The 57,671-nt window shown below is 42.4% G+C and carries 50 protein-coding genes, 3 tRNA genes, 1 other RNA gene and 1 riboswitch (2 of these 55 running past the window's edge); of the genes, 33 read left to right on the top strand and 21 right to left on the bottom strand.

Going from position 1 to position 57,671, the window contains the following annotated elements:
* From NAF17_RS05300 to NAF17_RS05290, 3 genes are all read left to right on the top strand, one after another.
* Positions 1 to 519 carry the 3' portion of a DEAD/DEAH box helicase gene (locus NAF17_RS05300; RefSeq protein ID WP_252756935.1) on the top strand. The gene continues 2,853 nt to the left of window position 1, outside the view, so only the last 519 of its 3,372 coding nucleotides appear in the window; its start codon lies beyond the left edge, outside the window; the stop codon is at positions 517 to 519.
* 132 nt (positions 520 to 651) lie between these two features.
* Positions 652 to 1,110, top strand: a complete 459-nt coding sequence (locus NAF17_RS05295) for a glycoside hydrolase family protein (protein WP_252756934.1) — start codon at positions 652 to 654, stop codon at positions 1,108 to 1,110.
* A 14-nt stretch (positions 1,111 to 1,124) separates the two neighbouring features.
* Positions 1,125 to 1,277 (top strand): hypothetical protein, encoded by a 153-nt coding sequence (locus NAF17_RS05290; RefSeq protein ID WP_252756933.1) that lies wholly within the window; start codon positions 1,125 to 1,127, stop codon positions 1,275 to 1,277.
* Here NAF17_RS05290 and NAF17_RS05285 read toward each other — a convergent pair.
* Entirely contained in the window at positions 1,266 to 1,607 is a 342-nt protein-coding gene (locus NAF17_RS05285; protein ID WP_252756932.1) for an RNA recognition motif domain-containing protein, read from the bottom strand. The two genes, NAF17_RS05290 and NAF17_RS05285, sit on opposite strands and share 12 nt — an antisense overlap.
* A gap of 199 nt (positions 1,608 to 1,806) precedes the next feature.
* Between NAF17_RS05285 and NAF17_RS05280 the strand changes: the two genes are divergently transcribed.
* The gene (locus NAF17_RS05280; RefSeq protein WP_252756931.1) at positions 1,807 to 2,088 is read left to right on the top strand and encodes a hypothetical protein; all 282 of its coding nucleotides are present in this window, start codon (positions 1,807 to 1,809) and stop codon (positions 2,086 to 2,088) included.
* A gap of 77 nt (positions 2,089 to 2,165) precedes the next feature.
* Here NAF17_RS05280 and NAF17_RS05275 read toward each other — a convergent pair whose 3' ends face one another.
* Together NAF17_RS05275 and NAF17_RS05270 are read right to left on the bottom strand one after the other, a co-directional pair.
* A complete protein-coding gene (locus tag NAF17_RS05275; RefSeq protein ID WP_252756930.1) occupies positions 2,166 to 2,399 on the bottom strand; it encodes a YdeI/OmpD-associated family protein in 234 nt (77 codons plus the stop codon).
* Positions 2,400 to 2,424: 25 nt separating this feature from the next.
* Positions 2,425 to 2,691, bottom strand: coding sequence for a DUF1801 domain-containing protein (locus NAF17_RS05270; protein ID WP_252756929.1), 267 nt, complete (start codon positions 2,689 to 2,691; stop codon positions 2,425 to 2,427).
* Positions 2,692 to 3,264: 573 nt separating this feature from the next.
* On the opposite strand from NAF17_RS05270, the gene NAF17_RS05265 reads away from it, so the two are divergent.
* The 4 genes from NAF17_RS05265 to NAF17_RS05250 all read left to right on the top strand — a co-directional run bounded on the left by NAF17_RS05265 (position 3,265) and on the right by NAF17_RS05250 (position 8,845).
* Entirely contained in the window at positions 3,265 to 5,985 is a 2,721-nt protein-coding gene (locus tag NAF17_RS05265) for a TonB-dependent receptor (RefSeq protein WP_252756928.1), read from the top strand.
* Positions 5,986 to 5,998: 13 nt separating this feature from the next.
* Positions 5,999 to 7,207, top strand: a complete 1,209-nt coding sequence (locus NAF17_RS05260; protein ID WP_252756927.1) for a right-handed parallel beta-helix repeat-containing protein — start codon at positions 5,999 to 6,001, stop codon at positions 7,205 to 7,207.
* A 31-nt stretch (positions 7,208 to 7,238) separates the two neighbouring features.
* Entirely contained in the window at positions 7,239 to 8,252 is a 1,014-nt protein-coding gene (locus tag NAF17_RS05255; RefSeq protein ID WP_252756926.1) for a YncE family protein, read from the top strand.
* A 407-nt stretch (positions 8,253 to 8,659) separates the two neighbouring features.
* Positions 8,660 to 8,845, top strand: a complete 186-nt coding sequence (locus NAF17_RS05250; protein WP_252756925.1) for a hypothetical protein — start codon at positions 8,660 to 8,662, stop codon at positions 8,843 to 8,845.
* Between the two features lie 352 nt (positions 8,846 to 9,197).
* Here NAF17_RS05250 and NAF17_RS05245 read toward each other — a convergent pair whose 3' ends face one another.
* Together NAF17_RS05245 and NAF17_RS05240 are read right to left on the bottom strand one after the other, a co-directional pair.
* Positions 9,198 to 11,711, bottom strand: coding sequence for a M1 family metallopeptidase (locus tag NAF17_RS05245; protein ID WP_252756924.1), 2,514 nt, complete (start codon positions 11,709 to 11,711; stop codon positions 9,198 to 9,200).
* Positions 11,712 to 12,152: 441 nt separating this feature from the next.
* A tRNA-His gene (locus NAF17_RS05240) sits at positions 12,153 to 12,226 on the bottom strand.
* A gap of 107 nt (positions 12,227 to 12,333) precedes the next feature.
* Here NAF17_RS05240 and NAF17_RS05235 point away from each other — a divergent pair.
* Positions 12,334 to 14,427, top strand: coding sequence for a heavy metal translocating P-type ATPase (locus tag NAF17_RS05235; RefSeq protein WP_252756923.1), 2,094 nt, complete (start codon positions 12,334 to 12,336; stop codon positions 14,425 to 14,427).
* Positions 14,428 to 14,539: 112 nt separating this feature from the next.
* Complete coding sequence (gene rnhA, locus NAF17_RS05230) at positions 14,540 to 15,007, top strand: ribonuclease HI (RefSeq protein ID WP_252756922.1); 468 nt, start codon at positions 14,540 to 14,542, stop codon at positions 15,005 to 15,007.
* A 44-nt stretch (positions 15,008 to 15,051) separates the two neighbouring features.
* Here rnhA and fbp read toward each other — a convergent pair whose 3' ends face one another.
* From fbp to NAF17_RS05210, 4 genes are all read right to left on the bottom strand, one after another.
* Positions 15,052 to 16,101: a class 1 fructose-bisphosphatase gene (gene fbp / locus NAF17_RS05225; RefSeq protein WP_252756921.1), complete on the bottom strand. Its 1,050-nt coding sequence runs from the start codon at positions 16,099 to 16,101 to the stop codon at positions 15,052 to 15,054.
* Positions 16,102 to 16,125: 24 nt separating this feature from the next.
* Positions 16,126 to 16,617 (bottom strand): metallophosphoesterase family protein, encoded by a 492-nt coding sequence (locus NAF17_RS05220; RefSeq protein WP_252756920.1) that lies wholly within the window; start codon positions 16,615 to 16,617, stop codon positions 16,126 to 16,128.
* 289 nt (positions 16,618 to 16,906) lie between these two features.
* Positions 16,907 to 17,617, bottom strand: a complete 711-nt coding sequence (locus tag NAF17_RS05215) for a tRNA1(Val) (adenine(37)-N6)-methyltransferase (RefSeq protein ID WP_252756919.1) — start codon at positions 17,615 to 17,617, stop codon at positions 16,907 to 16,909.
* 5 nt (positions 17,618 to 17,622) lie between these two features.
* Positions 17,623 to 18,348 (bottom strand): glycosyltransferase family 2 protein, encoded by a 726-nt coding sequence (locus NAF17_RS05210; RefSeq protein WP_252756918.1) that lies wholly within the window; start codon positions 18,346 to 18,348, stop codon positions 17,623 to 17,625.
* A 21-nt stretch (positions 18,349 to 18,369) separates the two neighbouring features.
* Between NAF17_RS05210 and pbpC the strand changes: the two genes are divergently transcribed.
* From pbpC to NAF17_RS05195, 3 genes are all read left to right on the top strand, one after another.
* Entirely contained in the window at positions 18,370 to 20,751 is a 2,382-nt protein-coding gene (pbpC, locus tag NAF17_RS05205; RefSeq protein WP_252756917.1) for a penicillin-binding protein 1C, read from the top strand.
* 131 nt (positions 20,752 to 20,882) lie between these two features.
* Positions 20,883 to 21,587: a 3'-5' exonuclease gene (locus NAF17_RS05200; RefSeq protein ID WP_252756916.1), complete on the top strand. Its 705-nt coding sequence runs from the start codon at positions 20,883 to 20,885 to the stop codon at positions 21,585 to 21,587.
* Between the two features lie 7 nt (positions 21,588 to 21,594).
* Positions 21,595 to 21,960: a VOC family protein gene (locus NAF17_RS05195; RefSeq protein ID WP_252756915.1), complete on the top strand. Its 366-nt coding sequence runs from the start codon at positions 21,595 to 21,597 to the stop codon at positions 21,958 to 21,960.
* Between the two features lie 255 nt (positions 21,961 to 22,215).
* Here the strand turns inward: NAF17_RS05195 and NAF17_RS05190 are convergent, their stop codons facing one another.
* The 3 genes from NAF17_RS05190 to NAF17_RS05180 all read right to left on the bottom strand — a co-directional run bounded on the left by NAF17_RS05190 (position 22,216) and on the right by NAF17_RS05180 (position 24,388).
* On the bottom strand, positions 22,216 to 23,241 hold the full coding sequence (locus tag NAF17_RS05190; protein ID WP_252756914.1) for an LLM class flavin-dependent oxidoreductase: 1,026 nt from the start codon (positions 23,239 to 23,241) through the stop codon (positions 22,216 to 22,218).
* 194 nt (positions 23,242 to 23,435) lie between these two features.
* A tRNA-Leu gene (locus NAF17_RS05185) sits at positions 23,436 to 23,517 on the bottom strand.
* An 82-nt stretch (positions 23,518 to 23,599) separates the two neighbouring features.
* Positions 23,600 to 24,388: an ABC transporter substrate-binding protein gene (locus NAF17_RS05180; protein WP_252756913.1), complete on the bottom strand. Its 789-nt coding sequence runs from the start codon at positions 24,386 to 24,388 to the stop codon at positions 23,600 to 23,602.
* Between the two features lie 74 nt (positions 24,389 to 24,462).
* Between NAF17_RS05180 and hscB the strand changes: the two genes are divergently transcribed.
* The 4 genes from hscB (at position 24,463) to NAF17_RS05160 (ending at position 26,671) form a co-directional block, all read left to right on the top strand.
* On the top strand, positions 24,463 to 24,987 hold the full coding sequence (hscB, locus tag NAF17_RS05175; protein ID WP_252756912.1) for a Fe-S protein assembly co-chaperone HscB: 525 nt from the start codon (positions 24,463 to 24,465) through the stop codon (positions 24,985 to 24,987).
* Positions 24,988 to 25,010: 23 nt separating this feature from the next.
* Positions 25,011 to 25,090, top strand: a tRNA-Leu gene (locus NAF17_RS05170).
* A 629-nt stretch (positions 25,091 to 25,719) separates the two neighbouring features.
* Positions 25,720 to 26,271, top strand: a complete 552-nt coding sequence (locus tag NAF17_RS05165; RefSeq protein WP_252756911.1) for a hypothetical protein — start codon at positions 25,720 to 25,722, stop codon at positions 26,269 to 26,271.
* Positions 26,272 to 26,275: 4 nt separating this feature from the next.
* Positions 26,276 to 26,671: a VOC family protein gene (locus NAF17_RS05160; RefSeq protein WP_252756910.1), complete on the top strand. Its 396-nt coding sequence runs from the start codon at positions 26,276 to 26,278 to the stop codon at positions 26,669 to 26,671.
* Between the two features lie 206 nt (positions 26,672 to 26,877).
* Here NAF17_RS05160 and NAF17_RS05155 read toward each other — a convergent pair whose 3' ends face one another.
* Positions 26,878 to 28,296, bottom strand: a complete 1,419-nt coding sequence (locus NAF17_RS05155; RefSeq protein WP_252756909.1) for a glycoside hydrolase family 125 protein — start codon at positions 28,294 to 28,296, stop codon at positions 26,878 to 26,880.
* Between the two features lie 286 nt (positions 28,297 to 28,582).
* Between NAF17_RS05155 and NAF17_RS05150 the strand changes: the two genes are divergently transcribed.
* From NAF17_RS05150 to NAF17_RS05140, 3 genes are all read left to right on the top strand, one after another.
* Positions 28,583 to 28,867: a hypothetical protein gene (locus tag NAF17_RS05150; protein ID WP_252756908.1), complete on the top strand. Its 285-nt coding sequence runs from the start codon at positions 28,583 to 28,585 to the stop codon at positions 28,865 to 28,867.
* 76 nt (positions 28,868 to 28,943) lie between these two features.
* Complete coding sequence (locus tag NAF17_RS05145; protein ID WP_252756907.1) at positions 28,944 to 29,357, top strand: hypothetical protein; 414 nt, start codon at positions 28,944 to 28,946, stop codon at positions 29,355 to 29,357.
* Between the two features lie 148 nt (positions 29,358 to 29,505).
* Positions 29,506 to 30,426 (top strand): hydroxypyruvate isomerase family protein, encoded by a 921-nt coding sequence (locus NAF17_RS05140; RefSeq protein WP_252756906.1) that lies wholly within the window; start codon positions 29,506 to 29,508, stop codon positions 30,424 to 30,426.
* 4 nt (positions 30,427 to 30,430) lie between these two features.
* On the opposite strand, the gene NAF17_RS05135 is transcribed toward NAF17_RS05140, so the two are convergent.
* Positions 30,431 to 31,630, bottom strand: a complete 1,200-nt coding sequence (locus NAF17_RS05135) for a hypothetical protein (RefSeq protein ID WP_252756905.1) — start codon at positions 31,628 to 31,630, stop codon at positions 30,431 to 30,433.
* A gap of 325 nt (positions 31,631 to 31,955) precedes the next feature.
* Between NAF17_RS05135 and rnpB the strand changes: the two genes are divergently transcribed.
* Both rnpB and NAF17_RS05125 read left to right on the top strand, forming a co-directional pair.
* Positions 31,956 to 32,331: RNase P RNA component class A (rnpB, locus tag NAF17_RS05130), an RNA gene on the top strand.
* 225 nt (positions 32,332 to 32,556) lie between these two features.
* Positions 32,557 to 33,945, top strand: a complete 1,389-nt coding sequence (locus NAF17_RS05125; protein ID WP_252756904.1) for a sigma-54-dependent transcriptional regulator — start codon at positions 32,557 to 32,559, stop codon at positions 33,943 to 33,945.
* A gap of 117 nt (positions 33,946 to 34,062) precedes the next feature.
* On the opposite strand, the gene NAF17_RS05120 is transcribed toward NAF17_RS05125, so the two are convergent.
* Positions 34,063 to 35,355, bottom strand: coding sequence for a TlpA family protein disulfide reductase (locus NAF17_RS05120; protein ID WP_252756903.1), 1,293 nt, complete (start codon positions 35,353 to 35,355; stop codon positions 34,063 to 34,065).
* A gap of 444 nt (positions 35,356 to 35,799) precedes the next feature.
* Complete coding sequence (locus NAF17_RS05115; RefSeq protein ID WP_252756902.1) at positions 35,800 to 36,222, bottom strand: BLUF domain-containing protein; 423 nt, start codon at positions 36,220 to 36,222, stop codon at positions 35,800 to 35,802.
* 586 nt (positions 36,223 to 36,808) lie between these two features.
* Positions 36,809 to 37,003, top strand: a riboswitch (cobalamin riboswitch).
* A 176-nt stretch (positions 37,004 to 37,179) separates the two neighbouring features.
* Between NAF17_RS05115 and metE the strand changes: the two genes are divergently transcribed.
* The 3 genes from metE (at position 37,180) to NAF17_RS05100 (ending at position 41,324) form a co-directional block, all read left to right on the top strand.
* Positions 37,180 to 39,504, top strand: coding sequence for a 5-methyltetrahydropteroyltriglutamate--homocysteine S-methyltransferase (metE, locus tag NAF17_RS05110; RefSeq protein WP_252756901.1), 2,325 nt, complete (start codon positions 37,180 to 37,182; stop codon positions 39,502 to 39,504).
* A 106-nt stretch (positions 39,505 to 39,610) separates the two neighbouring features.
* Complete coding sequence (locus tag NAF17_RS05105) at positions 39,611 to 39,997, top strand: acyl-CoA thioesterase (RefSeq protein ID WP_252756900.1); 387 nt, start codon at positions 39,611 to 39,613, stop codon at positions 39,995 to 39,997.
* 25 nt (positions 39,998 to 40,022) lie between these two features.
* Positions 40,023 to 41,324 carry a DEAD/DEAH box helicase gene (locus NAF17_RS05100; protein ID WP_252756899.1) on the top strand — a complete coding sequence of 434 codons (1,302 nt, stop codon included), beginning with the start codon at positions 40,023 to 40,025 and terminating at the stop codon, positions 41,322 to 41,324.
* Between the two features lie 119 nt (positions 41,325 to 41,443).
* On the opposite strand, the gene NAF17_RS05095 is transcribed toward NAF17_RS05100, so the two are convergent.
* Entirely contained in the window at positions 41,444 to 41,800 is a 357-nt protein-coding gene (locus NAF17_RS05095; protein WP_252756898.1) for a hypothetical protein, read from the bottom strand.
* Between the two features lie 142 nt (positions 41,801 to 41,942).
* Here NAF17_RS05095 and NAF17_RS05090 point away from each other — a divergent pair, with 142 nt between their 5' ends.
* On the top strand, positions 41,943 to 42,467 hold the full coding sequence (locus NAF17_RS05090; RefSeq protein WP_252756897.1) for a DinB family protein: 525 nt from the start codon (positions 41,943 to 41,945) through the stop codon (positions 42,465 to 42,467).
* A 74-nt stretch (positions 42,468 to 42,541) separates the two neighbouring features.
* Here the strand turns inward: NAF17_RS05090 and NAF17_RS05085 are convergent, their stop codons facing one another.
* Positions 42,542 to 44,356 carry a serine hydrolase gene (locus tag NAF17_RS05085; RefSeq protein ID WP_252756896.1) on the bottom strand — a complete coding sequence of 605 codons (1,815 nt, stop codon included), beginning with the start codon at positions 44,354 to 44,356 and terminating at the stop codon, positions 42,542 to 42,544.
* Positions 44,357 to 44,462: 106 nt separating this feature from the next.
* On the opposite strand from NAF17_RS05085, the gene NAF17_RS05080 reads away from it, so the two are divergent.
* Positions 44,463 to 45,740, top strand: a complete 1,278-nt coding sequence (locus NAF17_RS05080; protein ID WP_252756895.1) for a DNA polymerase Y family protein — start codon at positions 44,463 to 44,465, stop codon at positions 45,738 to 45,740.
* A 59-nt stretch (positions 45,741 to 45,799) separates the two neighbouring features.
* The gene (locus NAF17_RS05075) at positions 45,800 to 47,431 is read left to right on the top strand and encodes a hypothetical protein (RefSeq protein WP_252756894.1); all 1,632 of its coding nucleotides are present in this window, start codon (positions 45,800 to 45,802) and stop codon (positions 47,429 to 47,431) included.
* A gap of 44 nt (positions 47,432 to 47,475) precedes the next feature.
* On the opposite strand, the gene NAF17_RS05070 is transcribed toward NAF17_RS05075, so the two are convergent.
* Positions 47,476 to 47,823, bottom strand: coding sequence for a DUF2513 domain-containing protein (locus NAF17_RS05070; protein ID WP_252756893.1), 348 nt, complete (start codon positions 47,821 to 47,823; stop codon positions 47,476 to 47,478).
* Positions 47,824 to 47,947: 124 nt separating this feature from the next.
* Here NAF17_RS05070 and lepA point away from each other — a divergent pair, with 124 nt between their 5' ends.
* Together lepA and NAF17_RS05060 are read left to right on the top strand one after the other, a co-directional pair.
* On the top strand, positions 47,948 to 49,735 hold the full coding sequence (lepA, locus tag NAF17_RS05065) for a translation elongation factor 4 (RefSeq protein WP_252756892.1): 1,788 nt from the start codon (positions 47,948 to 47,950) through the stop codon (positions 49,733 to 49,735).
* An 85-nt stretch (positions 49,736 to 49,820) separates the two neighbouring features.
* Positions 49,821 to 50,702 carry a bifunctional 5,10-methylenetetrahydrofolate dehydrogenase/5,10-methenyltetrahydrofolate cyclohydrolase gene (locus tag NAF17_RS05060; protein WP_252756891.1) on the top strand — a complete coding sequence of 294 codons (882 nt, stop codon included), beginning with the start codon at positions 49,821 to 49,823 and terminating at the stop codon, positions 50,700 to 50,702.
* A gap of 280 nt (positions 50,703 to 50,982) precedes the next feature.
* On the opposite strand, the gene NAF17_RS05055 is transcribed toward NAF17_RS05060, so the two are convergent.
* Positions 50,983 to 51,768 (bottom strand): hypothetical protein, encoded by a 786-nt coding sequence (locus NAF17_RS05055; protein WP_252756890.1) that lies wholly within the window; start codon positions 51,766 to 51,768, stop codon positions 50,983 to 50,985.
* Positions 51,769 to 51,959: 191 nt separating this feature from the next.
* Here NAF17_RS05055 and NAF17_RS05050 point away from each other — a divergent pair, with 191 nt between their 5' ends.
* The gene (locus NAF17_RS05050) at positions 51,960 to 52,583 is read left to right on the top strand and encodes a 7-carboxy-7-deazaguanine synthase QueE (protein WP_252756889.1); all 624 of its coding nucleotides are present in this window, start codon (positions 51,960 to 51,962) and stop codon (positions 52,581 to 52,583) included.
* Between the two features lie 39 nt (positions 52,584 to 52,622).
* The gene (locus NAF17_RS05045; protein ID WP_252756888.1) at positions 52,623 to 54,527 is read left to right on the top strand and encodes an OmpA family protein; all 1,905 of its coding nucleotides are present in this window, start codon (positions 52,623 to 52,625) and stop codon (positions 54,525 to 54,527) included.
* Between the two features lie 78 nt (positions 54,528 to 54,605).
* Here NAF17_RS05045 and recQ read toward each other — a convergent pair whose 3' ends face one another.
* Positions 54,606 to 56,798, bottom strand: coding sequence for a DNA helicase RecQ (recQ, locus tag NAF17_RS05040; protein ID WP_252757479.1), 2,193 nt, complete (start codon positions 56,796 to 56,798; stop codon positions 54,606 to 54,608).
* 243 nt (positions 56,799 to 57,041) lie between these two features.
* On the opposite strand from recQ, the gene NAF17_RS05035 reads away from it, so the two are divergent.
* Positions 57,042 to 57,671: the 5' portion of a mannose-1-phosphate guanylyltransferase gene (locus NAF17_RS05035; RefSeq protein ID WP_252756887.1), read on the top strand. The gene runs 456 nt beyond the window's last position; 630 of the gene's 1,086 nt are visible here — the first part of the coding sequence; its start codon is at positions 57,042 to 57,044; its stop codon lies beyond the right edge, outside the window.

The raw sequence follows: 57,671 nt of genomic DNA, 5'->3' as shown, positions 1-57,671 counted from the left end.
CCGGGCGGCGAATCGGCTAAGATCGATATACTTATAGAGCAGATAGAAAGCAAATCGCCACAGCATAAGATCCTGGTGTTCTCGCAGTTTGTGACCATGCTGGAGTTGATCAAAAAGGAATTGATTGCACGTAACATCAAGTATAGTTGGTTAACCGGCAGCAGCCGTAACCGCGAAACAACCGTAAATAATTTCCAAAACAACCCCGGAATCAGAGTATTCCTAATCAGCCTAAAAGCAGGTGGTGTTGGCCTCAACCTAACCGAAGCCGATTACGTTTACCTGGTTGACCCATGGTGGAACCCTGCGGTAGAGAACCAGGCTATAGACCGCTCGCACCGCATTGGCCAAAACAATAATGTGGTAGCGGTAAGGTTGATATGCCCTAATACAGTTGAGGAGAAAATTATGGAGATGCAGGTTGCTAAACAACAGCTTGTTAAAGACCTTATCAAAACGGATACTTCGTTCCTGCAATCGTTTTCCAAAGCCGACCTGCTTGGTTTACTGCGCAAATAATACCGGCGGTATCAATTTTAACATCTTATATATCAAAAAGTGTATCATTAAAAAATCGCTTTTAATTAGGTTTGTTTTGTAATAAGCCAATTATGAACAACCTTCCCGAAAAAAAAAATCGCCGCTCTGCTTTTGGGCTTTGCTTATCTTGCTTTAACTGCAAACACTGCCCTCGCGCAGATAAAAAGCTTTAATAAGAACGGCGGGCAGATAACGCGCTTCAGTACCGTTGGCAACGCTGTTGACGCGCACGACGGTGAGATTGGATATTTCGACGGTACCTACTACCTCTATGGCACCAGCTACGATTGCGGCTTTCAGTGGGGAAACAAAGGCGCGCCATTCTGCGGGTTTAAGGTGTATTCGTCCAAGCATATGAACAACTGGACGGATCGCGGGTACCTGTTTGATGCCACAACAACCGTTAAGCAAACCCGCTGCGACGGCAAAACTTACGGCTGCTATCGCCCGCAGGTGATTTATAACCAAAAAAATAAATTATACGTGCTGTGGATAACCGCGTTGCTTACCGCGTGTTTACCAGCAAAACGCCTGTGGGCCTTTTTAACGAGGTTACAGAGCCACATTTAGTCGTTTATACTGACATGCCTTTTGCCGGCCTCAACAACGGCGACGATAATACTTTTATTGATGACGATGGAACAGCATACCTGGCTTTTACAGATTGGCGCACAAAAGGCAGCATCACGATTGAAAAATTAAGCGCCGATTACCTGACCGGTAAATTACGAGGATAATCTACGGGGGCGCTTAGGGCGATCTGCCGTATCAGCGGGTGCGGATGGTTTAGTATAAGGCCTTGGGCTTGGTGCTTTCTTTACAGGCTGGTCTTCAGTGATATTCAGGGTAAGTTCGCGGCCTTGCAGCATGGTGCCATCTAATGCAATTACAGCATTTTCTGCACCTATACGATCTTCCATTTCTACAAAGGCATAGCCTTTACAAATACGTGTTTTTTTATCGCGCACAATTTTAATGGTGCTAACAGAACCATGCCAGCTAATTAGCTGCACCAGTTCCAGTTCGGTAATATCAAGCGGGAAACCGCCGATGAAGATTTTTGTCATAAGTAAATACAACGCAATATTAGCTATTCTTCTTATTTATAAAACACATACGGCTAATTAATACATACGGATGGCATAAAACAATTATAGCCCGGGTTTTATTTAACAGCTATAATAACAGTAATTGGAATTTTTGAAAGTGCAGAACTTGCTGATGAAGTAAGCTCTTATTTATTAGCTAATGGCTTAACAAGCGAAAATGTGGATGTACACACGCGGTGGACAACCTGATGAGCACGACCATATAGGCAACTTTTTTAGCCAATTAGTGGATGTTGATAATAAAGCAGAACACTTTGTATCATTAGCATGTAACGGCTCTGTTGTAACCGTTCATGCCCAATCAACCCGCGAAGCACAGGAAGCGGGCGACGCATTAAATAACTACGGCGCAATTGATGTAAATGTATCAGACGACAGTTCATCGCACAGCCAATTGATAGAACGAATTATTGCCGTTAATATGAGGTTGAGGGGATAAGGCTTTCAACTGGCTAAGGGGACCTTTTTGAACTGGCCAAAAGGGGGCATTTTGATGTATTTTATCCAAAAAAGCCGTTATTTCTGATGCTTCCAAAATCTACCTTTTCCTTCTCCTATCCATTCCAAAGCTTCACTTATTCTTTTTTGACGCGTTTCGTCAGTCCTAGCATCGCTGATCCAAATAATGTACTCCCTGCGGAACGAATTAGACTTGTTTTCAAAAATATCCTTTGCTTTCGGATTAACAATTAAAGCGGTCAATAGGTAATCAGGTGTCTCAAGTACCTTGGGTTTATCATTTACAGACATCTTACGTTTTATTTTGATGCCTTTCTCATTTTAACTGCATGGCTTCATCAAGCATAGCTGTAAAACCCTCGTCCGGCGGCAGATCTCCTAGCTTATTGACCTTTCCCAGAAACTTTTGGATGGGTTTCAAACCTTTGTTTACTTTTAGACGCGGATCGCTCATTATTTCGTCTTTCAGGAATGTGAAAGAGCAATGACTTTTATAAGACGCCATCACACACAAGTTATCTTTATTATACTCAAAATGTGGAATACCCCATTTTATAACCTCCACCCCATCCGGACAGTACATGTGCAAGGGGATTTACGTTTTAAACTGGAATTGAGGTTCAATTGATAGACGCCTTATTCTATACTTTATATTACTTTTTCCTTTCGAATGAATAGTAAAGCTAACTAAATGTTTTAGTATTATAAACCATTGAGGGGAACCGGTAGATCACTTTACCCTGAAAAAATAAGTATGATAAATTAATGTCTATACTTGTTACGGGTAGCCCCGGAATCGGTAAAAGCTATGTGGCTTCCGTTATTGGCCATCAGGCCTGTGTGTTTGGCTAACGGATATTTTATGCCAGAACGTCTAAGGCAAAATCGTTAAACTGAAGATGGCTAAGGCAGCCGACTTGTATATCAAGGAACTTACTTTACTGGAAAGGATACAGCTGCTCGTAATGGATGAATTTAGTATATAGCCTTCGTGTTACGTTAAACTAAAATTAAATTTTTACCCAATTCGGCACAATAATCTATATAAAGACCTTTGTTTATTAATTTCTGATTATCAATGTATTAATATTTTAATTTTCATTAGTTATTCAATTTTTCTACAGATTTAGCGGGGTGCTTTGTAAAAAAATACTTTATGAAGAAAATAATTTACCTTATTTCGCTACTTCTTTTTGCAGCATCTTTTTCTTATGGTCAACAATTTACGTTAAAGGGCCAGATTGTTGATGAGACAACAAAAGAGCCTCTGACTGGTGCTTATGTACACTTTGACGATATAAAGGGAGGGGCTATAACAGATGCCTTTGGTTATTATGCGATAAACGGTATCAATCCGGGTCAGTATAAATTAAAGGTAAAGTATATCGGATACACCGAATACGAAAAAAAAATACAAATCTCCGGCAATCAAGTGTTAAACATTCCACTTGTCGAAAAAGCACAATCACTTAAACTGGTGCGGGTTTATGGCAAAGCAAACAAAGAATCAGAAGCTTCCTCGCGCCGCTCAGAAAAAAACGCAGATAACATCACTAATGTCATTTCGGCACAGGCTATGCTACGGTCGCCGGATATCAATGCGGCAAACGCTTTATCCCGAGTTTCTGGAGTAACTATACAGCGCAATAGCGGTTCGGACGATGCCTATGCCATTATCAGGGGTATGGAGCCACGTTACAACAATACGCTGATTAACGGGGTGAAGGTGACCAGCCCTGACCCTGTGTCGCGGTTTATATCACTGAGCATAGTACCCTCGGATTTGTTAGAAAATATAGAGGTTAGCAAATCTTTAACCCCAGAAATGGATGGAGATGCAATTGGCGGCACTGTTAATTTGGTATTTAAAGATGCTCCGCAGTACGAATATTTTAAGGCTAATGGTTCTATCGGTTACAGCGGGCTTTTTTTTAACCGAAAATATGACAACTTTAATCAGGGTGCTGTTCAAAGTAAAAGCCCTGTTCAAAGGTTCGGCCCGGCTTACTTAGCCCCGCCGGGTTATTTTTCGAGGGCCAACCTGGATTTTACTCAAAAAAACGCCCCGCCTACTTCTTTGTTGGGCTTTACCTATGGCCGTCGTTTCTTTAACAATAAATTAGGTTTTATTATTGGGGATAGCTATCAAAACCAGTATTATGGCACCAATTCACAATTTAATAACGCCCAGTTGGATACAAGGCCGGGTAAAGGTTTTCAGCCGGTTATTTCTGATGTAGCTAACCGTACTTACTCCACCCAGCAAATGAATAATGGTTTATCCGGCCATCTGGACTATAAGTTTGATGACAATAATAAGTTAAGTCTCGACAATGTATTCCTTTACACCCGCCTTGTTCAAAGCCGTTTAAGTATTGATACATCTATTTTAGGTGGAAATGGCGGGCGGGTTGGGCCCGGTACCGGTACGGTGTTTAATGACAACCGTTCTACGCTACAAAATCAATATGTAGAAAATCTCAAACTATCAGGTAAGCATGTGTTATCTCCACATTTCCTGTTTGACTGGGCGGGGGTTTATTCGAATGCCACACAAGTTTCGCCTGATCGGGCTGATATTTCATATAATCATTTAGTAAATCCTGATTTCACCAGTACGCCTGATTACTTTAATAATGTATCTCGCATTTGGCAAAAAAATGGTAATAAGGACCTGAGTGCAATTGCTAATTTGGGATATAAAACGGGAATTGGCATCAATAATTCCTTGGAGTTAAAGGTCGGAGGCTTATATAGGCACAGCACACGCTATAATCTTCAGAACGAATATTCACTACGGCCTACTGCAACAGCAAATGGTGTGAAAAGCCCATTCACTGATATATACTCAGCAGATTGGATAGTTTACAATGTTACCGGCTCACTGGCTAGCGATAAGGCCAATTATACAGCCTATGAAAACATAACAGCTGGTTACGGTGAATTTAAACTTACATTGAATAAGCTTGATGTATTAGGCGGTGTTCGTGTAGAAAATACTGAGCAAGGTTATGACACTCACCCGGTTGTATTAGATATTAGGAGTAACGCCAAAAAAACATACGCAGATATTTTACCGAGTTTACAATTAAAATATAAGCTTACGGAAACCTCAAATTTACGGGCTTCGTTTTTTAAATCTATTTCTCGCCCTGCATTATATGAGCTTGTACCTACCCCAACACTTGGTCAGAGTACTGATGTAACCGGTAACCCCTTAGTGCAGCACACCAAAGCAGACAACTATGACATGCGATATGAACTTTTCCCGAGAAAGGAAGAGCAACTCTTTATAGGCGTTTTTTACAAAAACATCGTTAACCCTATAGAATTTGCTTTAAATGGTTCAAATAATGGCCAGCTGAGTACTACACCTCAAAACTTTGGTACAGCAAAAGTTGCAGGAGCCGAAGTAGTTTACAGCAAATACTTCGGCAATCTTGGTGTATCAGGTAATTATACCTACACTTATTCTAATATAAATACTACAAAAATTTATACATCTACTGATGCCAGCGGCGTAACCACTTCGGTCCCTAAGCTTCAAAGCAGGCCACTACAAGGGCAAACCGGCAATGTAGTGAACTTATCATTGCTTTATAAAAACGACAAGCAAAAAGCCTTTGTTCAATTAGCTTATACCTATAGTAGCCGTACACTGACCTTGGTGTACAGTAACTACGGTTACGATTATTACCAGCAGCCGCAGTCATTCCTGGCACTTTCGGGCGAGAAACAGGTAAGCAAGCACTTTACGCTGACCACCAAAGTCAACAACCTACTTAACACACCTACAACAGTGAAGATCAACGATCTCATCCAGTCAAAGGATATTTATAATGTGAGTTTCAATATTGGTTTCCGTTATGCACTTTAAACTAAATAAGAGAATGAAATTAAAATACAGCTATATACTTGCAGCAAATTTGCTGCTGGCTGCTACCTTCAGCGCCTGTCAAAAAGCCGAGTTAACCACTTTTAATGAAATAAAAATACCTACCTCCAGCCCAATATCGCCGGGTAATATCAGCGGGTTTGTAAAAGGGACGTTGGTAACAGGCCAAACCTATACTGTTACGGCTGATTTAACTATAAAAAAGGGAGATACGCTGTCTGCACAGCCAGGCACTATTGTGATAGTAAAAAACAATGCCCAAATAAATGTGCAGGGGTCTTTAATGTTAATTGGTTCAAAAGATCAGCCCATCTTATTTAACTCAGACAGTAATAAACCGGGTACCTGGGGCGGCCTGCAATGTGATACAGCTGAAGCAATCACAATTAAATGGACGCATATCGACAACACCGGCGGCCCGGATGCAAAAGGCGATGCCCGGGGATCACTTAAAGTAAAAAAAGCTATCAACGTAGATATCGAAGATTCCTGGTTTACCAATGGGCAGGACGATTTAATGGCTATTAGTAATGGCGCTACGGTTACTATCTTAAGAAATACAATCAGTTCATCGGGCAGTACGGACGGTGAAGGTATAAACTTGAAAACGGGTGTTAAGGGCGTGGTAGCCTATAATGTTATTTTTAGTCAGGCAGGTTCCGGTATTAAACTGGAGACCAGCTCCAAAATACCCTTTCCACAAACAGAGGTTGATGTTTACAATAACACGCTTATATCTAATGGCTGGCGAAGGGGGTCTGCAGAACCTGGCCGGGCAGTTTCTGTAGGCGTTAATGGCATTGGCCATATTTACAACAATATCATCGTGAACTGCTATCATGGCATCGAGCTGTTTACAGACGGCGACATAACAAAAACCACTTATGGTAACAACTTATTTTATGCAACAGTTGATACCTATGCTGACCTAGTAGTCCCTACACAAAAAATCAACATCCGTGATAATTTTTATCCCGAAGGGGCCGCGGGTAAACCACAGATTTCAGACCTTATCTCTAAAAAAATAGGCGATAAGGACCCATTATTTGTCAATTTTGACGGCACCGTAGCAGCACCAAACGGTTTCCCAAACAATTATGATTTTCGCTTAAAGAACAGTTCACCGGCTTTCAGTGCAGGCAATCCCAAGTATAACCTCGACTTGGGCGCCTATACATCTGATGGAAAAGGCAACCAGCATTAATAACTAAACATTAAACATTTAAATTATGCTCATGAAAAATATATATTACCGTCTCTTAAGTGTTGCGTTCTGTATCGGAATCAGTTCCGTAAATGTTTTTGCGCAAAGTCCTCAATACATATTGGAAAAAACAATACCACTGTCTGGGGATGGTAGTAATGATTATGTTTATATAGACCAGATCAACCGACATTTGTATGCTTCCCATGGCACGATTGTAAATGTTGTAGATCTGGAAAGCGGCAAAACAATCGGCGTAATCGATAGTATGCAGGGAGTGCATGGTATCGCTATAGCGAACGATTTAAATAGAGGTTTTATAAGTGATGGTAAGGCTAACGCAATTATTGCCTTCGATATAAATACATTAAAGATCATTAAAACCATCCCTGTGACCGGCAAAAACCCTGATGGCATTATTTATGATCCATTCTCAAAAAAGATTTTTGCGTTTGAAGGTCACAGTAGTTCTGTAGCGGTAATAGATCCGCAGAATTTAACAGAAGTTGGCGCTATTGATGCGGGCGGTGCACCAGAATTTGCGGTATCTGACGGCAAAGGGCTGATATTTACCAATCTGGAAGATAAAAGTCGCCTGGCTGTTATCAATACGAAAACATTGAAGGTAATAAAAAGCTATCCGCTTGATCCATGCGGTGGGCCAACTGGCTTGGCTTTGGACAAAATTAATCACCGGTTGTTTACGGTTTGTCGTGAAAATAAAGGTATGAGCGTAATTAATGCCAATAATGGTAAAATCATACAAACACTTCCAATTGGTGCAGGAGTGGACGCAGTAGTTTATGATCCGGTTAATAAACTGGTAATAGCCTCTAATGGTGATGGCACGGCTAATGTATTTCAACAAAACAGTGCTGATAACTATACAATACTGCAAACGTTAACTACACAACCTCGTGCAAAAACAATGGCAATAGACGCTGCGACCCATCAAATCTATTTTCCGGTTTCCGATTACCAGCAAGGGAGCAAAAGCCCCGTGCCGGGTTCATTTAAATTATTGGTTTTTCAATTTAAAAAATAAACTTAAAAAAGGAATTGATCCCGGAGTTAGCGATCTGGCTCCGGGATCAGTAATCCCATTGTATGTGGATAAATGAAAAAAAGTCGCTTACATTTTTTATCTATATTCACAATATTAGTGGTGCTAATTTCAGGTACTGCTTAAGATAAAGAAGATATTGACGCTACTGCTACAACCGGAGCCTTTAGTAAGAACACGAGGGTATTTGCAGCATCGGTTAAGGAGCTTTATGATGCGACTAAAATGATCAGTAATGAACCGATAATTATTAGATGAACCAAAAGATATTTAGTTAACTGCCGCTTGCTATATAAAAGAATTTTTTTTTTAAATCGTATTTTTTTCCCAGCGAAACAAAATTATACAATACACCGGCAAAACATGAAGTTGAAGAACTATAATTAGAAATGAAAGAACCGATGGGCCTGCAGCAGATAGAAATGCTTTTGTTTAATAATGATGTTTTTGCCCATAAGGCAGAATTGCTGGCACAGTGGATGCATTGTATACTTCCGTTAATGATTTGCCCTCGCTTTTGTATCAGTTTAAAGCAAATGACAAACAGATTTTGGAAAGTTTGCGACTGGAATTGATCAGGATGGCACGTTAAAAAAAGGGGCAAAAGACTTCTGAAAATCTCTTGCCCCGTGAAGGGTGCTTAACGGTACAAATATCGTCAAAATTTATCGCTGATTTAAAGCGTTTGGTCGATTTACCGAAAAAAATCAAAGAATACGATGCTCTTCTTAAAGACCATAATTCGTGTTTTTCGGGTGATTTGTTTAACACTTAAATCATAAAAAGTAACATCCATAGTAGAGTAATTGGCAGCTCTACAATAGATGTTCTATGTTGCTGTTCTACTTGTCCCCGACTTTATCAGTTTATTAGTTAAACTATGATTAAAGACAATCATCTTGAGTACTATTAGTTTTGATATGTCTTCTAATTAGCTTTAGTTTTAGCACTTATTTCCATTATCGCTTCATCAATTGCTTTAGCACTTGCAGCATCGTTTAATTTGATACGCTGAACTCTAATTTGATTAAGGATAGCAATAATACGTGGGACAATTCCAAATTTTCTCTCACCAATTACCAAGGCTTTAATTGCTGATATTCCGTGCTGTGCATAAAGCGGGTTATCAACTCGCGAAATAAAATCGGCAAATTGCCTTGTAAAAGCATACTGCACGGGGGAATCTCCATCTGCGTAGCAGTGATATACAAAGTTCCATTCTTGATTCTTTCCTGATCTTGTAAAAATATCAAGGATTGTTTCCTTTAATTTGCCTTTACAATCCCCTTCATATTTCTTTGCCAATTTAAATTGAAGATCTTTGTTTATCTCACCCAGAGCGCTTAAAGCAGCACCCTGGACAGCATACGAAGAACTTTGCATAGCGTCCCGGAATAGCGATTCGTAGCTATGATCATTTAAGGTTCCTAACTTGTTAATACCTTCGGCACGAGTAAGATTATTCTTTTCATTAGTGGCAATTTCAACTAAGGCAGGTAAAGTCGAATTTTTAATGGCATTATTTTTAAGATCGAGCGCCATAATGGCCTTCATCCGGATGCCGTAATATTTATCTTTTAGTGCCGCATTTAAAATTGACTGGGCATAAGGATCGCTCTGCTGTACAGCAGCAGCGTCGATAGCTTCATAACGATCCATAAATAACGAGGCATTCAAATATTGAAAAGCAAATTCCTTTAAGGTTTTATTATCCGTTTTGGCGACCACGAGTATTTTCTCAGCATCTACATTTACCAAATCTGGTTTATGGTTAAGTTTATAAGAAAGAGTGTCAGCTGTGCCACGTAACCAAACCCGATGCCGTTCGGTTTTGCCGTCTGCATAGATATCAATGGCTACTGGTAGTACAAAAGATTTGCCTTCCTGCATTTGTTGAATGTAAACATGTTCTGTTTTTAACGATTCATCCCAAACATAATTTATAGTTAGCACCGGATGCCCTGCTCCAAAAAACCACTGATCAAAAAACCAATTAAGATCAAGGCCACTCGCTTCCTCCATAGCTAACCTTAATTGTCCTACCTCAGCGTTTTTGAAAGCATACGTTTTTAAATAAATATGCACGCCTTTATAAAAAGCATTATTTCCAATATAATGACGCAGCATATTCAAAATCCGCCCACCTTTCTGATAGCTAATTCCGTCAAAAACTTCTTGCTCATTACCGTAATAATATCTAACAAGCGGTTTTTTCCAACCATCCGCATTGGCTAAATATCCTTTCAAACCTACCTGTAAATGGTCGTCGGCAACATCAGCGCCATACTTGTGTTCAGCCCATAAAATCTCACCCAAGTCGGCAAAAGACTCATTCAATGAAATATTGGCCCAACTTTCCGCGGTTACATAGTCTCCAAACCATTGGTGAAACAATTCATGTATATTCCCGGAGTCGTAATTCCTGTCCGCTAATTCTCTAAGACTGTTTTGTCCGTTTTCGCCGAAAGCTGTCGCTGTGGTATTTTCCATTGCTCCGCTGTAATCGTGCAATTTAATTTGGCTGTATTTATTCCACGGATAAGGTATACCGGTAAGCTTAGAAAAATAATCAATTGCCTCAACTGTATTCAAAAATATAAATCGGGCATTTTTGGCATAAGGCGGATCAAGGTAATAACTCACCTCTTTTCCATGCCAAGTATCCTTTATGATACTAAACGTCCCTACGGCCAGCATAAACAGATAAGGAGAATGCGGTAGGTCCATTACCCATCTGTCTGTTCGAGTACCGTCTTTATTTATCTTTTGAGATCTTAAAGCGCCGTTAGAAAGTGTTGTGTACTTAGCCGGCACAGTGAGTGATATATCTTGGGTTGTCTTTTGATTTGGCTTATCGATGGTCGGGAACCACGAGGAATTATTTTCCGGTTCTCCGTTGTTCCAGATTTGCGTTGGCTTGCCATTTTTTAGATCGTCCGGGTTAATGAAATGTAAAGCATGCTCTCCTTTTGCAAAAACAACGTCGGGCAAGGTTTTATAACTTATAAACAAAGTTATTTTTTGCCCCTTATTGTATGACCGATCTAACTTAATATTAAGATACAAACTGTCATAAGTATATCGCAACGGGAGTGATTTCTTATTTTTAATAATACTGACTGCATTGATTTTCATTGCCTTTGCATCCAACTTTATCGTATCTGCCGGATAAAAATGCGGTGTTAGGGTTATCCATTCTTTTCCTATCAATGATCTTTGATGGAAATCAAAACTAACATCCAACACAGTATGGATTAAGTCATACGTTATAGTAACCGCATTTTTATAGCTATTTGTTGGTTGTGTACCTAATGACTGGGACCTGAGTTTTGTTACTCCGATCAATAAAAGAAAAAAAACTGCAGCAAACTTCGGAGTTCTCATAAGTAATGAAAAATTGGAATCCCAAAAATATACATTATAAGGTACTATGTATTGCATATTACTATTTAAAAAAGTAAGTCTGCAGTAGCAATTGCGTGTGTGTTAAATTGGTGCAAATTATGTGTCGTAAAAGCTATTCTGACTCGAACAATATTGGAGTATTTAATGCTACCAGCCTATCTTGTTATTGACCTCGTTAGGAAAGAAGCAGGTTAAATCAGCCAGAAATATAGTCAGCTAAACGCCAGTGGCTTGGAATTATAGTCAATTGCAATCGTCTTATCAACAATTGGAGCCCCAAATCCATTACTAATTTGACAGTGGAATATTTATGAGCGCTCCGAAAATCTATAAGATATTTGCAGCACAGTAGATTCTTGAGTGTAAAATACGTTGATATAGTTTACAAGTACTTTTAGGATTATAATAGAGAAGCCAAATATCTAATCTGTTAATTATTAGATATTTGGCTTTTTATCTCTAGTAGAGATAAAAAAGGGTAAATGATGGGGCTCGAACCCACGACCCTCGGTACCACAAACCGATGCTCTAACCAACTGAGCTACATCTACCGTATTGGAGGCTGCAAAAATAGAAATCTAAACCCAATTTGCAAAGCATTTTTTAAAATTACACTCTGCTTACCTGTTTAACAGGCCCTTAAGTTATTTTTGTAGCTATGGCAGAGCAATTAGTGGAGTTGAATGTAACCGGTATGCATTGTAATAATTGCGCAATGAGTATCCATAAGTTATTGGAGAAGAAAGGCTTGCATGATGTGTTGGTTAATTTCGCGTCCGAAGAGGTGAAATTTAGTACTGCCGATCAATCTATCCTGCCCCAGATCATTAAAGATATCGAAAGCCTGGGCTTTAAAGTTGTTGATGAAGAAAACATCCAGCCAACCACGTTTTACGAAAAGGTGGAGAATAAATTCATCTTCTGCGCCTTTTTTACCGCCCCACTCCTGCTGCACATGATTTTCCCGTGGCATTTTCTGCATAACTCTATAGTACAGCTTATACTTTGCCTGCCCGTGTTTGCGGTTGGGTGCCTGCACTTTGGTAAAAGCGCCTACAGTTCCTTAAAAAACGGCGTACCCAATATGGATGTGTTAATCTTCGTCGGCTCAACCTCGGCCTTTATTTACAGCCTGGTGGGTACAATAGAAAACCTTGGCGAGCATTACCTGTTCTATGAAACCTTCGCTACCATTATCACGCTGGTTTTATTGGGCAATGTTTTTGAGAAACGCTCAGTTAACCAAACTACATCGGCAGTAAAAGACTTGATGAAATTTCAGCAGGTAAATGCCAACCGCGTTATTAACGGCGGCGTTGAAGTAATAAGCGCTAAAGATGTTTTATCGGGCGATACCCTATTGGTTAATGAAGGCGACCAGGTACCTGTAGATGGCGAAGTTATCTCAGGCGTTGCATTGATAAATGAAGCCATGATAACCGGCGAAAGCATTCCGGTTGCTAAAACCAAGTATGATAAAGTTATCGGCGGTACTATATTGCAACAGGGTAACATCCGCATTATGGCTACCAAAGTAGGTTCTAACAGCACACTGTCGCAGATCATAGACCTGATGAAGAAAGCCCAGGCCGCCAAGCCTCCCGTACAAAAACTGGGCGATAAGGTGGCCTCGATATTTGTGCCGGTAGTGATCCTGATAGCCCTTGCAACCTTTGTAATAACTTACTTCGCTACCGATGCCGGCCTGCAACAATCTATGCTACATGCTATAGCGGTACTGGTTATTTCTTGCCCATGCGCTATGGGTTTGGCTACGCCGACTGCTGTTATGGTTGGTTTAGGCCGCGCCGCAAAAAATGGTATCCTGATAAAAGGTGGCGATACTATCGAAGCTGTAGCCAATACCAAATATGTGCTGTTTGATAAAACTGGCACGCTTACTACTGGCAAATTCAGTATCCATCAAATCAAGCCCGAGGAAGGTTTTACTGTAGAGCAGGTCCGTGGGGTAATTATGGCTATTGAAGAGCGTTCTAATCACCCCATCGCGAAATCAATGGTAGGCGAGTTGCAATCGCTGCCACAACAAAAAGTGATATTGCGTAACGCCAAAGAGGAAAAAGGCTTGGGTATGCGTGCCGAGGATGTTGAAGGCAACAATTACTTCCTGGGTACAGCCAGGCATAAAACACTTGATAATTTCAATTTAACGTTATACCGCAACCAGGTACGCATGGCGCAAATAGCGGTTGATGATACCATTAAGCCAGATGCTGCCAGTTTAATAGCCCAATTAAAAAAGGACGGCATTATCCCGGTATTGGTGAGTGGCGATAAAAAAACACGTTGCGCAGTTGTGGCATCCGCTTTGGGTATTGATGAGGTTCATCCCGAAATGCTGCCTGACGACAAGCTGAAATTGGTTGATATGTACCGCAAAAAAGGTAAAACCATAATGATAGGCGATGGTATAAACGATGCCCCTGCCCTAACTCAGGCAGATGTGGGCGTATCTATGAACGATGCCAGCCAGATAGCTATTCAATCAGCAAAAGTGATCTTGCTGAATACCGATCTGCAATCTGTAGTGAAATTTTTACAGATCAGCAGGCATACTTTGCTTACCATTAAGCAAAATCTTTTTTGGGCTTTTGCCTATAATATTGTGGCGATACCCGTTGCCGCGCTTGGCTTTTTAAACCCAATGGTTGGTGCATTGGCCATGGCATTTTCAGATATTATTGTAATAGGTAATTCGCTGCGTTTGAAAGTAAAAAGGGTTAATATATAATAGTTCATAGCAGCTGCTTTGCCGTTGTGGTATCATAAAGTTTTATACTTTTGAGGCTTGAACTTAATGGTTCAGGCTATGATTTAATGAACCATCAACCATTAACTAACAAATGATAGAAATTTTTACAGACGGTTCATCAAGTGGTAACCCGGGCCCGGGTGGTTATGGGGTTATTATGAGGTCGGGCCAGCATTATAAGGAGCTGAGCGCCGGGTTTCGTAAAACTACCAACAACCGTATGGAGCTGCTTGCTGTTATCACCGGGTTGGAGGCTATCAAATCACCCAACCAGTCTGTTACCATCTTCTCCGACTCCAAATACGTTATAGATGCGATAGAAAAACGCTGGGTACACGGCTGGGTTATTAAGGGTTTTGCCGGCAAAAAAAACAAAGATCTTTGGATGCGTTACCTGAATATTGCCAAAGTGCAAAACGTTAAATTTGTTTGGGTACGCGGCCATAACGGCCACCCCGAAAACGAACGTTGCGACCAACTTGCAGTAGCCGCCGGCAAACAAAAAGACCTGCTGATAGATTCGTTTTTTGAAGTAGAAGCCGCTAAAACGGGTGCGTAACATAAGCTCATAGTTATTATTGACTACAATGAACCATGAACTAACTACTGCAAACAAACCTCTCCCTCAAAAGTTTTTTTGGTAAGTTGCGGTGAAAAGCAGGCCATCATTTCTTCGGCCTTTGCAACCATATTTTTTGAACCAATAAATATTGCCGAGCGCTGGTGCAGTTCGTTAACTTCTAATTCCAAGATCCGGCTATAGCCGTTGCTGGCTTTACCGCCTGCCTGTTCTATAATAAACGCCATGGGGTTGCATTCATAAACCAAACGCAGTTTGCCATTTGGCGCGGCCGCAGTAAGGGGATAAATGAATACACCACCTTTTATTATATTACGGTGTAGGTCGGCCACCATTGAACCAATATAGCGTGAGGTATATGGCCTGTTGGTTTTAGCATCCTCTACCTGGCAATATTTGATATACTTTTTCACCCCATCGGGGAAGTGCGAATAATATCCCTCGTTTATAGAATAAATAATACCATCATCGGGGATGCGCATACTTGGATGCGATAGGCAAAACTCGCCAATTGATGGATCAAGCGTAAAGCCATTAACACCCTTGCCTGTTGTGTAAACTAACATGGTCGACGAACCATAGATCACATATCCCGCAGCAACCTGCTCAGTACCACGTTGCAACACATCGCTTAATTCGGCTTTGCCCTGGGCAGAGATACGTCGATAAATAGAAAAGATAGTGCCTACTCCTACGTTTACGTCAATGTTTGATGAACCATCCAACGGGTCGATAGCTACAACATATTTTGCATCCTTAGAGATCTCGGATTCGATATGGATGCATTCATCGTTTTCTTCGGAGGCAACCATGCAGCACTCGCCGCCATATTTAAGAGCGGAGATGAATTGCTCATTGGCATAAACATCCAGTTTCTTTTGACCTTCACCCTGGATGTTGATGGTACCGGCATCGCCTAAAATATCAGCAAGGCCGGCTTTGTTCACCTCGCGGTTAACAATCTTGGCAGCTATGCCTATGTCGCGCAAAAGCCTTGATAGCTCCCCTTTGGCATATGGGAAATCGGCTTGTTTTTCTATAATAAATTGTCCTAAAGTTTTAACTGCCTTCATATAGCTTAGTGTATAAATTACATATTATTTATGCAATTCAATAACGTCTAAGGTATGAATTTTTTCGTCAGTTATAGAAAATCTTACTAATGTTTGCACCTTATGCCAGCCCTGTTTACCCGCGGCGCCGGGGTTTATATGCAGGCAATTTATCTTTTTATCAAAAATAACTTTTAAAATATGCGAGTGCCCGCTAATGAACAACCCCGGAGGCTTAGTGTATATATCACGCTTTACATCCGGTGCATATCTATCAGGATAACCTCCAATATGCGTCATCCAAACATCCACCTTTTCGCACATAAAACGCAGGTGTTCTGGATATACTTGTCGGATGTCTTTGCCATCGATATTACCATACACCCCCTTTAATGGTTTAAAGGCCGCAAGCTTATCGGCAAGTTCGATATCCCCAAAATCCCCGGCATGCCAGATCTCGTCGCAGTTTTCAAAATGTTTAAAAACTACATCGTCGAGATAACCGTGAGTGTCAGATATAAGGCCTATTTTAACCATTAACACGAATGTAACTTATTATCAAATTGGTTAAGATGTAAAGTATAATTATACTTGCTGATATCCTAAGTTTTGCGAGCGTTTTCCTTTTAATCGCTACATACAAGGAGGCCAAAAAATACACAAAATTTATAATTGAGTATATAATGTAAGCTTCCTGCATACCTTTAACAATGCTTTCCGGGATTAACGGACTACTCCACTCTTTGGGTATTTCGTAGACCTCGTATAAACAGACGATCGTTAAAACAAAAAATAATACAGCCAAGCAAACAGAGAAAGTCTTCATTTAAAATATCGTTAAAAAATCCTTTAAAAGCAATTCGTATGCTTTAGCGTAAACCTTCGGCTCATCATAAATAAACAATTCTTGCTTTTGTAGCTGTTCTTCTGCCCTTCCAAAAGTAATTATCTCCCTGTGTGGTTCGCTATCGGCAAAAGACTTTATGTTGGTGATCTTGTGCAAATGCAATTCAAATTTTGGTAACAAGTCCTTAATTAAGGTCGAGGTTGTCAATGAAATTATCAATTGGCAATTGCCGGTGTCAGTAAGATGTTCAACTGCGTATTTGAGCAACTTTTCAAAAAACGCCTCGTTAGTATGCCTTGCCAAATTCTTTTTGTCATTTGCCGAGGTTAACGAATCTAAAAAGAACGGCGGATTAGAAACAATAAGGTCATATTTATTGCCTTTGTGATTATTAAAAAAGTCTTCAAACGAATTTAAATGGGCGGATAACCTTTTGCTGAATTGTGAGTTCTTAAAATTCCCACCGGCCATTTCAGCAGCATCTTTGTCAATCTCCACCGCGTCTATTTTAGCGGTACTAAAACGCTGTGCCAACATCAGGGCTATTACACCTGTGCCGGTACCAATATCTAAAATGCTTTGCGGGTCATTAGCCTCGGCCAGTGCACCAAGCAGTACGCCATCGGTATTTACCTTCATGGCGCAACCGGTTTGGTCTACATTAAAGTGCTTAAACCTGAATATATCCACGCCTATTATGATTTAAACAGGCCATACTTCAAGATACAATAAATGGCGCGCACGCCATCCTTCCAACCTATTTTTTTACCATCCTCGTAGGTACGGCCGTAGTATGAGATACCTACCTCGTAAATACGGATGCGCGGGATGCGGGAGATCTTGATCGTAACTTCCGGCTCAAAGCCAAAACGTTGTTCTTCTAATTTAATTTCTTGTATCAGCTTAGTATCGAATAACTTATAGCACGTTTCCATATCCGTTAGGTTAAGGTTGCTCATCATATTTGATAGGAAAGTTAACCATCGGTTACCTATGGTATGCCAAAAAAACAATATACGGTGTGGGTTGCTGCCCATAAAACGAGAGCCATAAACTACATCTGCAAAGCCATTACAAATGGGTTTTAATAAGTCGTTATATTCTGATGGGTCATACTCCAAATCGGCATCCTGGATAATGGTATATTCACCTGTAGCCTGCGCTATGCCGGTATGCAATGCAGCACCTTTACCTCTGTTAAACTGGTGCTTAAAGTATTTTATTGGCAGGTCGGGATGTTCTGCCTGGTATGTGGAAACAGCTTGTTCAGTATTATCGGTAGAGCAATCATCCACAATAATAATTTCTTTTTGGATGTCATCAATCAGCTCTACAGCTTTTATCTTGTTCAAAATGAGGTGAATGGTGCCGCCCTCGTTATAAGCCGGGATAATTATTGATAATTTACCTATTTTCATCATGAATTATAAAATGCCAAATTAATGCTAACGCGAATAAAGCAAAGCCTCAAAAAGCCAAAAGTAATGATATTAATGGCTATTTTATTTGCTTTAGTGCTGTGGTTTGCAGTTTGTTTACCCAGGCAACTATTCGGCAGCGCAACCTCTTTTGTTATTGAGGATGATGCAGGCCAGCTTTTAGGCGCATCCATAGCAACCGACGGGCAATGGCGTTTCCCCTACAATGAGGATGTGCCCGAAAAATTCAGCAAGTGCATCATTGCCTTTGAGGATAAGCGCTTTAAGAGCCACCGGGGGTTTGACCCACTGGCATTTGGCCGAGCCATAAAACAAAACATTAAAGCCAAGCGGATAACCAGTGGCGGCAGTACGCTCACAATGCAAGTGATTCGCTTGAGCACCCATCACAACCGCACCGTATGGAATAAACTTGGTGAGATATTTATGGCTCTGCGACTGGAAGTCACCTACAGTAAAAGTGAAATAATGGCCCTGTATGCCAGCAATGCCCCTTTTGGCAGTAATGTTATTGGGCTGGATGCTGCATCGTGGCGATACTTTGGCCGCGGGCCGGATAAGCTTTCATGGGGAGAAATGGCAGCATTAGCGGTATTGCCCAATTCACCATCATTAGTACATCCCGGTAAAAACAGACAGATTCTGTTAAAGAAGCGCAACCAGTTATTAGATAAACTTTATCACAAAGGCACCATCGACAGCACCACGGCAGCACTCGCCAAATTTGAGCCCGTGCCCGAAAAACCTATGCCGCTACCCCAAATGGCACCTCATTTATTGCAGCGTATTAAGGCGGATTTCCACGACCATAAAACGCCTTTTACCCGCCTAAAAACGACCTTAAAAAGCAATTTACAAGGGCAGGTTACGGATATCCTGGAAAAGCACCATCAGGTGTTAAAAGCCAATGATATTAACAATATTTCCGCAGTAGTTTTGGATGTAGAAACCGGTGCCACCCTCGCATACGCCGGTAACATCGCTCACCGCGAAGACCCGGAAATGGAAAGCGATGTGGATGTGGTGAATGCGCCCCGCAGCCCGGGTAGTACGCTGAAGCCTTTGCTTTACGCCAGCATGCTACACGATGGTTTGATACTGCCCAATAGTTTGATCCCCGATGTGCCTACACAAATAGCAGGTTATCACCCCGAGAATTTCGACCTTGGGTATGATGGCGCGGTGCCTGCCTCAAATGCCCTCTCCCGCTCGCTGAATGTACCCGCGGTAAAAATGCTGCAGCAGTACAAGTACGAGCGCTTTTATGATAAGCTAAAAAAGATAGGCATCACAACCCTGAAACAACCTGCCGACCATTACGGCCTGTCGCTGATATTGGGTGGCGGCGAAAATACCCTTTGGGAACTAACAGGCACTTATGCCGATATGGCAAGGGTGCTTAATCATTATAACAAAACAACTAAGTACGACCCTGAAGATTACCATGCCCCTGTGTATGTCTTATCGCCCAAGGAAAAACCTAAAGCAGAAAAGAATGGACTGCTGGATGCCGGTTCTATATTTTACACCCTGCAGGCAATGGAAGAAGTGATGCGCCCCGGCGAAGAAATGCTTTGGCAGCAGTTTAGTTCCACCCAGCGTATCGCGTGGAAAACGGGTACCAGCTTCGGCTTTAGGGACGGTTGGGCTATCGGCATCACCCCCAAATATGTAGTTGGTGTTTGGGTGGGCAATACCGATGGTGAAGGCAGGCCAGGCTTAACGGGGATCCATACCGCCGCGCCTGTGCTGTTTGATATCTTCCGCTTGTTGCCTTCCGCCCGCGAATGGTTTGATGTGCCTACCGGCGAAATGGTAAAAATAAACGTGTGTAAAGAAAGCGGCTATCGCGCCGGGCCAAACTGTGAGCATGCTGTTGAGCAATTGGTGCCAAAAAGCGGGTTAAAAGCGCCTGTTTGTCCGTGGCATAAGTTAGTGCACCTGTCGGCAGATCAAAAATTCCAGGTGACGGGGAATTGCACTTCGCCGGATAACATTGTTAACAGGGCCTGGTTTGTGCTGCCACCATCCATGGAATACTATTATAAAACCAAAAACTACCAGTACCGTACCCTGCCGCCTTTTGCGCCCGGCTGCGAACAGGCCGAAGCCAACCCTATGGAACTCATCTACCCAAAAGATGGCGCTAAGATCTACGTTCCGCTGGAGGCCGACGGTAAGCGTGGCAGGTTGATCTGTAACGCGGCACACCGACAAAGCGGCGTAAAGATCTTTTGGCACCTGGACGATAAGTACATTGGCGAAAGCAGCGCTTACCAACAGATGGCTTTAAATCCATTACCGGGTAAACATAAACTTACCTTGGTTGATGCCAACGGCAATACGCTGCAAATAAATTTTGAGGTGCTGGATAAGAATAAATAACTTAGTTAAATAATTTCAGCGCGGGACTGGAAATACAAAGATACGGGATAAACACGGCAGCTGCAAATGTACTGCCTTAAGGGAACTGAAATTTATCTTGAAAATAGCTTTAAATGAAGATGTTTTAAATTATGCTTGAACAATACGACCTGGGCAACCTGATGGTGCTGGATATAGAGACCGTGCCACAATACAGTAATTACGACGAGGTGCCCGATAACCTGCAGGAACTTTGGGCGCACAAATCGCAGTACCAGCGTAAGGACGAAACGCCTAAAGAGTTTTATGAGAGTGCCGGCATCTGGGCCGAGTTTGGCAAGATCATTTGTATCTCGGTAGGGATATTTTTGAATGGTAAACGCGCCGGGCTGCGGGTAAAATCATTTGCCGGGCACGAGGAAAAAGAACTGCTGGAAGATTTTAGCAAGATGCTGAGCGGCCAGCCCCTGAGCATGATCCTTTGCGCGCACAACGGTAAGGAGTTCGACCTGCCGTACATCTGCCGCCGCATGCTGATCAATGGTGTGCAGTTCCCGCCGCATTTGCAGATACAGGGTAAGAAGCCCTGGGAGATCCCCCACCTGGATACCATGGAACTTTGGAAGTTTGGCGATTATAAAAACTACACCTCGCTTAGTTTGCTCACCGCAATATTTAACATCCCAACCTCTAAAGACGATATCGACGGCAGCCAGGTTGGCCATGTTTATTGGGTGGAAGACGACCTGCCCCGCATTTGCACCTATTGCCAAAAAGATGTGATCGCCACCGCGCAACTCATCCGCCGGTACCGTGGCGAAGCTTTAATAGAAGAAGAATGTATAACGATAGTATAAATAGAATATGGAACACAAAGGCATCTCCCTCCGACCATTCATAGGCGCTAAAGATTTTGAGGTATCCCGCAGTTTTTATAGCGACCTGGGTTTTGAGGAAATAGTAATATCGCATAACATGTCGGTTTTTAGAAGTGGAACGCTAAGCTTTTATTTACAGAACTATTACGTTAAAGAGTGGATTGATAACACCATGCTTTTTATGGAAGTTGATGATGTGGACAGGTTTTGGACAGAACTCTTATCCCTAAACCTTCCTGAGAAATACGAGAACGTTAAATACACTCCTGTTAAAACCCTGCCATGGGGCAAGGAATGTTTTGTTCACGACCCAAGTGGAATATTGTGGCACTTTGGTGAGTTTGTTAAATAGTTGGTCTTCTGATAAATGTCTTAAATAAGCTTCCGGGTTGTCTAAAAAAGATTTGGTAAGCGTAAAATGCTCGGTATCCTGATAGGTGGTTGCATATATACAAAAAACAGGTTTAGCGTTCATGATCGCGAAAAAGCGAACACTTGCGATTGTGTAATAATCACGTACCACATTAGGTTTTGCATAAAGCGCAGAGTCTCTTTCAGAATACCCTGTGAGTACAATTCCTCCCTAACTAAAACTTTATTATTACGTTTAAACTGCTTTCTTTACCAGTGGTATTACCTGGGTTCCTATCAATTCAATTGAACTCATTAATTGTGCATGTGTTAACCCTGCATTATCCATCTGAAAAGTAAACCTGTCTACACCACCTAAAGCCTCACTATGCCTTAATAACTTTTCGGCAACTTGCTGTGGCCCGCCAACAACCAATACACCCTTAGGCGCTATTAACGTATCAAACTGTGCTTTGGTAACCGGTGGCCAACCCCGCTCCCTGCCTAATTTAGTCCAGAGTTCGGCATACCCGGGATAATAGTCTGATATAGCCTGCTCATTGGTGGCGGCCACATAACCCGGCGAATGCAAACCTACCTTAAGTTGATCAGGCGTAAATCCGGCCCTCCTCCCTGCTTCGCGGTAAATATCTATCAATGGGCAGAAACGATGGGTTTCGCCACCAATTACAGCTACCATTAAAGGCAACCCTAATGTACCTGCCCTCGCGAACGACTCGGGCGTACCGCCCACGCCTAACCATATAGGCAGTTTTTCCTGTAATGCCCTTGGGTAAACCGGCTGATTATCTAAAGCAGCCCTAAACTTACCCGTCCATGTTATAAATTCATTGTCACGGATCTTTAGCAACAGGTCGAGTTTCTCTCTAAAAAGCGCATCGTAATCATTCAGGCTAAATCCAAATAGCGGGTATGCTTCAACAGATGAGCCCCGGCCTACAACCATTTCGGCCCGGCCTTTAGAGATAAGATCCAGCGTAGCGAAATTCTGGTAAGCCCTTACCGGGTCACTCGCACTCAAAACAGTAACTGCACTGGTTAAACGGATACGGTTGGTTTTTGCAGCGGCAGCAGCCAGTATTACATGTGGTGCCGAATCTAAAAATTCTTTTTTATGATGCTCCCCTATTCCAAAAACATCAAGCCCGGCCTTATCGGCTAACTCAATCCTTTCTAACAACTGCGCCATAGCATCTACACTGCTTAATGCATTGCATGTACCATACATTGCCGAAGCGAAACTATCAACACCTATTTCCATGCCTTGTATTTTAAATGTTTAAACATTTAAATCAAATATCGGGATTTTTTAATCATTTTAGGTTTATTTATGGGCGTTAAAAATAAACGACAAAAAGCCGTCCCATTGCTTTAGAAACGAAAGTGCGGAAGAAGGGACTCGAACCATCAATAATAAAAAAAGCCTGACACTTTCGTATCAGGCTTTAAACTTAGTGCGGAAGAAGGGACTCGAACCCCCACGCCTCGCGGCGCCAGATCCTAAGTCTGGTGCGGCTACCAATTACGCCACTTCCGCGTTTGGTTTTTAAGAGATTGCGAAGATAGCGTAAAATGCTAAACTTTAAAATTCAATTTTTCTTTTTTATTTATGTGCCTCATTACATTGCTGTTAATTTATCTATAAGCTTATTAAAATACGCGGGCGAGTGTAATAACCTGCTGCCATACCAGGAAAACAGCTCGCCATTTACCAATAATATTTTAGCATGAGGTAACATTTCATTAAACTCATCAATATGTTTTTGGGCGAATGGATAAGGTTCGGATGATAACAGTATCACTTCGGGATCAGCCGCTACTAATTCTTCTTTACTTACGTCCGGGTAACGGCTTGCCGCAAATACATTCTTAAAGCCGCATAAGTTAAGCAGGCTATTTATAAACGTGCCTTGCCCGGCAGCCATGTAAGGTTTGCGCCATATTAAATAGGCAACACGGGTTTGCTTATTTGTTGGTTTAAGGTAGCCGAAACATTTAAATATGACGTTAGATATGGTTGAGGCTTCGGTTTGCTTGCCGGTTATCTCGCCCACTTTGTTGATCATGCTAAGCGCGCTGTGCAGGTCGTGTATGTCGCTTATCCAAACAGGGTAATGCTTCATCAGTTCTTCTACCTGGCTTTTTTCGTTCTCTTCCTTATTGGCTATGATCAGGTCGGGCTGTAGTTTATGTATGGCTTGTAAGTTTAGTTGTTTGGTACCGCCAATTTTGGTTGCGAGTTTAACTTTACCTTCCGGGTGGATGCAGAATTTGGTGATGCCAACGATGTGACCGTCTAAACCCAAATCAAACAAAAGTTCCGTTTGGGAGGGTACGATGGAGATAATTCGACTGGGGGTTTCCGGCAAATTAACGGCATTGTTCATCTGGTCGTAAAATACCGGCATGTATGTATTTCGGCTTTGTTATTGTGCTAAGGTAAATTAAATTTCAGCCATCAAAAATTTGTAGTTTTGCACCGATGAATTATTTTGAATTTTATAACATCCCGGAATCCTTTAAACCCGATTCCGCGCAGATAAAAAAGCAGTTTTATGCTTTTAGCAAACAGTTTCATCCCGATTTTCATGCCAACGCGGAAGACGAGAAACAGCAGGAAATTTTAGAGTTATCTACCCTAAATAATAAGGCTTACCAAACCCTAAGCGACCCAAACAAGGTGCTCGAATACGTTTTAAAGCTGCACGAACTGGTAAGCGAAGGCGCAAAACCATCGCTCCCGGCAGATTTTTTGATGGAAATGATGGACATCAACGAACGCCTCATGGAAATTGAGAACGCCGAACAGTTTGGCGAGATAGGCGCGGAAGTTGCTGCAATTGAGGGCGATATGGCAGAAGAGCTAAATGCCCTTACAAACGATTACGAAACCCTAAACAAAACCGCTAAAGAAGACAGGCTAAACCACATTGCAAATATTTACTACAGGCAAAAATATCTGTTGCGAATTAAAGAGAGTTTAGATACATTTGCAGCCCGCTTCTAAGCAAAAGACTTGCTTAAGAACATGCCCAGCTGGCGGAATTGGTAGACGCGCTGGTCTCAAACACCTGTGGGAAACCGTGCCGGTTCGACTCCGGCGCTGGGTACAAACCCGGATATAGAACATTTAGTCGTTCTGATCCGGGTTTTTTTATGCTCTAAACTGCTGTTAATTTAATAAATATGTAACGCTTCCTCGTTGACTATTCCGGTTCGATGTCCGGTTTATGAATAAGTCCATTTTTCAGGGAATATCGAACCAATTATAAACCTTTGACCTTCAGTATCTGCATTTAAGTACAATAGGTCAAGTTATTGGAGGATTTCTACTGCTTTGTAAATTAGCCCTTCAATATTATCTGATATACTACTATTAGCAGCAAAAACATAAAGTATGGTTTAGAGCCTGATAATTATTTCTTCCGCTTCTGAATTAACTAATTTATAATCTATCTGATCTATTCCATCATTTAACAGCAATTCCCAATACGATTGTTATTTTCAGTAATTTGGGATATGAAGCATTTTTTCATCTTGTTGAAATTGATTACCGTCTTTGTATAAATCACAAACGGAAGTCAAAAAATAATTTTATGTTTTTAAAAATTAATCTATCTTTACTGCAGGTTGTGAGGGCAGCCTGTTCCCATAAAAGATAAATTCACCCTCAAATCAAAAATTTTAGAATGCTTAATAATTTCCGCCAAATATGGGACGTTGGCAAAAAGGGAATTATATGAACATTTTAAAGCCGGTAAGGTTATCCTATCTTAAAACTCAAGCAACATTTCTTTTAAAGGACCTGCGTTCTGATTCTTCGAAATCAAAGGATGCTGCGGAAGAATTCCTAAACCTCCCTGCCTTTTCAGAAAGATCTACACAATCAATTATTAAAAACTTCGATAGAATTAAACTCAAGGACGCCCTTTTGGTAATCGCGCAAAAGAACGGTTTCAAAAGCTGGGTTGAGCTAAAAAAGTTTGTAACGCAAGAAGATTGCCTTTACCGTTCCTCCAAAGTAGGATTGATCTACGCCTGGTTTGACGATTATAAAAGAGCAGCGGTCTATCATCAGCAACATAGTGGCTATCTGCTCAAATTTTGGAACGACTTTGTGGTTTGCGGCGATGAATACATCGCCTCCCTTTCGCTTGGCGGCTACCCCGAGTATTGGAAAAGGATAGGTTTTGACTGGGTAAAACCCTCTGATCTGCAAGCCTGGCACTTTCTGAATGAAAAGGCAACGGAAAACTATTTAAATCAAGAGTATTTAAAAAAACAAACTTAAGAATATGAAAAACCACATTGGAAAAATGATTATCCTGGTAAATGATTATGAGGAAGCTTCAAACTTTTACGAAAAGAACTTTGGCTTCAAAAGAAATTATGATGTCACAACAAACGTAGGACAGCGGTTTCTGCAAATTGGTTCGGGTGATCCGAATTCCACAGGTCTTTGGTTCATCATGGCGGATGGCAAGGGCCAAAGGGACAATGTTGGAAAACAAACCAATGGCCAGCCCGCAATGGTGATCTATACATCTTCACTTGATGATCTTTATCAGCAGATCAAAGGCAATAATGTAATCATCAATGTGGCACCTGTCAATACACCCGATTATAAATATTTCCATTGCCTTGACCTTTACGGAAACGAAATAATAGTTGTTGAATTAAACGCACTATAAACAGCTTGGGTACAAGTAGATTATTGACTGCTAACCGACAGTTCAAACATCCCGCCTGAACCCAAGCGAATGTAAGCGTCACACTTACAACAACTATTGGTTTATAAACGCACCCATAAACAAGCAGGCAATTTTCAAAGTGCTTTTCATGGGTAGATGATGGTTTTTATTATTACAAATATTGCGATAATAAGCAACTAAACAATTTAGCTTAGTAACCGGGGCTTCTGAGTATAAGTTTCCCAAAGCAGTTCGCCAAATAGAGTATTAGCCCATGCAAACCATTTACGGGTAAACTTAGTAGGATCATTCTTATGGAACGATTCGTGCATAAAGCCTGTGCCGCCATGTGTTTTGCGCAGCATTTCTATACATTCTTTTATCTCGTTATCATCGGCACTTGTTATAGCACGGATAATGATGCTGATTGGCCAGATCATATCCTTACCCACGTGCGGGCCGCCTATCCCCTCGCCTGCCGTTCCTTTAAAAAAGAACGGGTTGTTTAGTGATAACAACATTTTGCGGGTATTAATGTAGATAGGATCGGTATTTTTGATAGCATCCAGGTATGGCATGCCTAACAGACTGGGCACGTTGGCATCGTCCATTAAATTGTAGCTGCCAAAGCCATTTACTTCGTAGGCGTAGATCTTTCCGTAATCCGGGTGATCTATTATGGCATATTTTTGTAAAGCTACGTCTACCTCTTTTGCCAATGCAAGTAATTCGGCAGATAAGGCATCATCTTTAGAGATCGCTTTTACCATTTCTGATGCCTGCTTTAAGCTGGTAACCGCAAAAAAGTTTGAAGGAACCAGGTATGAATAAATAGTAGCATCATCACTTGGGCGAAAGGCAGAGCAAATTAAACCAACCGGTTTAACCGGGTATCCATAGCCGTTCATCGGTACACCATCGGTAGCCCAGGCAGTTTTACGTTGGAACGAGTACGGGCCGTCGTTATACTTACGCTGCTGTTCTTTAAATGTTTTTAGGATACTTTGGATGGCGGTTTTCCATTGCGCATCAAATGGTGAAGTATCGCCGGTTAATTTCCAGTATTTGTAAGCCAAACGCACTGGGTAGCAAAGCGAATCTATTTCCCATTTACGTTCGTGCAGGCCGGGTTTCATATCGGTAACGTCGTCTTTCCACTCTCCCACTTTTTTAGGGTCGTCGTAAAATGCGTTGGCGTATGGATCACGCAGGATACAAACAACCTGGCGGTTAATAACGCCTGCAACCAGTTTTTTTAGTTCGGCATCTTTATTTATGAAGGCAATGTATGGCCAAACCTGCGCACTGCTATCGCGCAGCCACATGGCATCAATATCGCCGGTAATTACGTAGGTATCGGGTTTGTTGTTAACTACTTTGTAGGTAACGGTGGTATCAAGCGTGTTTGGGAAACAGTTTTCGAAAAGCCAACCCAGTTCAGGGTTTTTAACTTTCGATTTAAACTCCGCTATCGCTTTTTCTATAGACGCATTTTTGAATTTACGTGCCGATACCGGTACCCTTACAACAGGGAATGCAGGTTTTACGCCCGCAAACGAAAATTTACTCATCAATACGCCCGCACCTAATACACTGGTGCTGCCAATAAATTGCCTTCTCTTCATGTTTTAAAATAGGTAAATAAAAAAATCTTCCGGGCCAAATATAACCCGGATGACCCAATTCTCAGTGCTTAAAATTTGCCGGCTGCTTTTAACGTGGCTGCGGCCACAATCGTCGTCACCCCGCTTATTTGCGTGGTTAGGTCTGCTGTACCCGAGGGCTTGGTTTTCCAATCCGGACTAACCGTAAATTCGGGTCTGCTGATACTTTGTTACGTTCGGCTTTTTGAGGATCACGGAAGTGGGCTTACGCAACTGACAGGTATATGCATCATTGGGCGGTGGTTTGATGCTGCTGATCGCTTTCGTATTCATCGAGAAGAAAAGCAAATACCCCATGATGCCCTTGCAGCTTTTTGCCAACCTAAGGTTTAGCGAGGCCAACCTGCTTAAATTTTTGCTTTATGCCGGGCTTGGTGCTGGTATGTTGTTTTTTAGGTTAAATATGGTGCAGGAACAAGGATATATTCAGCTGCAATCGGGTTTGACCTTTTTACTCTTTACAGTGCTAATGATCAGCATAGCACGCTTTGCGGGTACACCGGCAGATAAGCACGGCCCCTCCTGTTATTGATTGGCGGCCCTGCGGCTGCAGGGTTGGGATTGCTCATCCTATCCTTTATAAAACAAACTGCCGGGCCGTCTGACTATTGGACAACGTTTTTTTGGGGATACTGGTGTTCGGGCTGGGCATGGCATTCACCGTTGCGCCGCTTACCACCGCGGTAATGGGTTCGGTAAACGATCGTTTTTCGGGCGCTGCTTCGGGTGTAAACAACGCGCTTACCTGTATTGCCAATGTTTTTGCTAACGCGATATTGGGTGCCTTGGCGGTGCTGATTTTCTCGGGCGCATTACAGGACGGGATCAAAAATATCAAGTTGGTTAATAAGCAAAAGCAAGCCATAGAACAGCAGGCTGTAAACCTGGGTAACGCAAAAGCCCCGGATAGTTTTGAGGGGAAAGATAAAGAAGCGATTGAAAATGCTTACAAGGATAGTTTTATAGCGGCCTATGGCACTATCATGCGCATCTCTGCCGGGTTAGGTTTTATAGGGCGCTAATGGCGGTGTTATTTATCAGGAATAGTGCGGTGAAAAGGGATACAAACTAACCCGTCATCATTAATAAATTATACTACTGTATACTATTTATTATAAAAAATGTGATATTAGGCCGTTGTACTATCTATCGATCACAAACCTATTTACCATGAACAGAATCAGCTTTTTAAAGAATAGCGCATTGGCAGCAGGCAGTATCCTGGCCGGGAACGACGTTTTGGCAAGCAACAATATTAACCGGGAGGTTGCCCCCGGCAAACCGTTTAACCTGAACTACGCACCGCACGATGGCATGTTCAAAAATTCGGCAGGCGCTAATTTTTTAGATCAGATCCGGTTTATGTATGACCAGGGTTTCCGCAGTATTGAAGATAATGACATGAGTAGCCGTTCCCCTGCCGAGCAGGAAAAAATTGGCAGTTTACTGGCTAAACTGGGGATGAGCATGGGCGTTTTTGTGGTGGATAAAGGTGGAAACGGGGCGAATACTTTAGCCGACGGCAAGCAAGAACATATTAATATATTTTTGAAAGGCTGCCGCCAGGCGGTAGAGGTTTCTAAACGTTGCGGCGGTAAACTGGCAACTGTTGTGCCGGGTGATTTTGCGCGTAACCTGCCACTGGATATCCAAAACGCGAATGTAATAACCGCCCTGCGTAAAGGTGCCGAAATATTAGAACCGCACGGTATTGTAATGGTGCTTGAACCATTAAGCGATACCCCTGACCTATACCTGCGCACATCGGCACAAACCTATTTGATCTGTAAAGGTGTAAACAGCCCAAGCTGTAAGATCCTGTATGACATGTACCATATGCAGAAAAACGAGGGCAATATGATCAACAACATTAAACTGGCGTGGGACGAGATTGCCTACTTCCAGATAGGGGATAACCCCGGCCGTAACGAACCTACCACCGGCGAGGTGAACTACAAAAACATCTTCAAATTTTTGCACGAGAAAGGCTATAAGGGCATTTTAGGAATGGAGCACGGTAACTCCCGCCCCGGTAAAGAGGGCGAGCTGGGCGTTATTGAAGCTTACAGGGAAAGCGATAAGTTTTTATAAGGCGCTATTTACCCAAAGGCTCGTAAGCATAAACCACATGATACGGCGTGCTTTTCAGTTTAGCCGATAATTGACCAATTGCTAAATTTTCTAACTGCGGGGTTGGCTCGCATACAGAATAGGTTTTGCCTTTATATACAATAGGGTCGCCTATTGGTTTGTTAAACTCTACTGCCATAGTAATGTGGGTTGGGTATAACAGGGCTATCATCGGCAAGTTGTAGATCTCTTTCACCAAATAAAAGAACAATGCGGCACGGTCATCGCAATCGCTATAGTTTGATGCCAGGGTCTCGGCCGGCGAAAGGCGTTTTTCTCGGCCGAAATTTTCGTTATCATTCTCGTAAAGGAAGGCGTAACGCGTAAAACGCATCAGGTAATCAACCCCTTTGTGCTCATCCATCCCCTTCATGTTCTTCTTTAACAGCGGGACAAGCGAGCCGTAAGTTTCTTTGCTCAAAGGGATATTAAAATAGGTTTCGAAACTAACGCCCGGGTAGTTATTAAATGCCTTCTGTTGATCGGTATTGAGTTTTATTTTGAAGTGGTATTGCTTACGGTCATATTCAAACGACATTTGTTTCTCTACATCGTGCTCGGGTTTAAAATCGGGCATCATGGTAACCTTGTATGAGAACGCTTTATTAGCTGCCGCGACAGGGATGTTTACCGGTATCGGCGGGTCATCGTTCAAATCAGCTTTAGCATAGTCATGATAGTTTAGGCAAACAAACTGCTTACCATCTACCATAAAATATGGGATATCGCTAATGTCCTCATTATTGTAAACGTAAAAGATCACCTTTTGATGGGACAGCGCCAACCTTGCATCATAGCCGGATTTATTGAGCATAAACCACTTGTAAAAAGTGTATGCACCGTAATTTGTTTCTTTAGGGCTTATTTGCTGCGCCACCCTGCGAACAAGTTGATAATATAGCCAATCGTTAAGCTGATGCTTCTGTTTATAAGCCAAAAGCGAATCTATTATAGGCTGGTAGTTACCTGTGTTAACGGTGTTATAATTTTTTTTTATAACATCGGCACTAAGCTGTTGCTGCATATTTACCAAAACAGATCTGTCAACCTTAATCGTAAATGGATCTTTATAAAAATCTACGCGCACCTCCTGTCCTTGCGCATTTGCGATTGCAAACGGCAACATCAATAGCATGGTAAATAATATACGCGGCAGCCCTGGCATGGCTTATAATTTGGTTACATTAAATATACATTTTATTAACGTTAAATTAATACAAAATATATTTATTTCTACAACCGAAATGGGCCACCCGTACTTATCAATTTTTATAAGAAAGTTAAGCTGTAATGTAGCCATGTGCTTTGTTTTCCAAACCCATAGCAACAAACCATTGCAGGTAGATACCCTGGTGCTTCAAAATAAAAAAAGGGGAACAACTTACTTTCTTCATAAACTTTACTGAAGAACCGCTGGTTATATGCTTTGCCAATGAACCGGAAAAGCTGCTTTTACCATCAACATCTATAATAAAAAACTTACATTTGTAACTGCAAAACGTTCTATCGCTGTGCCGACGTAGTCGGTGAGAGGAAAGTCCGGGCAACATAGAGCATCCTGCTTCCTAACGGGAAGGCGCCCACAGCGGGCGACAGCCAGTGCCACAGAGAATATACCGCCTGCAAGGGTAAGGGTGAAAACGTGAGGTAAGAGCTCACGGCTTTTCCGGGCGACCGGGATCGCGGTAAACCTCAGGAGTTGAAAAACCAAATAGGTTCTGAAAGCGGTGCTGCTCGCATCCATGTCCGGCAACGGAATGTCAGAATGGGTAGGTTGATAGATCATGCCGGCAACGGCAGGGCGAGATTAATGATAGAAGCTCTCATTCGGGAGTACAAAACCCGGCTTACAGATTTGCTGCTGTTCAAAATCCCCTCGTAAGAGGGGATTTTTGTTTTTAAAAATGACGTCAATACGAGGTGCGAAGCAATCTCTTTGATGTACAGAGCCGCTCTGCCTATCAAGAGATTGCTTCGCACCTTGCAAATGACGGATGGTGGAAACCACTCACTAAAAAACTGCTCATAATACTATACATTTTTATATATTAGCCGCAAACATTACTACCTGTTTTAGGTTTACAATAACACATGGCAAAAATTTTAATAATTGACGACGAACGGTCTATCCGAAGCACCCTTCGTGAGATTTTGGAGTATGAGGATTACGTTGTTGAAGACGTTGATAACGGCGTTGACGGCCTCGAGCTGATTCGCAAGAACGATTACGACCTGGTACTGTGCGACATAAAAATGAACCGCATGGATGGCATGGAAGTGCTAACCGAAGGTCTGATTATAAAACCCGATCTTCCTTTTATCATGATATCCGGCCACGGCACGGTGGAGACCGCTGTGGAGGCCAGTAAAAAAGGCGCGTTCGATTTTATTTCGAAACCACCTGATTTAAACCGTTTACTGATCACCGTACGCAACGCACTGGACAGGGGAAGTTTGGTTGTTGAAGCAAAAGTTTTAAAGCGTAAGGTATCAAAGGTTCGCCCAATTTTAGGCGAATCGCAGGCTATTCTTCGGATCAAGGAAACTATTGACCGTGTTGGCCCTACCGATGCCCGTGTATTGATTACCGGTGCTAATGGTAGCGGTAAGGAACTGGTTGCACGCTGGCTGCACGAAAAATCTAACCGCTCTAATGGGCCTATTATCGAGGTTAACTGTGCGGCTATCCCATCAGAACTGATTGAAAGCGAGTTGTTCGGCCACGAAAAAGGGTCGTTTACATCAGCTATAAAACAACGTATTGGTAAGTTTGAAAGTGCCAATGGCGGTACTCTTTTCCTTGATGAGATAGGCGACATGAGCCAGTCGGCACAGGCAAAAGTGCTGCGTGCCTTGCAGGAAAGCAAAATTACCCGTGTAGGTGGCGAAAAGGAAATTGATGTGGATGTACGCGTAGTTGCGGCAACCAATAAAGACCTGCTTAAAGAAATTGAGGCCGGTAACTTCCGTATGGATTTATACCACCGCCTAAGTGTTATACTCATCCACGTACCGCCGCTTACCGAACGCCGTGACGATATTACCCTGCTTACCAAAAGTTTCTTAGAGGAGATCTGCAACGAGTACGGTATGCCTGCTAAAAAGATCTCGGACGCCGCTCTGGAAGCCCTTAAAGCACTGCCGTGGACGGGTAACATTCGCGAGCTGCGCAACATGGTAGAACGTTTGATAATCCTAAGTGATAAAACCATTACCGATGGTGATGTGAAGGCTTTTGCAAACCCATCTGCCCCGGTAACTGCCGAGACCGGCGCTGCAACAGCTTCCGCCGCGCCACAAACAGATTTTGACCAGTTTACCAACTTCCAGGAATATAAAGACTATGCTGAGCGCGAGTACATCAAATTCAAGTTAGAAAAAAATAACTGGAACGTATCCAAAACTGCCGACGATATCGACATTCAACGCAGCCACCTCTACAGCAAGATTGAGAAATTCGGTTTGAAAAGAGGGGAATAAAAGATTGTAGAGTAAAATCTATATTTAATGAGAGGCTAACAGCATGTAAAAATTGTTAGCCTCTTTTTTAAATCCGGTTAATAGATTAAGCGGGGTATCTTAACAATATATATCGATTTATTTTTCTTTAAGGCCTGTAGCTTGTTTTATGCTATCTCTATTTAAAACTTCCATACGGGATATAGCTTTGGTGTTAACCTTGCCGTCTGCGTTTATTACAACGTATGCCGGGAAACCATTTGTCGCATCAAGCGTTCTTTTTAATTGATTAATTACCTTTTCATTCATGAAAATATGTGTGCCAGGCAAACGAAATTCAGCAACTTTATTTTTCCAGATATTCATATTTGAATTACGGCTTGTACAGATGTAGATATAAGCTATTGGCAGGTCCTTATTTGCTTCGTGTATATTTTTGCTAAACGGAAGATCTGACAAACAGGGAACACACCAGGTAGCCCAAAAATCAATAATTAAGGCTTTACCTGTAAATTTTGATTTTAGATTATAGATCAGATCGTTAACGTCTTTAAGGGTATCTATTTGATAAAGCTCAGCTTCGAACGGCAACTTCAAAAGCGGCTTGCCAATATTGGTGGTCTCTAATTTTTTTGACAGAGAAAATAAACTGTCAATATTGTGTTGAGTAGTAATAGCTTTAGCTAATTCATCTTTTGCAATTACTTTGCACCATTTGGTTTGTATGCTGTTAATAATAAGCGGAAAAGATTGTGCAAATGAAGGTTTCGCGTTCTCTAACAAACACAATTTAAGCAAATCAGATTTTTGTGGTGTAAATGTTTTGTCAAACCATGTTAAGGTCTCTTCAAGGTCTTTTGCTTTTTGTTCGTTTTTTTTTATGCTAATGTAGGTTTGCAAATATTTGTAAAATAAAACGCTTTCATTGCTTGTAAAATATGGTTCATGTTTGCTGATGTCTTGAAACAGCTTGTTTGGCATTACATCTCCCCAATAAACAACACACAGGTTGTTATAAAAATCGGATAAGGTTTCGTTTTCAACTGCCCAGGCGTAGTTTGGATAACCCACAATAAACTCTTTATTTATTTGTGCAAGTTGTAGGCGGATAGTATCAATCTTAGAAATAAACCCTGTAGAAGTTTTGTTTTTTTCGTCTCGTAATCCTCTTAGTTTTTCAAAAATGCCCGCTTTTTCCTGTTTTTTAAATTGTATGTATTTATTTATAACAGTGTTTACTTCTCCGTCTTTCCCATTATAGCCTATGCCGTCACCAATTATATAACCCTTTTGAGCTGTAGTTTTTTGAGCATCCACCGTAATAGTCAACCCTTCATTAACATATACACCTGCGTATAGATATTCACCCACATTTAGCCAAATCTGCTGATACGGTAAGTTTTGATCAAGAACGATTTTTGATACACCCAAGCTATCGGTTTCTGTATACTTTGTAGTTTGAAAATCTATTCCAAACTTTACAAGCGTGTATTTGATGGTAACGTTTTTGGTATTCTTTGGTAGGTTTTTAAGTTGAATTGTTAGTATTGCCGGTTTACGGGCGATAAGATAAGCGTCCATTTTTTTATCCTCCAGCGTAATCAAGGTTGAGTTTTGCGCATTTAAACGAAAAAAAACACACATTAGCAGGATGAATAGCGGGTATTTCATGATTTATCGGCTGTTTACTAAATATTTATAGTGTAATCTATAAATTACTTTTTAAAAAATATAAATTTTAGTTGCCAATGTTTAACATAGAAATGATGGCTTACAAGTAAGTTGGCCACAATATCAATGTTTAATAAATAGCAATACGGATCAAATGAAAAAAGGGCCGCATTTTAAAGCAGCCCCATTCCTTTATTAATAATGTTAATACTTCACATCAAGCTCATTAGTTTCGATAAAGGTTTTGATAGCGGCTATGGCTGCGCTGTTACCGCTGTTAAGATCTAATTCTTTAACTGATCTTAAATAGCCAACCAGTTTTTCGGTTTTTTCTTTATCGGTTATGGCAAAACCCATCAGCCATTGGGCAAAACTCTTTTCGATTATGGGTTCGTCAATTAAGGTTACAATATCCTTATGTCGCTGATCGGCTTTTATCCTCGTGTACAGCACGTTGATCATGCCATCTTTCCCCTCTAAAACCTGTATAAATGTCCCCTCTGAATAAAGTAATACCCCCGAAATATTTAAGGCTTGGTTATGTAACCTCGAATTGTGCAAAATGTCAAACAATTGATTTTCGTGCATCAGGTTGACAGCGGTGCTAACGTAAACTATATTTTTCATTTTGATATGGTTGCCGCAATGTACAGTTTGCATATTGTAATAGTGCATTGCGCTATGTTATATCGCAAAACTGCGTACAATTCAAATATTAAGCAAATAAAAAGTCCTAATCTTTGTCGTATAGCCTTACCTGTTCAGCTATTTTAAATATATGGGAGATAACTTTAACGCCGATATACAGAAAATAGCGGCTGCTCCAAACACAAAAAAAATGGTGGAAACGCACCAATCCAACACAACACCCTCTGCCCCACGCTGCCGCCAAAGGCAAGGTATGAAGCGATATGCAAAGGGTTTTTCATGTGGAATAGTTATTGCTTACTAATCCCTTTTTAGCTAAATTTAAGGTGAGTTAACCTCATAAATAAAAAAGATCAGCCGCGGATCATGCTGATAGAGCATCTTAAAGAGGGTTTAAAACGAACTTACAAAGAGCGTTTTGAGATGTGCACCCGCCTATACAAAAATACAGCAAACCATGAATAAGGCTATAATAATTCATCAACCTTTTATCGGCAAATAAGCACTTCCCTCCTTTTCCTCATCATTATTACTTACATTTGAACCGATGTAAGTTCTTTACTTTCCTTCATCAACCGGTATAGGTTTTACTTAATTGTAGATTAATAGGGAATAGTGTGCAAATCACTAACTGTCGCGCAACTGTAAGTAACACAAAAAAGTTTTTGCCAGAATATATGCCCACTGATTGTCCAAAAACTATCGGGAAGAGCGGCAAAAATGTTACAAGTCAGGAGACCTGCCATACCGAATTGACAATGCTTTCGCGGTATGGGGCAATGGTCGTGTGTTTGATATAGTTTTTGTTACAACCTGTATTTTTTAATGCAAGGGAGTGCTGTATTCATACTTTTCCACCAATCCATCCACAAAACGCATTGCGAAGATTAGCTAAACGGGCTTTTAACCGATTTATTCATTTAATCAATTTAAGCAATGCTAACGCAAAATTTAGGCTACCCGCGTATTGGTGGCCAACGCGAATTGAAAAAGGTCTGCGAGGGTTACTGGGCAGGCAAAACGGGGCATAAAAATGTGCTTACGGTAGGTAAAACCATTCGCCACGAAAACTGGCTGATGCAAAAGGAAGCCGGGATAGACCTTATCCCCTCAAACGATTTTTCGTATTACGACCACGTGCTGGATCATTCCCTGATGTTTGGCGCAATCCCAAAACGTTACAACGAGGTGATCCTAAAACAAGGCAAAGAAGAACTTGACCTGTACTTTGCTATGGCCCGCGGCTGTCAAAAAGACGAACTGGATGTAGTAGCCATGGAAATGACAAAATGGTTTGATACCAACTACCATTACATTGTTCCCGAGTTTTATAAGAACCAGCAATTCAGGTTATTCTCTACCAAAATCACCAACGAGTTTTACGAGGCAAAGCAGTTAGGTATTATCACCAAACCAGTGCTGATCGGCCCGGTTAGTTACCTGCTGTTGGGTAAAGAAAAAGAAGCCGGTTTTGAAAAGATAGACCTGCTTAAAAACCTGTTACCGGTTTACACCGAAATACTTACCAAACTGCAGGACTTAGGTGCTGAGTGGATCCAGTTTGACGAACCGTTCCTGTCGCTTGATTTGACGGAAAAAGAACAGCAGGCTTACCGCGATGCATACAAACAGCTTCGTAAAGATTTTCCGCGATTGAAGTTTATATTGACCACCTACTTCGAAAAATTGGGCAGCAATGCCGAATTGGCCGCTTCCCTCCCTATTGATGCCCTACATATCGATTTGATACGCGCGCCGCAGCAGTTGGATGAAGTGTTGAAGTTGTTACCTGCCAAAACTATATTGTCGTTAGGTGTTGTGGATGGCCGCAACATCTGGAAGAACAATTTTGAAGCCTCGCTCGCCATCATCCAAAAAGCAAAAGAAAAGCTTGGCGGTGATCGCGTTTGGATAGCACCATCCTGCTCGCTCATCCATTCGCCTGTTGATCTGAGGAACGAGCACAATCCGGAAATACTTACGCCAGAGATCAAACAATGGCTTGCCTTTGCCCGCCAAAAGGTAACGGAAATTGCTTTGCTGAAAAGTTTGGCATCAGATGCCCCCGGTATAAGCACACAATATAAACTTGCCGAAAATCAGCAGGATAACGCCTCGCGTAAAACTTCAGGATTAATTCATAACAATACTGTAAAAGAACGTGTTGCCAAGATAACCGAAAGCGATTCGCAGCGATTAAGTGCTTTTGCATCGCGTAAGCAAAAACAGCAGGAGCTGTTAAACCTGCCCTTATACACCACCACCACTATCGGCTCGTTCCCGCAAACGGCAGAGGTGCGCAGCTGGCGTGCTCAATTGAAGAAAGGCGCTATCACTCAAACACAATACGACCTGCACATTGCCGAAGAAACCGAAAAAGCCGTTAAATGGCAGGAAGATATCGACATTGATGTTTTGGTGCATGGCGAGTTTGAACGTAATGATATGGTAGAGTATTTCGGCGAGCAGTTACAGGGCTTTACTTTTACCCAAAACGGTTGGGTGCAAAGCTACGGTAGCCGCTGTGTAAAGCCCCCTATTATTTATGGCGATGTATCGCGCCCAAGGCCCATGACGGTTAAGTGGTCGGGTTATGCGCAATCGCTTACTGATAAGTGGATGAAGGGTATGCTTACCGGGCCGGTTACCATCCTCCAATGGTCGTTTGTGCGGAACGATCAGCCACGGTCGGCAACCTGCACACAAATAGCCCTGGCTATCCGTGATGAAGTTTGCGACCTGGAAATGGCCGGTATAAAAATTATACAGATTGACGAGCCTGCTATCCGCGAAGGTTTACCTTTGCGCAAGGCAGATTGGGCGGCCTATTTGGATTGGGCGGTTAAAGCGTTTCGGCTCTCAGCAAGCGGCGTGCAGGACGATACACAGATCCATACGCACATGTGTTATTCGGAGTTTAACGATATTATTCAGAATATTGCCGATATGGATGCGGATGTAATCACCATAGAAACATCACGTTCGCAAATGGAACTGCTGGACGTATTTGCCGATTTTAAATATCCTAACGAGATTGGCCCGGGTGTGTATGACATCCACTCGCCACGTGTGCCAAACCGGGATGAAATGACCCACCTGCTTAAAAAAGCAAGGGCGGTTATCCCCGATGCGCAGCTTTGGGTAAACCCCGATTGCGGACTCAAAACCCGCGGCTGGGACGAAACCAAAAAGGCGCTGATAGAAATGGTAGCCGCCGCAAAAGAAATGCGCGCTACCGTTGCAGAGCCGGTAACTATTTAAACAACATACCAATCTTAATGTCATCTCAGGGCCTCTCGATAGAGGGCCCTGAGATGCATAGCCCCACACGGAAACGGAAATTAATAAATTTATATTTGCCATCGATATGAACTTAGACGAAAGAATACAAGCATCAGAAACCCGCATTTTTAAAGCCGTTTTCCCTAATACCACTAACCATTACGATACCCTGTTTGGCGGTACCGCCATGCACATGATGGATGAGGTGGCCTTTATCACCGCCACCCGTTTTAGTCGCCAGGTAATGGTTACCGTAAGCAGCGATAAGATAGATTTTAAAAAACCCATCCCCGCAGGTACCATTGTAGAACTCATTGGCCGCGTAAGCCATGTGGGTAATACCAGTTTAAAGGTGGATGTAGAGATTTACGTGGAACAAATGTATGCAGAAGGCCGCGACCTTGCCATACACGGCAGCTTTACCTTTGTGGCGATAGATGAACACAAGAAACCCGTAAGGATAATTAAGTAGCGGGTTTAGCGTATCTTTGCGGCTTATGATACAGCAAGCCCTCACAAACCTCAAAATAAATGCACTTAACCCTATGCAGGAGGCTGCCATTGCCGCCGCTAAAAAAGGCGACGTAATACTGCTTTCGCCTACCGGGTCTGGTAAAACATTGGGGTTTTTGCTGCCATTGCTTGGTTTGTTAGATCCCGGGATCAAAACCGTACAGGTGATGATCATGGTGCCCTCGCGCGAGCTGGCCCTGCAGATTGAGCAGGTTTTCCGCAATATGGGTAGCGGGTTTAAGGTAAACTGTTTTTATGGCGGCCACCCGCTTAAAATAGAGCTGAACAGCCTGTCGCAGCCGCCCGCGGTTATTGTAGGCACGCCGGGCCGCATAGCCCACCACATCCGCCGCGAAACCTTTAATACCAGTACCATTACCACCTTAATACTTGATGAATTTGACAAAGCTTTGGAGTTTGGTTTCCAGGTAGATATGTCGTACATCATCAAGCAATTACCGAACATCAAAAAACGGATCCTTACGTCGGCTACGCAGATGGACGAGATCCCGTCTTTCACGGGAATCAACCGCCCTGCAAAGCTGGATTACCTGACCAATGCTGCCTCTACACCCGATCTTAAACAGAAAGTAGTCATCAGCGAACCTGCTGACAGGTTGGACGCTCTTTTTGCTTTGATCTGTAAGATCAGCGATAAACCAACCCTGGTATTTTGTAACCACCGCGAAGCCGTAGACCGTATCAGCGACCTGCTTTATGATATGGGCTTGCCGCACGATATTTTCCATGGTGGTATGGAGCAAGACGACCGCGAACGTGCCCTGCTAAAATTCAGGAACGGCAGTCACCATATTTTAATTACTACAGACCTTGCTTCGCGAGGATTAGATATCCCCGAAATTGAGCATGTGGTACATTACCAACTGCCACATAACGAGGAAGCGTTCATCCACCGTAACGGCCGAACCGCAAGGATGCACGCTACCGGTACCTCCTACCTCCTATTATCTCCCGGCGAAAAACCCGATTATTTAGCCGAGATCCCCGAAGAGGAAATACTGCCCAAGAAAACCGTTATCCCGCCGTTGTCGCCATGGTCAACAGTTTACATCGCCGCAGGTAAAAAAGACAAAATAAACAAGGTTGATATTGTAGGCCTGCTCCTTAAAAAGGGCGAGTTAGCCAAAGAAGACCTGGGCCTGATAGAAGTATTAGACCATTCATCCTACGCTGCTGTAAAACGCCACCTGATAGAGCGCACCGTAGCGTTAGTGAAGAACGAAAAGATAAAAGGCAGGAAGATCAAGATAGACGTATCGAGGTAAATTTTCACCTAATAGTTTGTCATCCTGAGCGATAGCGAAGAATCTATTATTGAACTTATGCAGTTGAACAATGCATGCCGACGATTAGATGCTTCACTACGTTCAGCATGACAAAGAGACTAATTTGTTGTTTCCAACACCGTCAATTTCCCTGTTTCCTCATTCATCAGCGTCATCTGGATCCACACCTGTTTGGTTTTGGTGCGGATAACATAGGTTTTGATATCATACAGCAGGTTGTAATCTATAGAATAGCCGTATTTTTTATCTATCAATTCATTATTGCCCACGCTGCCTATCTGGGCTTTGGGCATCACGGTAAAAATGCGCGGGTAGGTCATGTCTATCACCTTATCCATATTTTTTTGATGGGTGTAGGCAACAATGGTCCCGAAATCTTTTTTGATGATCTGCGCGTCCTGCGCGAAGGCGGTACATGCGGATAATAGCAGCAGGCAGATAAGTGGTTTTTTCATATAAGGTTCGGCTAAATGTTTTATCGGAACATTTACTTTAATCAACTCCTTTTTTAACGAATGGTTAAAAAAAATCCGTAAGCGCTTGATAGCTAATTCTTAAAAAATTACCTTTATATCGAAAACTAAAATTAACCTTATTATGAAAAAATTATCATTTCTGTTAGCCGTAATGGTGCTGGCATGCACCTCGGTATTCGCGCAGATCACTAAAGATGAAACCGTTGCCGAGTGGACACGCGCCAAAGCTTACACAAAAGCGTATTTAGACGCTATGCCTGCCGATGGTTACACCTTTAAAGCAACCCCGGAGGTGCGCACATTTGCAGGGCAGATGCTTCACCTGGCAGATGCCAACTACTTTTTAATCGCGACAGCAACCGGTAAAGTACCGCCGTTGGCTAAAGATGTATCGTTGGAGAAAACCGTTGCCCAAACAAAAGAGGCTACCACCAAAGCAGTTTTAGACAGCTACGATTTTGCTATCGCGAGCATCCAGACCATGACAGATGCCCAGTTTAAAGAAGAAGCATCAATGGGTAAAATGAAATCGACCCGTGGCTTGTTATTGGCAAAAGCTTTTGAGCATCAAACGCATCACCGTGGCCAAACCACCATTTACCTGCGTTTAAAAGGTGCTACCCCTCCGCAAGAAATGTTATTTTAATAGCATTCAATACATTTAAAAAAGCCATCCCGATGTAAGTCCGGATGGCTTTTTGCATTGAAGCGCTGTGTTTTTTATTTCTTTTCGGCTTTATAGTTACCGTTGGGCTGTATAAACAGCAGGTGGGTAACCTTGCCCGCGGCATCCAGCTCAAACTTCAGGAAATAGCCGCTTAGTACTTTAATGCCAAACTTATCTTTATCAACCGGCACAAGCTCATACTCGGGTTGGCCGGGCACAAACGCATAAAGCGTTTTACCATTTTTTACATATACTTTGGCAACAATACCGCTTAGCTGGTAATCGCCAATGTACTTTTGTATGTCTGCCGCGATAATAGCCTTTTCTTCCAGCCCTTTGGTAAATACAATTGGTTTCAGGCCGCTCTCCAACTGTGTCGACAAGCTTTCGACATCGCCGGTCACATTCAGCTGAAACTGTACTGTTAAGTTTTCGCTCGAGGTATCGATAGCGGCGCTTTTGGAGTTTTCAAAAAGGTTGTAGGTATCATAGGTTTTATGGCGCATCCAAAAGGTTTTGTTTGGTGTAGCCGCAAATAACGAATCTTTAACCACAAAGGCCCTTATGGTACCATAGCCTCCGTTGCTGTAAACGCCGGCATAATCTGTAATGGCATGCGTAGCGGGGAAACTTTTTGTTGTTTTAACTTCGGTCTTTTCGGCTTTTTTAGCATCGGCCTTTGCTTTGTCATAAGCCTTTTTTGCATCGCCATTCCAATCGAAATACTTATTATTCAGCAGCCTGTCGCTTATTAAGTTACGCACGATAGATGGTACGTTTGATTGGTTTTGATTGGATAATACCACTATGCCAATACTATCGGCCGGGAAAAAACTGGTACTGGCCGAAAAGCCATCGATATGGCCGCCATGCTCTACCCGGTAATGCCCTTTGTACGAATCCAGGAACCAGCCGAAACCGTAGTTAGCAAAATATACATCGGGATTTTTTTTGGTAGGCAGCCCCGCGCTCACTACCATTTGCGAGCTGATTGCCTGGGTATAATAATTGGCCGGGATGATCTCTTTACCTTTAAACTTGCCGTTGTTTATCCAGGTAATTACCCAGTTGGCCATATCTGTTACGCTGCTGTTTATAGCACCTGCCGGGGCCATGGCGTTAATGTGGTAATACGTCATTTTGCGTATTACACTATCATGGTACACTTCGTAACCTGTGGCAGGTTCTTTGCTTTTTTCCAGCTCTTCTATAGTGGTGTTGGCCGTTTTCATATCCAGCGGCCCAAAAAACTTTTCCTTAATGTTTTCTTCCCAGGTTTTGCCAGATAACTTTTCGGCAACAACACCCTGTGCCATAAACATAAAGTTGTTATAATTCCAAATTTGCCTCACAGCAGCTACCGGTTCCTGAAACTTGATACGCTGCAGCATGCTATCGCGCGATGTTGTGGGGAAATAATACCAGGAAACATCATGCCGCGGCAAGCCCGTGCGGTGGCTCATCATATCGCGCAGGGTAATGCTATTATTCATGGCGTCGTTATAAAACTTAAGGGCAGGCAACACGGTGTTTACAGGTTTATCAATATCCAGTTTACCATCCTGCTGTAGTTTGCCTATCAGGGTGGCGGTAAACGCCTTACTACACGACCCTATGGCGAATAAAGTATTCGGGGTTACGGGCAGGTTGCCCGCTACATCGCGCTTGCCAAAACCCTGCGCGTATATCACCTTATCTTTATACACCACGGCAACTGCAACGCCTGCGGCATGCCAGGTTTTTAAAGCGTGGTTTATGGCGGTATCCAGCCCCTTAAAGCGGGCATCAAAATTTATATTGGGTTTATTTTTTTGCGCCATGGCTTGTAAACAAAACAGGCTTAATAAAAGAACAGGGATCCTTTTCATTGTGAATGGTGATAAGTGTTTAGTATAAGCGCTAAATATAGCTAATCATTAAATTAAATATTCACAAATATTTGTAAATACTAAAATAATTAGCAATTTTGTTTTTGTGAACCAGAACAAGATTGAGGTAAAGACAGAGGCGCGGGTGCTGTTTATAGATATGAACAGCAATTTTGCGCGGTGCGAGCAGCAGACAAATTACTGGCTGCGTGGCCGCCCCGTGGGGGTTTGCGTTTACACAGGCAAGTACGGCTGCGTAATATCGCTATCTACCGAGGCCAAGGAGCGCGGCCTTAAAGCAGGCATGCGCCTTAACGATGCCATAGCCCAATGCCCCGATCTTGTCCCGGTGGAGAGCAACCCCGCCCGCTATCGCGAGTATCACACCAAAATTATTAATGTGATGCGCGGGTATTGCAACGACGTGGTACCCAAAAGCATCGACGAGGCTATTGTTAATTTTAGTAACTACGAAAATGTAGACCCCATGCAGATGGCCATGAACATTAAACGGGACATCCTTAAAAACGTGGGCGACTGGCTAACCTGCTCCGTAGGCATTGCCCCAAATGCTTTCCTGGCTAAGCTGGCATCGGTACAGGGCAAAAAACGGAATGGGTTGATGATGATCACCCCGCAAAATATCGACTCGGTTTTAAGCGGCTTGAAACTGGGCGATCTGCCGGGCATTGGGGCTAATATGTCATACCGGTTGGAACGCGCCGGCGTTAAAACCCCGCTGGAGATGCGCTACACCCCTCCCGAACGATTGCGGAGTGTTTTTAAAAGTATCGATGGTGTTTACTGGCATTACCGCCTCAACTTTATCGAGACCGATATTATAGCGCACGAATACAAGGGCATGCAGGCCATGCGGCAGATCTCGGCAGAAAAGCGGCAGCACATCAACTATATCGACCAGTTGTTTATGACCCTTTGCCTTACGCTGGAAAAGCGCATGGTGCATCATAAATTCTATTGCAAATCGGTTGGGTTTACGGCCCGCTACGCCGACGATACCCGTTGGGATGATGCCTTTACCATTACCACCCCGGTACAGGATGCCATTAGTTTGATGAGGATGATCCGTATTCGCATAGCAAAGTTTGAAGAGGCCACCAAATGCGCGCCGATCATGAATACCCAGATAACGCAGATGCGCGTGGCCGTAACTAATTTTGTAAATAACGGCAATATGCTTTACAGCCTGTTTGATGATATGGATAAGCAGGAAACCGCGCTGAAAACTATGCACCAGATCAAAGATAAGTTTGGATCAGACAAGCTGATCCGCGCTGTAGAAATGACCGACGGCAAAATGATAAAGGACGTAATAGGCTTTGGTTCGGTAAAGGACCTTACGGATCTGGATTATAAGGGTTAGCACGATAAGCGTTAGGCTAAATTATTATCTTTAAACGCCATAAGGTTTAATTTAGTCATATGCAATTGCTGTTTCCCCATAAACCGTTATTATTTGTATTGGTTGCAACGCTCAGCTTTTCGCGCTGTTATTTCAATGAAAAAAATAAGCCTGTTATCGCAAAAGATACCGTTGCGATAATAAAAACCGGTGGGCCGAACCCGGCTGACAGTAACCAAACGCCGCTTAAAAACATGTTCGGGGTAAACGGCTACGAGTGGAACTTTTTAGAAAATCCCACCGCCAGGAATGACCGCAACCATATCTACGAGGCCAACATGGCGCTCATCAAAAGTTTTAGCGCGGTTAGGCATTATTTGAACTGGAACAAGCTGGAGAACACCGAAGGCAACTACACCTACAACCCCACCAATAACGGTAGCTGGTATTATGATGTGATGTACGCCCGCTGTAAGCAGGATAGTATTTTGGTTTTGGCCGACTTGAAGAACCTGCCCGTTTGGATGATGAACACCTACCCTGCTGATGAACGCGATGACGAAAATGTACCTGCAAATTATGGAGCAGACCGTTCAAAGCCCATATCTTACGTTGTACAGGCCCGTACAGCGTTTCAGTTTGCTGCGCGATATGGGTCTAATACCAAAATTAATCCAGGTTTGGTAAAGGTAGATAGCCTATCAGTTTTAAAAGCTGGTTATGTAAACCCACTTAAAACAAGCCTTGGCCTCATTAAATACATCGAATGTGGTAACGAACCCGACCGCTGGTGGAAAGGCGACAAAGCCACGCAAACACCCGAAGAATATGCTGCCAACCTATCGGCTTTTTACGACGGGCACAAGGGCACGCTTGGCAACAACGCAGGCGTAAAAACCGCCGACCCAAATATGCTTGTGGTGATGGGTGGTTTAGCAACCGCCGATGTAAAATACGTACAGCGCATGATAGCCTGGTGTAAAGCCAACCGTGGCCTTAAGCCGGATAACAGCGTTAACCTTTGTTTCGATGTGATCAATTATCACCTTTACGCTAATGATGGAAGTGTGTTTACCCACCAGCGCTCTACCACCGGTGTAGCACCAGAGCTTTCGGTATCGGGCAAGGTTGCCGATGGTTTTGTGAAATTGGGTAACAGTTTAAAGCTGCCTGTTTGGGTTACCGAAACGGGGTATGATATTAACCAGCAAAGCTACCAGCATGCGCCGACAATTGGCAATAAATCCGCTTTAGTTACTCAGGCTGATTGGACGTTGCGGTCATCACTTTTGTATGCCCGCCACGGGGTTCAGCGGCTTTTCTTTTACCAACTGTTTGATGCTACGCCTAACAACCCGGAGCAGTACGCCACATCCGGCTTGGCCGAAAGCCCCAAACGCCGCCCCGCTGCCGACTATATTTTGCAAACCAATAGGCTGATGGGCAACTATATTTATAAAGGCACTATCAACGCCGACCCTTTGGTTGACAAATACCAAAGCGGCTCAAACGTCATTTATGTGCTTACCGTTCCCGATCAAATTGGCCGTAAAACGGAGTACACCTTAGATCTTTCAGGAGCGAAAAACGGCGTTATTTATACCTTAAAAGTGGGTGCCGAAGCCATGGAAAGTAAGCAGGTGAACACCATAAATGGTAAGCTTAAAATACAAGTTGGCGAAACACCGGTGTTTGTAAAAGCGGTCCATTAATAATGATAGTACGCAAGTAATATAAAATGATAAAAGTTTTCTCCCTACTTTATGACAAATTTAGCTTTAATTAATTCTGTTAAAACAGTTTTAACTATATCCAATGTGAAACTGCCGCCTTGTTGCTTAATTAGCTCAGTTGCTTTTTTCCAAATCCCTGAATCTCTAGACGCATCTAAAAAGTCATGACCGATAGTTGTTAATCTTGAAGGAAATACGGTTCCATATCCAAGTTTTTCTCCTGTAATATAGCCGCTTTCAAGTAATAATAAACAATTATAATCAACTTGATCTTTATTAAAACCTTCTATAGTTATTGGGTCATGTTGAGTATCGGGCTTAGCTTCAATAAAAGTTAATATTTCCTTAATCAGGATTAAATCACGTTTCATATTCAAATATATTAATAATGATAATAATTATATTTTATCAATTTTTGATTTACATCACATAGCTAAGTTTTCGCCAAAATTTAGATACGAATTTATCCGCTTAAAAAGTTATTTTTGCGGCTGAATGAAGCACATACGTAATTTTTGTATAATAGCACATATCGACCACGGTAAAAGTACCCTTGCCGATAGGTTATTAGAATATACCGGCACCATCACCCAGCGCGAAAGCCAGGCCCAATTGCTTGACGATATGGACCTTGAACGTGAGCGTGGCATCACCATAAAGAGCCACGCCATCCAGATGGATTATGAACTGGACGGGATAAAATATGTCCTGAACCTAATCGATACCCCCGGCCACGTAGATTTTTCATACGAGGTTTCGCGCTCTATAGCAGCCTGCGAAGGCGCATTATTGATCGTAGATGCTGCACAGGGCATCCAGGCGCAAACCATTTCTAACCTTTACTTAGCGTTAGAGAATGACCTGGAGATCATCCCCGTACTAAATAAAATGGACCTGCCCGGCGCTATGCCCGAGGAGGTTAAAGACCAGATTGTTGAATTGATAGGCTGTAAACGCGAAGATATATTGGCTGCATCGGGTAAAACCGGTATGGGTGTATTTGATATCCTCCGTGCCATTATAGACCGTGTCCCCGCCCCTGTTGGCGACCCGGATGCACCTCTACAGGCGTTGATCTTCGACTCGGTTTATAATTCGTTCCGTGGTATCGTAGCTTACTTCAAAGTAGTGAACGGTGAGATCCGCAAGGGTGATAAAGTAAAATTCTTCGCTACCGAAAAGCAGTACATTGCTGAAGAAGTGGGTACGCTTAAGCTAAAACAACTACCAAAAGACGTAATTAAAACCGGTGATGTAGGTTACATCATTTCGGGGATAAAAGAATCGCGCGAGGTTAAGGTTGGTGATACCATTACCACCATCGCCCGCCCATGCGAAGGCGGGATCCAGGGTTTTGAAGAAGTAAAACCAATGGTATTCGCGGGTATTTACCCGGTTGATACCGAGGATTACGAGGAACTGCGCGAATCAATGGCCAAGCTGCAGCTGAACGATGCTTCATTGGTTTTTGAACCGGAATCATCCGCAGCTTTGGGTTTTGGTTTCAGATGTGGTTTTCTTGGGATGCTGCATATGGAGATCATCCAGGAGCGTTTGGAGCGCGAGTTTGATATGACGGTTATTACTACCGTTCCCAACGTATCTTACGTTGCCCACAGTACCAAAGGCGAACCTGTTATTGTAAATAACCCATCAGATCTTCCGGACCCAAGTAAGATAGATTTTGTTGAGGAACCATATATCAAAGCAACCATCATTACCAAGGCTGAATTTGTTGGCCCGGTGATGTCGCTTTGTATCCAGAAACGTGGTTTTATCAAAAATCAATCATACTTAACGTCAGATCGTGTAGAGCTGGTTTTCGAAATGCCAATGGGCGAGATCGTATTCGATTTTTACGATAAGCTAAAAACCATTTCAAAAGGTTATGCATCTTTTGATTACCACCAGATTGGCTACCGCCAGTCGGATTTGGTTCGTTTGGATATAAAGCTAAATGCAGAGCCGGTTGATGCACTGTCATCATTGATCTTCCGTGGTAACTCTTTCGATTTTGGCAAAAAGATCTGTGAAAAGCTGAAAGAACTTTTACCCCGCCAGCAGTTCGAGATCATTATACAGGCATCTATCGGCGCCAAGATAATTGCCCGTGAAACTGTGAAAGCTTTACGTAAGGATGTAACCGCCAAATGTTATGGTGGTGATATTTCGCGTAAACGTAAACTGTTAGAAAAACAGAAAAAAGGTAAAAAACGCATGCGCCAGGTTGGTAACGTAGAAATACCACAATCGGCATTTATGGCGGTGTTGAAACTTGATTAATTATTAGCATCAGGAAGTCAGGAATCAATAGACAAGAAATTTCATGTTTTGATTCTTGATTCTCCTAATCTTGACTTTCTTTTATATGCAGTTACTCGACGGAAAATACGTATCAGAAAAACTTAAAGTTGAAATTGCTGAAGAAGCGGCTAAAATTTTAGTGCGCACCGGGCGTAAGCCACATTTGGTAGCCGTTTTGGTTGGCCATGATGGTGGCAGCGAAACTTATGTTGCTAGTAAGATGAAGAACTGCGAAAAGGTGGGCTTCAAATCAACCCTGGTACGTTATGAGGATACGGTGAGCGAGGATGAACTGCTTGCCAAAGTAGCAGAGTTAAATACTGATGAAGATATCGATGGTATCATCGTACAACTTCCACTACCAAAACATATCGACCCTGAGAAAGTAACAGAGCGCATTGACCCTAAGAAAGATGTGGATGGTTTCCACCCGGTTAATCTTGGCCGTATGCAACGCAATTTGCCGTCGTTTATCCCGGCTACTCCTTATGGTATCACCTTAATGTTAAAAGAATATGGTGTGGAAACCGCAGGAAAGCATTGCGTGGTAGTAGGTCGCAGTAATATTGTTGGGTCGCCAATGAGCATTCTGATGGCACGTAACACTACCCCGGGTAATTGTACTGTAACTATCTGCCACAGCCGCACTCCTGATATTAAAAAGTTCACGCTTGATGCTGATATCCTCATCGTAGCCATCGGTAAAAAGAATTTTATTACTGCCGATATGGTTAAAGATGGTGTTGTAATTATAGATGTAGGTATGAACCGCGAAACCTCAACCATTACCAAATCAGGCTACAAACTTTATGGCGATGTTGATTTTGAAGGTGTATCACAGAAAGCATCATGGATAACCCCTGTACCGGGAGGCGTTGGTTTAATGACCATTATAGGTTTACTTAAAAATACGCTGGCTTCTGCTAATAAAGAGGTTTATTCTTAACAAGTTTTAGTGTTGAGCTTGTAGAAACATTAGTGAGTTTATAGGTCTTCGACAGGCTCAGACTGACCTGTTCGTCATTCCAGACAGCTTGAATTCATCCCAAAAGTTTTCTATCTTAACGTGTAGTGTTCACGGGTATGCGGATAAATTGAACCAAGCGCATAAAGCTCGTTTTCATAGCCAATTATAATAATATCTTTGCCGCTCACTTTTATTTTTTTGATGAATGGCTGACCGTTCAACACAATGCGGGGACTTTGTACGACTTCATTAGCAATGATTAGAAATCAACCTGCAAGTTCATCAAAGCCGGATTTTTGATCACCTCATCCATACTGGTGACTAACGTAACCTGCATCCTATCGGCAGAAAGTATGGCCTTGGAATTGTCGATCTTCTTCACAGGCTTGGCAAATTTTAAAACCATTTTATAAGGCATGTCTATTAGCATAGCTTTAGCCATAGCCAACCGCGAGCCCGCACCTTTTAAAAAATTATTAAACTTAGTTTTATTAATAATACGGGAAAATTTATGGTCGGTTATTTCGTAGGTATAATAGTCTTGCCCCCCCAATAAAAGCTCACCTTTATAATCTTTTGGGTCGCCGGATTGTTTAACAACTTTTTGTTTAGATTCGATAAACTCACCCTGGGGCACTTTTACTGAAAATGCCGAAACATGGTGCAGGTAATAAACCAGATCGGCCGGGGTTTTGGCCAGGTAATCGAGGTTAACCTTCATCTTATTTTTGGTAAGATCCATGTCGATATGGAGGGAACTATTTTTGGCCGTATTTATCTCTTCAGCGCTCATTTTCTTTACAACACTATCGGGCAGCGTATAAAAGTAATTCATGGAAGTGTCCTTAACCAAACTAAACTGTGGTGTGGCCCTTACCGAGTCAGAGATCAACACATTTAAAACGGAGAGCGCCCGGCTCATATCAAAGCCATAGGCAACGGTACAGGAGCCGTTTGGTTTAAAATCGTAGCGCTCTTCGATATCCACGCATGAGCTGAGGCAAAAGAATGCAAAAAATACAAGGGGTGTGTATAGTTTCTTCATACGACAAAATTTATGTAATTATAGCTAATTTACTTGAAAACTAAAAGGATTTAAACGGTTGAAAAGTAAAAGGTTAAGGATAAAAGTTTATTAAACTGGCACTACTATTATCTTTTAAATATCATAATCAATTACTTTTCCATTTCGCCTTTAACCTTTTACCTCTAAAAAAGTTACCTTTGCGCCTTATTATGGCACACCAGGTTCCGGAAGATGGCACATTGCTTCCTTTAATGGAAGAATTTTATACGATACAGGGCGAAGGATACAATACCGGCAAAGCTGCTTATTTTATCCGCCTTGGCGGCTGTGATGTTGGATGCCATTGGTGCGATGTTAAAGAAAGCTGGGATGCAGAACTGCATCCGCTTACACTATCCGACACTATTGTAGAAAACGCTACCAAATTTCCATCTAAAGCGGTTGTTGTTACCGGTGGTGAGCCGTTGATCTATAACCTGGATTATCTTACTCAAAACCTGCAGCAAAAAGGCATTAAAACATTTATTGAAACTTCTGGTGCTTACCCACTTTCAGGTAATTGGGACTGGATTTGCCTGTCGCCCAAGAAGTTTAAAGCACCTACACAGGTTGTTGCCGATGCTGCTCACGAGCTAAAAGTGATAATCTTCAATAAATCGGATTTTGCCTTTGCAGAGCATAATGCAAAGTTAGTTGGCCCAAATTGCAAGTTGTATATGCAACCAGAGTGGTCTAAACACACCGAGATGACCCCGCTTATTGTGGATTATGTAATGGCGAACCCTCAATGGGAAATATCATTACAAACCCATAAATACTTAAATATCCCTTAATAGTGTAACTTAGGGTATTGATTATCGTATCAATACCCAATGCGCAAAACCTATCTTTTATTAATTTTCCTGGTGGTGTTATCTATAGTTGCCTTTGCCCAGCAAAGGCAGTATTCTACTACGGATAAAGAGGCTATTAAATATTTTGCGCGGGCAAACCAAAGTATTGATGAATACTTGTATGACGATGCCATTACCCAGCTTGAGCAAGCTATTAAAGCCGATCCTAAATTTATTGAGGCCCATGCGCAATTAGGTGAGGTACTACGGATGCGCCGCATTTACAAACCTGCCATTAACCAATTCTTAAAAGTTATTGAATTAGACCCGGAGTATAACCGTTCGATATATTTAAAAGTTGGCGAAATTGAGATCACCAGCGCCATATATGAGCCGGCACAGCACCATTTGGAAAAGTACCTTAGCTACCCAAACATTACTGCGCAAAATCAAGCCTACGCGCATAAATTGATTGCCGATTGTAAGTTCAGTATCCAGGCTTTAAACCATCCCGTTGCTTTTGTGCCGATAAACATGGGTGCCGAGATCAATACCGCTAACGACGAATACCTCCCCGTAGCTACCGCAGATGAGGGTACTTTGATCTTTACCCGTAAAATAGATAGCAACGAAGATTTTTATAAAAGCGTTAAGCTAAATAACAACTGGCAAAATGCCGAATACCTGAGCAATATTATCAATACGCCAATGTTTAACGAGGGCGCGCAATCTATTTCGCAGGATGGTAAATACCTGTTCTTTACAGGCTGTAACCGCCCCGATGGTTTAGGCAGGTGCGATATATACATCGCCCAGAAAAATGGTGATGATTGGGCTAAACCATTCAGCTTAGGCAACCCGGTAAATACCTCGGGATGGGAGGCGCAGCCATCTATCAGTGCCGATGGGCGTACACTGTACTTTGTGAGCAACCGTAAAGGTGGCTATGGTGGTTACGACATCTGGAAATCGACCTTAAGCGATAAAGGATGGAGCGTGCCCGAGAATATGGGGCCCGAGATCAATACTGCTTATGATGAGCAATCGCCATTCATACACCCCGATGACAGCACATTTTACTTCTGCAGCAACGGCTGGCCGGGAATGGGTGGAAAAGACCTTTTTATAAGTCGGTTAGGTAAGGATGGTAAATGGCAAAAGCCTGAAAACTTAGGTTATCCCATCAACTCCAGCGGCGATGAAAACGGATTAACGCTAACCGCCAATGGCTCATACGCGTTCTTTTCATCAAACAACCTAAAAGGGTTTGGTGGATATGATATTTATACCTTCGAGTTGCCACTTAGCCTTCGCCCTAACATCGTTACGTATATTAAGGGGACAGTTGCCGATAAAAATACCAAAGCGCCGTTAGAGGCCGCCGTAGAGATCATCGACCTGCAAAAGAACAACCCGGTGTTCCAGGATTACAGCTCGGCAGAAAGTGGTGAGTTTTTGGCGACACTCGGTGCGGGTAAAAATTACGGTTTGAATATCTCCAGGGAAGGTTACCTGTTTTACTCTGATAATTTCTCGTTGATTGGTTTAAAAGATAAAAAAGCGTTCAACATCTCGGTGCTGCTCTCTCCTATCGAAGTTGGCAACAAAACGATCCTGAAGAACATCTTCTTCAATACCAATAAGTTTGAGCTGAAAGCAGAATCAAAAGCCGAGTTGCAAAAGCTGGTAGAATTTTTACAGCTTAATCCAACCGTTAAGATAGAGATCGCAGGTTACACCGATAATGTAGGTAACGAACAAGCAAACGTAACATTATCAGAGAAACGCGCTAATGCCGTATACCAATACCTATCAGCAAATGGTATTGTGGCAACACGCCTTGTTTACAAAGGCTACGGCGAGGCACAGCCTATTGCACCAAATACGACAGAAGATAATAGGGCGCTTAACCGTAGAACAGAATTTATGATTATTGCCAAGTAAGGATATTTATAAAACTATAAAAGGCCTGAACAGATTAACTGCCCAGGCCTTTACTTCTTCACTTTAATTCTCAAAGGCTTAATTGCCTACTTCCGACATGAATTTGATGCGCATAAGCTGCACTTCTTCGCGGGTGTAGTCGTCAGAGCCAAGTTCTACCAGGGCATCATCGATAGAATCTATTTCGGCGGTTTTAAAGTAGTCGTAAACCTCTTCCTGCTTATCTTCGTCTATCATCTCATCGATGTAGTAATTCAGGTTGAGCTTGGTACCCGAGTTTACAATAGTTTCAACCTCTTTCAATATCTCCTCGTAGGTCAAGCCTTTTGAGGCGGCTATATCATCCAAATTTAAATGGCGGTCAATATTCTGAATAATGAAAACTTTAAGTGCTGATTTATTTGCGGCGCTTTTGATCACCATATCAATAGGGCGGTCAATATCATTATCTTCAACGTATTTCTTGATCAAGTCTACAAAAGGGGCACCAAATTTCAATGCCTTGCCCGCTCCAACGCCCGAGATCTGTTTCAGCTCTTCGGTATTGATAGGGTAATGCGTACACATTTCCTCTAACGACGGATCTTGGAAAATAACGAAAGGCGGCAATCCTTTTTGTTTAGCCAGTTTTTTACGTAGGTCCTTAAGCATCTGCAACAATGCAGTATCTAACGCACTACCACCCTGTTTAGGACCGTCTTCAACGTCATCTTCATCCATCGGGCCCATTTCCTGGTTTAACAGGAAGCGGATGCTGTACGGGTTCTCGATGAACGCGTTACCGGTTTTAGTAAGATGCAGCAGTCCGTATTGGTCAATATCTTTCGACAGGAAGTTATTCAGCAAAGCCTGGCGCATCAGCGAATTCCAAAGGTTCTCGCTCTGCTCAATCCCCGATCCAAAATAATCCAGTTTATCGTGTTCGTAATTTTTAACCTGCGCGTCATCTTTGCCCATTAAAATATTAATGATATGGCAATCGTCGAATTTCTCGCCAATCAGTTTAATGAGGCTTAATGCCCTGTGCAGGTGTTCCTCGCCATCAAAATGCACTTTAGGGCCACAACAGTTGTCGCACATATTGTTGCATCCAGCTTCGTTAAAGTTCTCACCAAAGTAATGCAGTAGCTGCTTACGGCGACAAACAGATGATTCGGCATAATCAATAACTTCCTTCAGGATCTGTGTGCCAATCTCGCGTTCGGCAACAGGCTTATCCTTCATAAACTTTTGCAGTTTATCAATGTCTTTTCCTGAATAAAATGCCACACAAACACCCTCGCCACCGTCACGGCCGGCACGGCCTGTTTCCTGGTAATAGCCTTCCATGCTTTTAGGCATATCGTGGTGCACAACATACCTAACGTCCGGTTTGTCGATACCCATACCGAAGGCAATGGTAGCCACAATAACGTCAACGTCTTCCATCAGGAATTTGTCTTGCGTATCGGCACGTACTTTAGGATCTAAACCCGCGTGGTATGGTAGGGCTTTTACACCGTTAAGGTTTAATGCTTCGGCAACCTCCTCCACCTTTTTACGGCTAAGGCAATAGATAATGCCCGATTTACCCTGGTTCTGCTTAACAAACTTTACAATTTCTTTTATAGCATTCCGCTTTGCCCTAACCTCATAAAACAGGTTATTACGGTTAAACGATGATTTGTAAACCGTGGCGTTATTCATTTGCAGGTTTTTTTGAATATCCTGCTGTACTTTTGGTGTTGCGGTTGCGGTAAGGGCTATGATTGGGATATCATCGCCAATATTGCTGATAACCTGGCGAATTTTGCGGTATTCCGGGCGGAAATCATGCCCCCACTCCGAGATACAATGCGCCTCATCAACAGCCACGAATGATATCTGGTTAAGCCTTAAAAAATCAACGTTCTCTTGTTTGGTCAATGATTCGGGCGCAACGTAAAGCAACTTGGTTTTGCCGCTCAAAACGTCGTCTTTAACCCTTAAAATATCTGCCTTGGTAAGTGATGAATTTAGGAAATGCGCAATGCTCTCCGAGCCTCCGAAGGCCCTTAGCTGATCTACCTGGTTTTTCATTAGCGCGATGAGCGGGGAGATCACAATTGCCGTGCCCTCGCTCATGAGTGCCGGTAGTTGATAACACATGGATTTGCCACCACCGGTAGGCATTATCACAAAGGTATCGTTACCTGCTAAAATATTAGTGATGATCGCTTCTTGCTCCCCTTTGAAATTATCAAACCCGAAAAAGTTTTGCAGGTTATCAAAAAGCGACTTCTTAGTCTCTATCATTATTTACTTGTACTTTTGGAAATTATTGATCAAAATAACAAAAATTTATAAATAAACGGTTAGTTCTGTTAAAAATTTTATACCATAATGATTATTTGATTAAAAACAATTTGCTTATTTATCCCTTTTTAAAACGGTAAAATCCCAATAGAAATATTTTAGTTTTACCTAATACTAAATTTACAAATTAATGCACATATTTAGCACGGATTTGCCAAATTAAAATCTATTACACAAACAATGAATAAAAATTACTACGCCATCATTATGGCAGGCGGAATTGGCAGTCGTTTTTGGCCAATCAGCAGAGCATCGCACCCAAAACAATTTATAGATATTTTGGGAACCGGCAAAACACTTATCCAAAACACCTACGACCGCTTTCTTAAAGTGTGCCCTCCCGAAAATATATACGTTGTAACCAACGAGAATTATACCAGCCTGGTTAAAGAACAATTACCGGGCATGGCCGATCAGCAGATCCTGACAGAACCTGTGATGCGTAACACCGCCCCTTGTGTGGCTTACGGTTGTTTTAAGATAGAAAGCATGAACCCTGATGCCGCCATCGTTGTAGCGCCATCAGATCACCTGATACTGGATGAGGCAGCTTTCGTTGCTGCCATCGAAAAATCTTTAAAGACCTCGTCAGAAAATAACTGCCTTATCACTCTTGGTATTAAGCCATCAAGACCTGATACCGGTTATGGTTACATCCAATATACTGATCAAACGCTTAACGACGATTTCCACAAGGTAAAAACCTTTACAGAGAAGCCTACCGTTGAGATAGCCAAAACCTTCCTCCAAAGCGGCGACTTCCTGTGGAACGCCGGCATCTTTGTATGGTCGGCTAAGGCTATTGTTGCA

The organism is Mucilaginibacter aurantiaciroseus, from assembly GCF_024055595.1.
Taxonomy (GTDB): Bacteria; Bacteroidota; Bacteroidia; order Sphingobacteriales; family Sphingobacteriaceae; genus Mucilaginibacter; species Mucilaginibacter aurantiaciroseus.
The sequence above is the reverse complement of the archived record's forward strand: the minus strand, read 5'-3'. Positions and strand labels throughout refer to the sequence as shown.

Excerpts from the sequence above, each read along its gene's own strand:
- NAF17_RS05290 (WP_252756933.1), top strand. The coding sequence starts at position 1,125 with ATGCCTTTTGCCGGCCTCAACAACGGCGACGATAATACTTTTATTGAT.
- NAF17_RS05285 (WP_252756932.1), bottom strand. The coding sequence starts at position 1,607 with ATGACAAAAATCTTCATCGGCGGTTTCCCGCTTGATATTACCGAACTG.
- NAF17_RS05280 (WP_252756931.1), top strand. The coding sequence starts at position 1,807 with ATGTGGATGTACACACGCGGTGGACAACCTGATGAGCACGACCATATA.
- NAF17_RS05275 (WP_252756930.1), bottom strand. The coding sequence starts at position 2,399 with ATGTCTGTAAATGATAAACCCAAGGTACTTGAGACACCTGATTACCTA.
- NAF17_RS05270 (WP_252756929.1), bottom strand. The coding sequence starts at position 2,691 with ATGTACTGTCCGGATGGGGTGGAGGTTATAAAATGGGGTATTCCACAT.
- NAF17_RS05265 (WP_252756928.1), top strand. The coding sequence starts at position 3,265 with ATGAAGAAAATAATTTACCTTATTTCGCTACTTCTTTTTGCAGCATCT.
- NAF17_RS05260 (WP_252756927.1), top strand. The coding sequence starts at position 5,999 with ATGAAATTAAAATACAGCTATATACTTGCAGCAAATTTGCTGCTGGCT.
- NAF17_RS05255 (WP_252756926.1), top strand. The coding sequence starts at position 7,239 with ATGAAAAATATATATTACCGTCTCTTAAGTGTTGCGTTCTGTATCGGA.
- NAF17_RS05250 (WP_252756925.1), top strand. The coding sequence starts at position 8,660 with ATGAAAGAACCGATGGGCCTGCAGCAGATAGAAATGCTTTTGTTTAAT.
- NAF17_RS05245 (WP_252756924.1), bottom strand. The coding sequence starts at position 11,711 with ATGCAATACATAGTACCTTATAATGTATATTTTTGGGATTCCAATTTT.
- NAF17_RS05235 (WP_252756923.1), top strand. The coding sequence starts at position 12,334 with ATGGCAGAGCAATTAGTGGAGTTGAATGTAACCGGTATGCATTGTAAT.
- rnhA (WP_252756922.1), top strand. The coding sequence starts at position 14,540 with ATGATAGAAATTTTTACAGACGGTTCATCAAGTGGTAACCCGGGCCCG.
- fbp (WP_252756921.1), bottom strand. The coding sequence starts at position 16,101 with ATGAAGGCAGTTAAAACTTTAGGACAATTTATTATAGAAAAACAAGCC.
- NAF17_RS05220 (WP_252756920.1), bottom strand. The coding sequence starts at position 16,617 with ATGGTTAAAATAGGCCTTATATCTGACACTCACGGTTATCTCGACGAT.
- NAF17_RS05210 (WP_252756918.1), bottom strand. The coding sequence starts at position 18,348 with ATGATGAAAATAGGTAAATTATCAATAATTATCCCGGCTTATAACGAG.
- pbpC (WP_252756917.1), top strand. The coding sequence starts at position 18,370 with ATGCTAACGCGAATAAAGCAAAGCCTCAAAAAGCCAAAAGTAATGATA.
- NAF17_RS05200 (WP_252756916.1), top strand. The coding sequence starts at position 20,883 with ATGCTTGAACAATACGACCTGGGCAACCTGATGGTGCTGGATATAGAG.
- NAF17_RS05195 (WP_252756915.1), top strand. The coding sequence starts at position 21,595 with ATGGAACACAAAGGCATCTCCCTCCGACCATTCATAGGCGCTAAAGAT.
- NAF17_RS05190 (WP_252756914.1), bottom strand. The coding sequence starts at position 23,241 with ATGGAAATAGGTGTTGATAGTTTCGCTTCGGCAATGTATGGTACATGC.
- NAF17_RS05180 (WP_252756913.1), bottom strand. The coding sequence starts at position 24,388 with ATGCCGGTATTTTACGACCAGATGAACAATGCCGTTAATTTGCCGGAA.
- hscB (WP_252756912.1), top strand. The coding sequence starts at position 24,463 with ATGAATTATTTTGAATTTTATAACATCCCGGAATCCTTTAAACCCGAT.
- NAF17_RS05165 (WP_252756911.1), top strand. The coding sequence starts at position 25,720 with ATGAACATTTTAAAGCCGGTAAGGTTATCCTATCTTAAAACTCAAGCA.
- NAF17_RS05160 (WP_252756910.1), top strand. The coding sequence starts at position 26,276 with ATGAAAAACCACATTGGAAAAATGATTATCCTGGTAAATGATTATGAG.
- NAF17_RS05155 (WP_252756909.1), bottom strand. The coding sequence starts at position 28,296 with ATGAAGAGAAGGCAATTTATTGGCAGCACCAGTGTATTAGGTGCGGGC.
- NAF17_RS05150 (WP_252756908.1), top strand. The coding sequence starts at position 28,583 with ATGCTGCTGATCGCTTTCGTATTCATCGAGAAGAAAAGCAAATACCCC.
- NAF17_RS05140 (WP_252756906.1), top strand. The coding sequence starts at position 29,506 with ATGAACAGAATCAGCTTTTTAAAGAATAGCGCATTGGCAGCAGGCAGT.
- NAF17_RS05135 (WP_252756905.1), bottom strand. The coding sequence starts at position 31,630 with ATGCCAGGGCTGCCGCGTATATTATTTACCATGCTATTGATGTTGCCG.
- NAF17_RS05125 (WP_252756904.1), top strand. The coding sequence starts at position 32,557 with ATGGCAAAAATTTTAATAATTGACGACGAACGGTCTATCCGAAGCACC.
- NAF17_RS05115 (WP_252756902.1), bottom strand. The coding sequence starts at position 36,222 with ATGAAAAATATAGTTTACGTTAGCACCGCTGTCAACCTGATGCACGAA.
- metE (WP_252756901.1), top strand. The coding sequence starts at position 37,180 with ATGCTAACGCAAAATTTAGGCTACCCGCGTATTGGTGGCCAACGCGAA.
- NAF17_RS05105 (WP_252756900.1), top strand. The coding sequence starts at position 39,611 with ATGAACTTAGACGAAAGAATACAAGCATCAGAAACCCGCATTTTTAAA.
- NAF17_RS05100 (WP_252756899.1), top strand. The coding sequence starts at position 40,023 with ATGATACAGCAAGCCCTCACAAACCTCAAAATAAATGCACTTAACCCT.
- NAF17_RS05095 (WP_252756898.1), bottom strand. The coding sequence starts at position 41,800 with ATGAAAAAACCACTTATCTGCCTGCTGCTATTATCCGCATGTACCGCC.
- NAF17_RS05090 (WP_252756897.1), top strand. The coding sequence starts at position 41,943 with ATGAAAAAATTATCATTTCTGTTAGCCGTAATGGTGCTGGCATGCACC.
- NAF17_RS05085 (WP_252756896.1), bottom strand. The coding sequence starts at position 44,356 with ATGAAAAGGATCCCTGTTCTTTTATTAAGCCTGTTTTGTTTACAAGCC.
- NAF17_RS05075 (WP_252756894.1), top strand. The coding sequence starts at position 45,800 with ATGCAATTGCTGTTTCCCCATAAACCGTTATTATTTGTATTGGTTGCA.
- NAF17_RS05070 (WP_252756893.1), bottom strand. The coding sequence starts at position 47,823 with ATGAAACGTGATTTAATCCTGATTAAGGAAATATTAACTTTTATTGAA.
- lepA (WP_252756892.1), top strand. The coding sequence starts at position 47,948 with ATGAAGCACATACGTAATTTTTGTATAATAGCACATATCGACCACGGT.
- NAF17_RS05060 (WP_252756891.1), top strand. The coding sequence starts at position 49,821 with ATGCAGTTACTCGACGGAAAATACGTATCAGAAAAACTTAAAGTTGAA.
- NAF17_RS05055 (WP_252756890.1), bottom strand. The coding sequence starts at position 51,768 with ATGAAGAAACTATACACACCCCTTGTATTTTTTGCATTCTTTTGCCTC.
- NAF17_RS05050 (WP_252756889.1), top strand. The coding sequence starts at position 51,960 with ATGGCACACCAGGTTCCGGAAGATGGCACATTGCTTCCTTTAATGGAA.
- NAF17_RS05045 (WP_252756888.1), top strand. The coding sequence starts at position 52,623 with ATGCGCAAAACCTATCTTTTATTAATTTTCCTGGTGGTGTTATCTATA.